General features: G+C 41.6%; 45 protein-coding genes and 1 pseudogene. 10 read left to right on the forward strand and 36 right to left on the reverse strand.

What is annotated here, in order from left to right; translation table 11 throughout:
- Window positions 1-73: 73 nt before the first annotated feature.
- The 5 genes and pseudogenes from BCU94_RS03965 to BCU94_RS03985 form a co-directional block, all read right to left on the reverse strand.
- Window positions 74-637 (reverse strand): annotated as a pseudogene (locus BCU94_RS03965) (DUF502 domain-containing protein); the annotation flags it as partial.
- 208 nt (window positions 638-845) lie between these two features.
- Complete coding sequence (gene phoU, locus BCU94_RS03970; RefSeq protein ID WP_102437679.1) at window positions 846-1556, reverse strand: phosphate signaling complex protein PhoU; 711 nt, start codon at window positions 1554-1556, stop codon at window positions 846-848.
- Window positions 1557-1633: 77 nt separating this feature from the next.
- The gene (pstB, locus tag BCU94_RS03975) at window positions 1634-2452 is read right to left on the reverse strand and encodes a phosphate ABC transporter ATP-binding protein PstB (RefSeq protein WP_102437681.1); all 819 of its coding nucleotides are present in this window, start codon (window positions 2450-2452) and stop codon (window positions 1634-1636) included.
- Between the two features lie 28 nt (window positions 2453-2480).
- Entirely contained in the window at window positions 2481-4139 is a 1659-nt protein-coding gene (pstA, locus tag BCU94_RS03980) for a phosphate ABC transporter permease PstA (RefSeq protein ID WP_102437683.1), read from the reverse strand.
- A gap of 58 nt (window positions 4140-4197) precedes the next feature.
- Entirely contained in the window at window positions 4198-6453 is a 2256-nt protein-coding gene (locus tag BCU94_RS03985; protein ID WP_102475668.1) for an ABC transporter permease subunit, read from the reverse strand.
- A 253-nt stretch (window positions 6454-6706) separates the two neighbouring features.
- Here BCU94_RS03985 and BCU94_RS03990 point away from each other — a divergent pair, with 253 nt between their 5' ends.
- The gene (locus BCU94_RS03990; RefSeq protein WP_102437687.1) at window positions 6707-7213 is read left to right on the forward strand and encodes an ACT domain-containing protein; all 507 of its coding nucleotides are present in this window, start codon (window positions 6707-6709) and stop codon (window positions 7211-7213) included.
- Window positions 7214-7442: 229 nt separating this feature from the next.
- Window positions 7443-8261 (forward strand): DUF2797 domain-containing protein, encoded by an 819-nt coding sequence (locus BCU94_RS03995; protein WP_102437689.1) that lies wholly within the window; start codon window positions 7443-7445, stop codon window positions 8259-8261.
- Window positions 8262-8415: 154 nt separating this feature from the next.
- On the opposite strand, the gene BCU94_RS04000 is transcribed toward BCU94_RS03995, so the two are convergent.
- A complete protein-coding gene (locus tag BCU94_RS04000) occupies window positions 8416-8997 on the reverse strand; it encodes a DUF4136 domain-containing protein (protein WP_102475669.1) in 582 nt (193 codons plus the stop codon).
- Window positions 8998-9342: 345 nt separating this feature from the next.
- Here BCU94_RS04000 and BCU94_RS04005 point away from each other — a divergent pair, with 345 nt between their 5' ends.
- Together BCU94_RS04005 and BCU94_RS04010 are read left to right on the forward strand one after the other, a co-directional pair.
- Window positions 9343-9942 carry a LysE family translocator gene (locus BCU94_RS04005; protein ID WP_102437693.1) on the forward strand — a complete coding sequence of 200 codons (600 nt, stop codon included), beginning with the start codon at window positions 9343-9345 and terminating at the stop codon, window positions 9940-9942.
- Between the two features lie 24 nt (window positions 9943-9966).
- Entirely contained in the window at window positions 9967-10515 is a 549-nt protein-coding gene (locus tag BCU94_RS04010; RefSeq protein ID WP_102437695.1) for a DUF1415 domain-containing protein, read from the forward strand.
- Window positions 10516-10530: 15 nt separating this feature from the next.
- Here the strand turns inward: BCU94_RS04010 and BCU94_RS04015 are convergent, their stop codons facing one another.
- The 19 genes from BCU94_RS04015 to BCU94_RS04105 form a co-directional block, all read right to left on the reverse strand.
- Window positions 10531-11838 carry a BamA/TamA family outer membrane protein gene (locus BCU94_RS04015; RefSeq protein WP_102437697.1) on the reverse strand — a complete coding sequence of 436 codons (1308 nt, stop codon included), beginning with the start codon at window positions 11836-11838 and terminating at the stop codon, window positions 10531-10533.
- The gene (locus BCU94_RS04020; protein WP_198589253.1) at window positions 11825-13240 is read right to left on the reverse strand and encodes a DUF4056 domain-containing protein; all 1416 of its coding nucleotides are present in this window, start codon (window positions 13238-13240) and stop codon (window positions 11825-11827) included. Before BCU94_RS04020 ends, BCU94_RS04015 begins: the two co-directional genes overlap by 14 nt.
- Window positions 13237-14151, reverse strand: coding sequence for an alpha/beta hydrolase (locus BCU94_RS04025; protein WP_102437699.1), 915 nt, complete (start codon window positions 14149-14151; stop codon window positions 13237-13239). The genes BCU94_RS04020 and BCU94_RS04025 overlap by 4 nt, the downstream gene beginning before the upstream one ends.
- Before the next feature lie 5 nt (window positions 14152-14156).
- Entirely contained in the window at window positions 14157-15053 is an 897-nt protein-coding gene (locus BCU94_RS04030) for a virulence protein (RefSeq protein ID WP_241900939.1), read from the reverse strand.
- A 311-nt stretch (window positions 15054-15364) separates the two neighbouring features.
- Complete coding sequence (locus tag BCU94_RS04035; RefSeq protein WP_102475670.1) at window positions 15365-15766, reverse strand: hypothetical protein; 402 nt, start codon at window positions 15764-15766, stop codon at window positions 15365-15367.
- Window positions 15767-16597: a class I SAM-dependent methyltransferase gene (locus BCU94_RS04040; protein WP_102475671.1), complete on the reverse strand. Its 831-nt coding sequence runs from the start codon at window positions 16595-16597 to the stop codon at window positions 15767-15769.
- Between the two features lie 199 nt (window positions 16598-16796).
- Window positions 16797-18785, reverse strand: a complete 1989-nt coding sequence (locus BCU94_RS04045) for a methyl-accepting chemotaxis protein (protein ID WP_102475672.1) — start codon at window positions 18783-18785, stop codon at window positions 16797-16799.
- 199 nt (window positions 18786-18984) lie between these two features.
- The gene (locus tag BCU94_RS04050) at window positions 18985-20577 is read right to left on the reverse strand and encodes an ABC-F family ATPase (protein ID WP_102437707.1); all 1593 of its coding nucleotides are present in this window, start codon (window positions 20575-20577) and stop codon (window positions 18985-18987) included.
- Between the two features lie 166 nt (window positions 20578-20743).
- On the reverse strand, window positions 20744-21088 hold the full coding sequence (locus BCU94_RS04055; RefSeq protein ID WP_102437760.1) for a hypothetical protein: 345 nt from the start codon (window positions 21086-21088) through the stop codon (window positions 20744-20746).
- Between the two features lie 121 nt (window positions 21089-21209).
- Window positions 21210-22160 (reverse strand): M14 family metallocarboxypeptidase, encoded by a 951-nt coding sequence (locus BCU94_RS04060; RefSeq protein ID WP_241904128.1) that lies wholly within the window; start codon window positions 22158-22160, stop codon window positions 21210-21212.
- Window positions 22161-22350: 190 nt separating this feature from the next.
- The gene (locus BCU94_RS04065) at window positions 22351-22551 is read right to left on the reverse strand and encodes a hypothetical protein (RefSeq protein WP_102437762.1); all 201 of its coding nucleotides are present in this window, start codon (window positions 22549-22551) and stop codon (window positions 22351-22353) included.
- Window positions 22552-22927: 376 nt separating this feature from the next.
- The gene (locus tag BCU94_RS04070; RefSeq protein ID WP_076539852.1) at window positions 22928-23686 is read right to left on the reverse strand and encodes an SDR family oxidoreductase; all 759 of its coding nucleotides are present in this window, start codon (window positions 23684-23686) and stop codon (window positions 22928-22930) included.
- An 87-nt stretch (window positions 23687-23773) separates the two neighbouring features.
- Window positions 23774-24682: a 3-hydroxyisobutyrate dehydrogenase gene (mmsB, locus tag BCU94_RS04075; protein ID WP_102475674.1), complete on the reverse strand. Its 909-nt coding sequence runs from the start codon at window positions 24680-24682 to the stop codon at window positions 23774-23776.
- A 42-nt stretch (window positions 24683-24724) separates the two neighbouring features.
- Window positions 24725-25840 (reverse strand): enoyl-CoA hydratase/isomerase family protein, encoded by a 1116-nt coding sequence (locus BCU94_RS04080; protein WP_102475675.1) that lies wholly within the window; start codon window positions 25838-25840, stop codon window positions 24725-24727.
- Window positions 25841-25981: 141 nt separating this feature from the next.
- Complete coding sequence (locus BCU94_RS04085; protein WP_102475676.1) at window positions 25982-27139, reverse strand: acyl-CoA dehydrogenase family protein; 1158 nt, start codon at window positions 27137-27139, stop codon at window positions 25982-25984.
- Between the two features lie 242 nt (window positions 27140-27381).
- A complete protein-coding gene (locus BCU94_RS04090) occupies window positions 27382-28875 on the reverse strand; it encodes a CoA-acylating methylmalonate-semialdehyde dehydrogenase (RefSeq protein ID WP_102437717.1) in 1494 nt (497 codons plus the stop codon).
- 210 nt (window positions 28876-29085) lie between these two features.
- Window positions 29086-30288, reverse strand: a complete 1203-nt coding sequence (locus tag BCU94_RS04095; protein ID WP_102475677.1) for a thiolase family protein — start codon at window positions 30286-30288, stop codon at window positions 29086-29088.
- A 385-nt stretch (window positions 30289-30673) separates the two neighbouring features.
- On the reverse strand, window positions 30674-31618 hold the full coding sequence (gene metA / locus BCU94_RS04100) for a homoserine O-succinyltransferase (protein WP_102475678.1): 945 nt from the start codon (window positions 31616-31618) through the stop codon (window positions 30674-30676).
- 49 nt (window positions 31619-31667) lie between these two features.
- A complete protein-coding gene (locus tag BCU94_RS04105) occupies window positions 31668-32078 on the reverse strand; it encodes a YbaY family lipoprotein (RefSeq protein ID WP_102475679.1) in 411 nt (136 codons plus the stop codon).
- 126 nt (window positions 32079-32204) lie between these two features.
- Between BCU94_RS04105 and BCU94_RS04110 the strand changes: the two genes are divergently transcribed.
- On the forward strand, window positions 32205-32945 hold the full coding sequence (locus BCU94_RS04110) for an SDR family NAD(P)-dependent oxidoreductase (protein WP_102475680.1): 741 nt from the start codon (window positions 32205-32207) through the stop codon (window positions 32943-32945).
- A 76-nt stretch (window positions 32946-33021) separates the two neighbouring features.
- Here BCU94_RS04110 and ompW read toward each other — a convergent pair whose 3' ends face one another.
- On the reverse strand, window positions 33022-33666 hold the full coding sequence (ompW, locus tag BCU94_RS04115; RefSeq protein ID WP_102437727.1) for an outer membrane protein OmpW: 645 nt from the start codon (window positions 33664-33666) through the stop codon (window positions 33022-33024).
- A 441-nt stretch (window positions 33667-34107) separates the two neighbouring features.
- On the opposite strand from ompW, the gene BCU94_RS04120 reads away from it, so the two are divergent.
- Window positions 34108-35208, forward strand: coding sequence for a hypothetical protein (locus BCU94_RS04120; RefSeq protein ID WP_241904954.1), 1101 nt, complete (start codon window positions 34108-34110; stop codon window positions 35206-35208).
- A gap of 42 nt (window positions 35209-35250) precedes the next feature.
- Entirely contained in the window at window positions 35251-35493 is a 243-nt protein-coding gene (locus BCU94_RS04125) for a hypothetical protein (protein ID WP_102437729.1), read from the forward strand.
- A 100-nt stretch (window positions 35494-35593) separates the two neighbouring features.
- On the opposite strand, the gene BCU94_RS04130 is transcribed toward BCU94_RS04125, so the two are convergent.
- The 6 genes from BCU94_RS04130 to phhA form a co-directional block, all read right to left on the reverse strand.
- Window positions 35594-36145, reverse strand: coding sequence for a nucleotidyltransferase family protein (locus tag BCU94_RS04130; RefSeq protein ID WP_102437731.1), 552 nt, complete (start codon window positions 36143-36145; stop codon window positions 35594-35596).
- Between the two features lie 32 nt (window positions 36146-36177).
- Window positions 36178-36828: a maleylacetoacetate isomerase gene (gene maiA / locus BCU94_RS04135; RefSeq protein WP_102437733.1), complete on the reverse strand. Its 651-nt coding sequence runs from the start codon at window positions 36826-36828 to the stop codon at window positions 36178-36180.
- 95 nt (window positions 36829-36923) lie between these two features.
- Entirely contained in the window at window positions 36924-37910 is a 987-nt protein-coding gene (locus BCU94_RS04140) for a fumarylacetoacetate hydrolase family protein (protein ID WP_076539825.1), read from the reverse strand.
- Between the two features lie 362 nt (window positions 37911-38272).
- Window positions 38273-39811, reverse strand: a complete 1539-nt coding sequence (tyrR, locus tag BCU94_RS04145; protein WP_102475681.1) for a transcriptional regulator TyrR — start codon at window positions 39809-39811, stop codon at window positions 38273-38275.
- Between the two features lie 203 nt (window positions 39812-40014).
- Entirely contained in the window at window positions 40015-40353 is a 339-nt protein-coding gene (locus BCU94_RS04150) for a 4a-hydroxytetrahydrobiopterin dehydratase (protein ID WP_102475682.1), read from the reverse strand.
- Between the two features lie 82 nt (window positions 40354-40435).
- On the reverse strand, window positions 40436-41239 hold the full coding sequence (gene phhA / locus BCU94_RS04155) for a phenylalanine 4-monooxygenase (protein WP_102437741.1): 804 nt from the start codon (window positions 41237-41239) through the stop codon (window positions 40436-40438).
- Window positions 41240-41646: 407 nt separating this feature from the next.
- On the opposite strand from phhA, the gene galE reads away from it, so the two are divergent.
- From galE to BCU94_RS04170, 3 genes are all read left to right on the forward strand, one after another.
- A complete protein-coding gene (gene galE / locus BCU94_RS04160) occupies window positions 41647-42660 on the forward strand; it encodes a UDP-glucose 4-epimerase GalE (RefSeq protein WP_102475683.1) in 1014 nt (337 codons plus the stop codon).
- Window positions 42661-42779: 119 nt separating this feature from the next.
- Window positions 42780-43274, forward strand: coding sequence for a ferredoxin-type protein NapF (gene napF / locus BCU94_RS04165; RefSeq protein ID WP_102437745.1), 495 nt, complete (start codon window positions 42780-42782; stop codon window positions 43272-43274).
- A 196-nt stretch (window positions 43275-43470) separates the two neighbouring features.
- Window positions 43471-43899 carry a polymer-forming cytoskeletal protein gene (locus BCU94_RS04170; protein ID WP_102437747.1) on the forward strand — a complete coding sequence of 143 codons (429 nt, stop codon included), beginning with the start codon at window positions 43471-43473 and terminating at the stop codon, window positions 43897-43899.
- 170 nt (window positions 43900-44069) lie between these two features.
- Here BCU94_RS04170 and BCU94_RS04175 read toward each other — a convergent pair whose 3' ends face one another.
- From BCU94_RS04175 to BCU94_RS04190, 4 genes are all read right to left on the reverse strand, one after another.
- Entirely contained in the window at window positions 44070-44762 is a 693-nt protein-coding gene (locus BCU94_RS04175) for a DUF2982 domain-containing protein (protein WP_102475684.1), read from the reverse strand.
- Window positions 44755-45555, reverse strand: coding sequence for an ElyC/SanA/YdcF family protein (locus BCU94_RS04180; protein WP_102475685.1), 801 nt, complete (start codon window positions 45553-45555; stop codon window positions 44755-44757). The genes BCU94_RS04175 and BCU94_RS04180 overlap by 8 nt, the downstream gene beginning before the upstream one ends.
- Window positions 45556-45976: 421 nt before the next feature.
- Window positions 45977-46774, reverse strand: coding sequence for a hypothetical protein (locus BCU94_RS04185; RefSeq protein WP_102475686.1), 798 nt, complete (start codon window positions 46772-46774; stop codon window positions 45977-45979).
- Between the two features lie 95 nt (window positions 46775-46869).
- Window positions 46870-47514, reverse strand: a complete 645-nt coding sequence (locus tag BCU94_RS04190) for a HEAT repeat domain-containing protein (protein ID WP_133149778.1) — start codon at window positions 47512-47514, stop codon at window positions 46870-46872.
- Window positions 47515-47608: the final 94 nt, after the last annotated feature.

Below are 47608 nucleotides of genomic sequence, written 5' to 3' on the forward strand. Positions count from 1 at the left end.
CACTATTGGCATTAGCGTTTGTATTAGTATTAGTATTGGCATTAGCGTTTGTATTAGTATTGGCATTAGCAATCGAGATCCCCGCAGTTAAGTTAAAGCGCATGGCATCTTCAAATGACCAATCGACTTCAATTAAATCTTCACGCTTGACTAAACTCGTCACCCCAGCCATTTGGTAGCTAAGCTGAAACAATACTGGCACCCAATCACCTTCAGGTAGGGCTTCAGTAAGCGGTTTAGGCGCCTGTTGATTCATGATAAAGCCAACCACATAACCGCCATTGGCTTGCTTGATCAATACGGTTTTTTGATTCTTTGGCTTACCGTCTCGTTTCATTAAGTTCGCAATATCACGAATACTGCCATAGACAGATTTAAACAGCGGGAACTTCATTAATTGACGCTCAAGCCAAGCGTATAACCAAGCAAATGGGCTAAATGAAAATAACAGCCCTGAAATAAACACTAACACTGCCACCAAAATAAACCCGGCGCCGACAAAGCTGTTTTCTAAATTAACAATATCCAGCAGTAAATGGCCTAAACCATCTAAAGAAATAAATAATGACCAGAATAACCACAGACTCAGTGCCATTGGCAGTAAGTTAGTTAAACCACGAGAAAGGGTGTTTTTCATTGAGCCTACAAAACGAACGAGGAATTACAGAAATTTTAACACAGTTTGCTAATGCTCCAGCCTATTTAGCCCCCTTGTTGAGCAAAGGCTAATTAACTTTTGTGAGTTGGCTCACAGCATTAGCACTACCAGCATAAAAGTGACAGCAATAAAAAAGTCCCATTAACCATAATGAGACTGTTATTTTTTGCTTGCAGGCAAACATAGCTTACATATTTAGATCTTTTTCCATCTCTTCATAGGAAGTATGGCGAACATCTTTACCTTTAACGAAATAGATAATGTACTCACAAATGTTTTTACAGCGGTCCCCCACACGCTCAACCGCCCGCGCAGCCCAAAGTACATCTAACACACCAGGAATTGAGCGAGGATCTTCCATCATATAGGTCATTAACTGACGAATAATCCCTTCATATTCTTTGTCTAGTTTGGCATCTTCTTTGTGTAACTCTAAGGCATTATCAGCATCCATACGTGCAAGCGCGTCCAGTGTCGAATGCAAGGTACGGGTTGCATGGCGACCCATGTTTTCAATACTCACCAATAATGGCTGTTGATTGTTTAAACGTTTATCTAATGCTGCTTTTGCGATACGTACACAAGCATCACCAATACGCTCTAAATCTGTAATAGTTTTAGTTATGGTGATAATTAAACGTAAGTCACTTGCCGCTGGTTGGCGCTTAGCAATAATGCGGGTGCATTCTTCATCAATTGACACTTCCATGCCATTTACGCGGTGATCGCCATTAATCACTTTTTGGGCAAGCTCGGCATCTAAGCTACCAAGAGCATCAAGGGCTTGTTCAAGTTGGCGCTCAACTAAACCGCCCATGGCCAAAACACGGTTACGAATATCTTCTAATTCAGCATTAAACTGTCCAGAAATATGCTTATTTAAACTTTTGTTTTCCATTACTTTATTACCTTAATTATCTCTGACTTTCTCACCAATGACTTGCCATAAGCGCCAGCTTACTCACTTCGTTATTATTAACCGTAACGACCTGTGATGTAATCTTCGGTTTTACGCTTTTGCGGCGTGGTGAAAATGGTATTGGTATCCGCATATTCAATCAACTCGCCCATGTACATAAAGGCGGTTTGATCAGAAACCCGCGCCGCTTGTTGCATGTTATGGGTCACTATCACTACTGTGTATTTCGATTTAAGCTCAGTGATCAGCTCTTCGATGGTTAAGGTTGAAATAGGATCCAGTGCTGATGTGGGCTCATCAAGCAATAACACTTCAGGCTCAATAGCAATAGCGCGAGCAATAACCAAACGTTGTTGCTGACCACCCGATAGGCCAAAAGCATTATCGTGTAAGCGATCTTTCACTTCATCCCAAATCGCAGCGCCACGTAATGACATTTCAGCAGCTTCGTCTAGTTCGCGGCGATTACTCACCCCTTGTAGGCGTAAGCCATAAACCACATTCTCATAAATTGATTTAGGAAATGGGTTTGGGCGCTGGAAAACCATACCGACATTTCGACGCAACTGAGCGACATCAACATTTTTGTCATAAATATTTTGCCCGTTCAGTAAGATTTCACCACTGATTTTACAGGTTTCAACCAAGTCATTCATGCGGTTAATACAACGCAGTAAGGTTGATTTACCACAACCACTTGGGCCAATAAAGGCGGTGACTTGTTTTTTAGGAATTTTCATTCCAACGTTATATAACGCCTGCTTATCACCATAACGTAAATCAAGGTTACGAATTTCTAGGGCAGTATCCTGTGCGGGTAAGTTTGCTAAATCAATAATGTTAGATTTAGTTGCGCGTTGATCAATTGAAATCATTTTTGTATTTTCCTCAGGATATCGCTAATTAATGTTCTAGCGAACGGAATTTTTCACGTAAGTGATTACGTACACTAATTGCTGTTAAGTTAAGTGTCACAATCACAGATACTAATAAGAATGAAGTCGCGTAAACCAATGGTCTCGCCGCTTCAACGTTAGGGCTTTGAAAGCCAACGTCATAAATATGGAACCCAAGATGCATAAACTTACGTTCTAAATGCACAAACGGGAAGTTCATATCAATCGGTAATGTCGGCGCCAGTTTTACCACGCCCACTAACATCAGTGGTGCTACCTCACCTGCTGCTCGGGCGACCGCAAGAATAAGTCCGGTCATAATCGCAGGGCTTGCCATTGGAATAACAATGCGCCATAAGGTTTCAAATTTGGTTGCCCCTAAGGCTAAGCTGCCTTGACGCACGGCACTTGGAATACGGCTTAAGCCCTCTTCCGTAGATACAATCACCACAGGTAAAGTTAAGATAGCCAAGGTTAAGGCTGACCAAATCACCCCTGGAGAACCAAACGTTGGCGCAGGCAATGCTTCAGGGTAAAACAGCTGATCTAACGAACCACCAAGCATATACACAAAGAAGCCCAAACCAAATACACCATAAACGATTGATGGCACACCGGCTAAGTTAATCACCGCAATACGGATCATCTTAGTAATTGGCCCTTTTTTGGCGTACTCATGTAAATAAATTGCCGCGATTACGCCAAATGGGGTCACGATAACCGCCATGAGCATCACCATAAATACCGTACCAAAAATAGCAGGGAACACGCCGCCTTCGGTGTTAGCTTCACGTGGGTCTTGGCTAATAAAACGCCCCATGCCCACAAACCAATGACCGAGTTTATCGACGATGTTCATGTGATTGACATAGCTAACATCAAGCACGCTATCAAGTTTTAAGGTGACCTCTTCACCGCGCATATCACGCACAACCACTGAATCTCGCGCCGCTTTGTCGCGCAGGGCAAATAAGTCTTTTTCCATGACTAAGTAGTCTTGGTTTAACTGCTCTGCTTGGGCGTCCATCTCAGCTTTAATCGCTGGAGTGAGTTTGCCATCCAGTTCATATTTACGCTCTTTTAGGCGCAAACGCTCTAAGGCATAGTTCACTGAACCAATTTCAGACTTTTGCAGTGCCAGCGCCTCATCAGCAATATCAACTGCACGCTTGATATGTGCTACTAACGAAGTTTCAATGGCCTCGCCGGTAATATTTAAGCGCTTACCGTCTTCAATGACCGCAATTGGATAACCGTAAAAGTTACCATTTTTAGCCCTTTCGAGCATGGCCACATCAGCTGGCTTTTCACGGCTGACGATATCGGTGCCGAGGATCCAGCGAAAATCTAAGCCAACGAATTCACGGTTACCGGTTTTAACTAAGTAACGAGTCACAAACTCGCCAGGATGTTCATCAAACTGATGACCCGCTGCAATTAAACGTTCAGTGGGCACTTCTTCACGGTCGTAGATTTCACCAATTAGGGTTGTTTTAACGCCATTATTGTCTTCTAGCTGCCACTGATAAATATCGGCAGGCCAGAAGTAACTTAAGCCGCGCCACGCAATCAATAACAACAAACCCAGTACTGCAATCAAACAAATGCTCACCGCACCGCCAGTCATCCAAATCCATGGAGAACCTGATTTAAACCACTTACCCATTGCACAAACCTCTCAAGGCGATTGGCGAAATATTAAAAACTCTGTTCATCTTCATTCCTTAAAGTGAGCTATAACGTTCACGTAGACGTTGGCGTACCACTTCAGCAATGGTGTTAAAGACAAAGGTGAATACAAACAACACAAATGCCGCAAGGAATAGCACACGGTAATGGGAACTACCAATGGCAGACTCTGGCATCTCGACGGCGATATTTGCCGCTAGAGTACGCATCCCTTCAAACACACTCCACTCAAGGATTGCGGTGTTACCTGTTGCCATTAATACAATCATGGTCTCCCCCACTGCGCGGCCTAAACCCATCATGATGGCAGAGAAAATACCTGGGCTTGCCGTAAGCAGCACCACGCGGGTTAAGGTCTGCCAGTTAGTCGCGCCCAGTGCCAGTGAACCATTTGATAAATGACGTGGCACTGAGAAAATCGCATCTTCAGCAATGGAGAAAATTGTTGGAATAACCGCAAAACCCATCGCAATACCCACAACAAAGGCGTTGCGTTGATCGAATGTAATGCCTAAATCATTGGTAATGAACTGACGGGTATTACCATCAAAGAAGGCGATTTCGATTACAGGGCTAATCTCAAATGAGAACCAACCCACAAACAAAATCACTGGAATTAACATGATCTCTTGATAGGTTTCAGGTAGGCGTTGCTTCCATTTCGCTGGCAATTTACTCCAGGTAAATGCACTGACTAAAATACTGGTGGGCAGTAATGTGAGTAACACTAAAATGCCCGGTAAGTGATCTTCAATCAATGGCGCTAACCAAAGGCCAGCTAAGAAGCCTAAAATTACTGTCGGCAGTGCTTCCATGATTTCAATGGTCGGCTTAACCACGCCGCGCACTTTTGGCGACATAAAGTAGGCGGTATAAATCGCCCCTGCAATGGCCAGTGGCACGGCAAATAACATTGCATAAAATGCCGCTTTCATGGTGCCAAAAGCTAACGGCATTAAGCTTAATTTTGCTTCAAAATCATCTGAGCCCGAGGTTGACTGCCATACATATTGTGGCTCTGGGTAACCTTCGTACCAGACCTTTTCCCACAAAGCACTCCAAGACACTTCAGGGTGAGCATTATCAACCGCGAAAATGTTGAGCTTATTATTAGCTTCAACCACTAAGGCGTTTGAACGAGGGCTAAATGCCATCGCGCCCGGGTTGGCGATATCAAATGTTTCAGTGAATAAGTTGCGCTGACTGGTGGTATAAAGCAGTGATAGCTCACCTTCAGGGCTGACTACCGCAAAACTTTTACGGTAAAACTCTGTCGTCATGGCTCCGACTTTAGCGTCATTGTCAAAGTGTCTTATTTTTTGATACAAACGACCACTGCGACCACTGACTTGGAAATACTGGTCAATTAAGCCATTATCATAACTGACTAAAATTGAACTAGCACCTGCTAGCAGCATCACTTTCGACACCACTGACTTACCATTTTTCACATCGATAACTTGCAACAAGCTAGGTTCGTCACTATTGCGAATATCATAAATAAACAGTTTATTCGATGTTGGCAGGATCAATTGACGATGATCCGGTGTCATTAAGGCCGTAAAGGCATTATTGGGTGCATCTTTGATATAGGTTAAATCTGAATACCATTCGATTTCTTCAGTCATCATGTTTTCTTCGCCTTCAAGGCGACTTAGCTTCCACGAGCCATTGTCATCTTGATAAGCAAAACCAACACGATTATCGATATAATCAAAAACCAGATTGTTAAGGGCTTGGCCTTCATCCACCATAATCGGTGTTTCACCCAGTGGATAACGTAATCTTGGGGTAATGGTGCGCTTGTTATCTGGGTAAGTTACTCCAAAATCCACCCCGACGATTAATGCTTCACCAGTGCTTAAGCCTAAGGCAAAACGTTGCTCGTTAGGTTTAGCTTTAGCGCTACTAACAACCGTTGCGCCCTTAGGAAGCTTAGGTTTGAAGCTGGTGATTAACTGACGCCCTGCAACTGAATAAAAATCAACTTGGCCATCGACTAATACCCGATAAGCAATTTCATTTTGCTCATCACTGCCGACCATTAAGGTCGCGACCTCAGTTTGTTGATAGCTGATGGTTGAAATAGGCTCAACATCGGCGCCATCAAATATAGGTTTAATCACATACAATAAATAAAAGAAAATCAGCAACAAAGCGACAAATACCATGGTGCCACCCACAGTGACACCCACTTCAGCTGCCTTATCCATAAACGCTCTACGGCTGGTTTGTCTGTTTACTAACAAACTCTTCGCCGCAGAACCAGGCTGACTTACCTGACTTTCCATTAAGAACCTCTATAATTAATCGTTAACGATATTTCGCTATGATTGTTTGATTCGCTGTGTTACTAACTAAACGGTGCTTTTTACTTAAGCGAACTGTTTTTTCTTTAAGCAAATTGCCAGTTTTAAAACAGCTATTTAGCTTGTGTTTATGGCAGACTATAAATGCCATATTTTATTGAGCTGAATTATATGACGTCTTTATGACAGTAGTGTTACAGCAGATTTATTTGTTAAAATTTTGGGAGTTTATTTTATGCTTCATTACCTGATAACCCTTCAAGCACCTGATAGAAAAGGATTAGTTGAACAAATCGCCAATGTAATAAGTCGTCATAACGGTAACTGGCTGGACTCAGAAATGCGTCATATTGATGGCATTTTTGCGGCAATATTACAGTTAGAAGTATCAGCCCTTAAATGGGACGCATTATTAGATGCTTTAGAGTGCATTGACGGCCTAACCTGCAGCTTTAATAAAACCAGCCAAACCCCTGTACCAATAAAACGTCTCAGCTTCAATTTAGTCGCTTATGACCGTGAAGGCTTAGTGCTGGAAATCTCAAATAAGATCAATGCCCTTGGGATCAACATCGAGCAATTTAGTAGCAAACAAGAAACTGCTGGCCACACAGGCATCGCCTTGTTCAGGGCTACAATGGGCTTGGGGTTATCAGATCCATGCCAAGAAGAGCAACTTACTGACTCTTTGTATGAGTTAGGTGATGATGTGGTATTAGATAAGCTCAGTAAAAGTGCTTAATAGTCAATATTTTTCAAGGCACTTGAACAGCATATTCAGAAGTATTGAAAGCTTGAGATGCAAAATAATCAGTCATGGCCAAGTCCATGACTTTTTATCCCCTACTTGAGCGTATTTAAGGAGTATTTCTCCCTAAAGCCAATCTAAAAAAGCGGTTAATCTAACGGGCATTCATCTGGTAGACTGCATGACATAATCAACAATAACACCACAATATAAGAGAATACCGATGTTAGGCACCTTATCAAAAATGCGCACTCACCTTAATGAACAAGATGAAGTGCAGTACGAACTGCCGGTTGGCGATAATAGCGTTGCGCTAAACCCATTAATTGGTAAAACCCTAACCCTTAGCCATACAGGCAATATTTTCTGTTGTAATTGCGGTAAAAAAACCAAGAAGAGCTACTCTCAGGGCCACTGCTATGTGTGCATGCAAAAGCTGGCAAGCTGTGATTTATGCATCATGAAACCTGAAACCTGCCATTTTGATCAAGGTACTTGCCGTGAGCCAGAATGGGCGCAAACTCATTGTTTTGTGCCTCACTTTGTTTACCTATCAAATACTTCAGGCATCAAAGTCGGCATTACCCGTTACACCCAAATCCCCACGCGTTGGATTGACCAAGGTGCCACCCAAGGGCTACCTATTTTCAAGGTCTCAACTCGCCAATTGTCAGGTTTAGTGGAAGTTGAGTTTGCTAAACTCATCAATGATAAAACTAATTGGCAAGCCATGTTAAAGGGCAATGCTGATGATGTTGATTTAGTAGAAATGGCTCAGCAATTAATGCCTGAAGTAGAGCAGAGACTCGTTGAACTGCAGCAAGAAAACCCTGATTTTGTTATCGAAAGGCTCGATAATTCGATACAAAGCATTCATTTCCCTATCACTGAATTTCCTAAAAAAGTTAAGTCGCATAACTTTGATAAAACACCTGAGGTCACCGGGGTTTTACAAGGTATCAAAGGCCAGTACTTAATCTTTGACACTGGGGTGATTAACATCAGAAAGTTTTCATCTTACGAAGTAGAAATCGCACAATAGCCAGTCACCTTGCGTTAATTCTTCATATAAATGTGATTGTTTAGATTAATACTAACAGCTTGCTTTAACAAAAAAAGCCGCCGACATCACTGTCAGCGGTTTTTAGTTTTTGGACGCAATTGCTTAATTAAAGCCTTGTTAATTATTAAATAATTCAGTAGCTGTCATTATGTGGGATAGCTCTTAGCATCATGGTGGTTAATTTATCAAAGCGTTGTTCTCGATTTTGAACCGGTTTATCTGTTTCAGTGAAACCTTGAGCAAGTACACGCCAAATAGGTTGTTGACTATTAGGAATAAATATCGCTACAAGTACAGAACCCTTTTCAAACTCGTCATCTATCCCTGCTGTTGATAGTCCAGCGACTAAGCCAGCCTTGTCCATAATTTCTTTATCGCTCATTTCAGACTCTAACGCCATGCCAAAACCTATGACCATACTTGGCGACTGCGCTTCACTCACCAATGAATAGCCTTTTTGCTGCATAATTTTAGTAATAGATTGGCGCATATGTTTAATAAGCTCTTCATCATCAAGCTTATTAGCAGTATGAACACTAAACATCGTTGGATGCCAAGCAAAGGTTTTGCCATAAGGCGATATTGCGCCTAAATCACCAGTGGTAACCATAGTAACACTTGTTGGCACATGGACTTCTGTGGCCTCTTTACTGGTGCAGCCAGTTAAGAAAATCAATAATAAACTCACCCATAAAAAATGTTGTTTCTTTATCATTTACGCCTCAACTATCTATTTCAACCAGATTGGTAGTTTAGAAGGTTACAAAACCTCTTATTAATATAAATCTACCATATAAACCATAACCTAACCTGACTGAAATTCAACGAGATCACAAACTTAATAGCCAGTATTCACCATCCAAGCACTTATAAAACAAAACACAGGCGTAACACCAGCGCCACTCAAACCCATCATTTAGCAAACCAATGTAACTCACAAAAAATGCTGGCATTGTCATTCGCATCATTCAGGGATTAATTTTCACTAGGTTACTGTTTAAATTAAGGCTAATATGCAGTTCAAAAATCTTTTATCCTAACCCCCAAAACAAAACCTTATATGGAATTAATTTTTACTATTGCATTATTCGCCTTTTCAGCCGGTATAACCCCTGGGCCAAACAATATTATGTTGATGACCTCAGGAGTGAACTTTGGTGTTAAACGTAGTATTCCCCACTTGATGGGTATTTCTTTGGGCTTTCCGACCATGATACTGGCCATTGGTCTGGGGTTAAGTAGCTTATTTCAAACCTACCCCATCATGCACCAAATTATAAAAGTCGTTGGGATCACTTACTTACTTTACCTTTCTTGGCTAATTGCTAACAACAACAGTAATTTAGAAGGTAAACAAACCAGTAAACCCTTTAGCTTTATACAAGCTGCAGCCTTTCAATGGGTCAATCCTAAAGGCTGGATAATTGCAATTGGTACCATTGCGACTTTCACGAACATTGAGCAACCGTTAACACCTCAAGTGCTCACTATTGCCATGGTCTTTTTATGTATCGCACTGCCCTGTGGCTCTGTGTGGCTAAGTTTTGGGGTTGGGCTGAAAAAGTTATTAAAAAATCAACGACAGCAACGCATTTTCAATGTTTCGATGGCAGTGTTATTAGTGCTGTCGATCATTCCGATGATCCTACCCAATAGTTAACCCAAGTAGTAACAATAGGTTTATATGTCTGAAATTAGCCAAGTCGAATTAGAAACTGCCAACTGGGTTTCTAAAGTGATTATGAAATACAATATTTGTCCTTTTGCCCGCCGTGAAATCGAACGCAATAGCATTCGCTATTTCACTTGTGAACAAACCAAAGTAAAGCAGGTAATGAAGGATTTTTTAACTGAATGTCAGTATTTGGATGAAAATCCACAAGCAGAAACCACACTGTTTATCTTGCCTCGTGGCTTTGAAGGGTTTTACAGCTATCTTGATATTGTTGACTTGGCCAATGACAAGTTACTTGAGCATGACTATGAAGGGGTATATCAGTTAGCAAGTTTTCACCCTGACTATTGTTTTGAGGGAGAGCCCCAAGACAGCGCAGCAAACTATACCAATCGTGCGCCTTATCCAACCATCCATATTATTCGCGAAGCCAGTATGGAAGCCGCCTTAGCCGAATATAACGAACCTGAAACCATACCAGAGCGTAATATTGCTTTTGCAGAAAGAAAAGGCAGCGACTTTTTTGAAGCGTTATTAAAGCAGTGCAAACAGAGTTAGCACTGCTAAGGGCCGCTAGAAGGCTTCATTGACGTTAAAGTAAAAGCCGCTGTCACCATCACCAAACGCTAAATCTAGGCGTAAATTGACTTTAGGCTTAACCTCTAAACGATAACCGATACCAATATTAGGCAGTAACTCATCAAAGGACAATTCGCCCACTTTGTCTGCAATACTGCCTGCACCAACCCAATAAACCATGCCGTGCCTGCCAGTTAAATGTTGTCGATACTCCACCTGAGCCAGCAGCATTTGTTTGTCACGATAGCGACCAGTGGTGTAGCCCCGTAATGAATTACCTCCACCGATTTTAGATAGCTGATCCCAAGGTACATCGCCGTGGGTGAAGCGTCCGCGCACTTGCCATGCTATGGTGTCATCATCAAGGATTGGATAATAGGCACTGTATAAAGCGTTATAGACTTCAAAGTCGTGCTTGCCGCCAAAATCTTCGCGATACACGCCAATCTCAAACTGGCTAATGCTCCCCTGCTGCGGGTTAAGCACATGATCGCGGGTATCATAGTTAATTAATAAATTGACCCCAACATTACGAGAAACTTCTTGTAAAGGGTCAACATCCACATCAATTGAGACCACATCAACATCCGTGGCCTTTGCATAGGTAAAATCAAAACCTGCTCCCACAAAACTATGGGCGGATATGCGCTGCAGGAACATAGGGTTAACTTGAAATGTTTGACTATTAAATTCAACCCGATTTAAGTCTTGCTGGTTAAATTCATAACCTACGCCGTAGTACACATCCGGTATGTCATACACATTGGCATTTAAATAAAGACGTTGGTTATCGCCATTAAAAAAGGTTTTATTTTCAATCCCGACCCCTAGCGCGCCATTGATTGAGGCTAAACCATTAATAACCAAAGAAGATAAATCACTTACAGTATCCTCTGGGTCGACTTGATATAGCCCAACCACAGATATCCCAACACCTAAACTCATTTCAGGGTTATAAAATGGCCCAGGTAAATAGCTAAAATCAATGCCCTTATCTGGATCAAACTCACCATCGGCACCGAGGTTAGTCAGTAGGTTTTCAAACCAGCCTTGATCTTCAGCTTCATCGGTTATGGTTTCAAGCTGATCAGCGCCAACCAATACCGCCTCTCCTTCGCTTGTTGTTATTGGCGCTGACGTTTCTGGCTTTATTGTTGAATTTACTTGTGAATTTATTTCTGCGTTGGCAGAAATAGCCGCATTCGCCTCCGTTAATGGGGCAGCAATAGCGGCATTGATGGCAAAAAAGCTGGCACAATTTACAATCAGTAGGCGAGTAACAAACGGACTAATTATTTTCATTTAACAGCGCACCTATTGCTGGTTCAATTGTGGCAGCGTCATTAATAGCTGCACCAGTGTCTGCAGCATTTTGAGGCTCTGTTTGTTCGCGAGTGTCTGGCAAGTCATCTAGCGGCGTTTGTTGATGGGTCAAATGAGGGTTTTCAGCTAAATGCTGCTTTAACAACTTATAATCCTCACGTTCATCATATTTAGCAATCTCTACAAACTGCAAATGGGTAAAGCCATCAAGCCATAATTCTTCTGGTACGTGGCTAAATGAACCTGCAAACTTTTTATCTACACTAATGTGCTGCACAGCCACTTCATCAAAGTTAATCCCAAAAAGCTCAACGGCTAATGATAAGTGTTGTGGTGATGCAGGCGCGTCGTAAACTGCTGCTACCTTGTCCCATTGATCACTCGCCTGAGCTTGCTCTTTACTGACCAAATAAGGTGATTGTTTGTCGCCGAGTAGGTAATGACGTTTAAGTAATACGAATTTATTTGGTAGTGGCTCGTTTGAGTCCCACCAGTCACCATCGATTGCCCTAAAGAGCGCATTGGTTTGCTCTTTAGATAAAGGCTCCAACCAAGCCAATGTGGCCGCTAACCAACCCGTCATATGATAATCATATTGCTGCTTGGTCATGGCTAAATTGTTGGTCAGGATTGCTAACGCAATTTTGGCTCCCAGCATGTTTGAATATAAATCTTCTAACGAATAAGCCGATACCGCTTCTGTCCATAAGGCAAAACTGCGATAACCATGCCACTGGGATATTTCATGGGCTTCAGCCATAGTAAAGGCTAAGCGTACCGCCATGGCCGCCGCTAACTCCCAACGGTCATCTGCCGATAAATAACTCACATCAAAAGCGGCAAGTTCAAAGGTTCTATGGCCAATTTCTAATGGTAATTCAATTGACTGTGCCTGACCCAGTTTAGGCTGAATAAGATAAAACAGGGCAATAGCATTATCAGCGGTATCACGCACATGGGCTAAATCAATAAAGCCGCCTTTACGGGTATAAAGCATGCCATTGTTTTCCATGCTCTTACCGCTATCAGGTGAGCCTTTTTCATAACTAAATGTACCGGCATCAAATGCATGTGCGCCAATATCCTCAAGCGCTACTGTGTTAGCGTGACGATAAAAAGGGATCGGTAATAACCCCATAGCGACTTTTTGGTCAAAACCAAAAGCACAACAAGGTCTGACACTGGCGGGCATTGAAAGTGCTGCATTTTCAGGAAGGGTAATATCTCTGACTAAGGCATTATCAGGTATATCATCTAAAGCGGCACTGACCGCAATATCTGTGGGTAATGCGCGCACTTGCCACTCATTACTAGAGCAAGCGCCTAAGGTCATAACTAAGCCTAAAAATGATATCGCTACGGGAATTTTTATGATTTTCATTGAATAAAAGCCCTGATTTCTTTATTAATTTGTTTAGGAAAGTCATTACTCAATCCGTGAACACCGTCAGGTATAACTATGATAGGTGCATTTAAAAACTCAGCAAAACGACGACCGTTATCTAATGGGAACACCACATCCTTTTCCCCCCAGATTAAGATGGTTGACGGTAAAGAGTCGGCAAATTCGTCGGGGTTTAATTGATCCCGATAAGCCGGCAAGGTGGTAATAAGAGATTCTTTTTGTGGCAGAGAGTCGGCAAAGTAATATTCATAAACCTGCTGGTCGATGAACGCTGGCATCCATGGATAATCAACGAAAGTTTTTTCAAGTAAACGTCTTACTTCAGGGCCATTTTTAGGCACAAACACCGCTTCAGGCACATCGGCACCAAAACGCTTAGTCATTGCTAGCATATCCTCATCTGAAAATATCAGTCCAGGACTTGCTAGCATCACCACCTTATCCACTTTGGGCTCGTGGATCATTAAATCAAAAGTGACAAAACCACCAAAAGAAATACCCACCAGGTTAACGCTGCTTAACGCTAATTGGCTTATCAACTGTTGCATAGCTTGGGTTTCACTACTGATAGTGGCAGGTGCAGCGCTATAGGACTCACCAAACCACAGTAAATCCGGCACTATCACTTGATAATCCTCACTCAAGTCGAGCATCATTTCATACCAGCTGGTCATGCCATTACCACCAAAACCGTGTAGTAATAATAAAGTGGGTTTAGCGCTATCGCCCCCTTGCCAGTAATGTAACTCGCCTCCCTCAGTCAATGACATTTGATGACGCTCAAAACCGTTTTTGAGCAAATTGTTTTGTTGGTGATCATCAACCATGGCAACAATGCTGCAGCCACTAAGCAATAGCGCAAAAAAACTAAGGATTATGAGTCTCATCAATATTAAAACCTATATCCAATACCTGCCATAAAACTAGTACGAGTACCAATACCGCCCTCAAGCAGTAAATCAAACCCTTTACCCAACTCAATTTGGCCACCAATTAAACCATTCCATTTATCGGCTAAATGTTGGTTAACTTCGAATTTAGCACCAGGAATAGGCACGCCAATATCCTGTAAAAAACCACTGAAGGTTTGCTCAACATTTTGGTACATTCCGCCAATCCAAATTTGGGTATCGTGACCACGGATATCAAAACGGTAGCCAACTCTTGGTGAAACAACAATTGAACTGATTTCACCTTCTAAAATATCTAAATCTGTATTGGTATAATTAACATCGAGCAAGGCAAACCAGTTACCAATACCGCCAACAATGGTGCCACCGGCGCCATAGGTTAAGCCTTCAAAATTTAAGGCAAAGTCAAAAGGAGCGGTTTCTACCGGCTTAAATGGAGGAGGAAGATCTAAGTTGACCGTGACATTTGCAATACTACTACCTGAGGTTTTACCAATAATGCCGTATAAATTTAAAAAAGGCAGCACCCACATATCAGCACGAAAGGTAATTGTTTCTGACTCTTGAATCGCTTCACTGCCTTTAATTGAGACAATTTCATCAAGCAGACCTAATCCCGAGAAACTGACATTTTCTACCACCAATGGCTGATCCATATTCATATAGGTCACCCCTATGCCATACGGCTTAGGTAACTCATAGCCTAAATCAATGGCATCTTGTGCCCAAATAGGAAAAACTCGGTCATATTTAGGCTGAACTTCGATAGCTTCATCCGCAGCTTCTGTAACCGACTCGTTAACGGACGCATTCACGTTTGCTTGAGTGGCAAAAGCAGTAAAACCTAAAAAAATACCTGATAAAACTCTTAACATCATGTAGGGATATCCTTGAATAACCATGATTCTTTAATAGGCTATAAACTGAATAAATTCAACTTTAGCTATTATAGTGTACTGACAATAAAGCGTTGATATTTTGTACGAAAAATACCAAGCTGCGCATAGTAGAGACGGAAGCTGAATTTATATTAAAAGCCCTCAATATAAAAATAAATTCATTTAAACATAAGCACTTAATACGCAATTTCTCCATCAGGTTTACAGTCATAATGTTTTTGAATATAAAAACAAACAAATCTATAACAAACCTAATAACCTTGTTGAGACGCGATTGTTAGAAATGGTTATTAATTAACGCTGCAACTCATTGTCGCAGCCTCTGAAATCGTAATTACCACTCTTTTATGAATTTCAAAATTAGTAATATAACCGCACTCACCTGCGATGATCTCGCCACTATCAAGCTCTATGTGATAACGATATGCGCCATCTAACTGCGCTAAATCATAATACAGGGTGTTAGTATGCATGGCGGCGATGTCACCAAAGTCTAAGCGGCTATGGGGAAGTTTTACCACCGCTGATTCAACACCTTGAGCTGATTGATTACTGATGGTCAAACTGGGACTGAGATATAAGTACGACCAATATATTAATAAAATAAGCCCGCATAATAATATCGACACTTTGGCAAATAGTGCCCTCCAGCCAGTCACGACCTTAAGTTTATTACCCTTTGTAAAAACCATTTAGACTTTGGTTCCTTTCACTGTAAACACTAAAGGCACTGAGTTACCTTTAACAATAGAATGAAACTGATTAGGCGCTTGCTCTATCAAATTTTCAAAGCAGTTATAGGGGCTAAATGGATACTCGTTAAGACTATCAATTCTGATCCCTGCTTTGATTAGCGCATTAATAACATTACTTAATGAATGCGGCCAAGTCAGCATAGTTTGTGGTGTCGAAGCTGTTGATTGCGGTGAAGATGCAGACTCGAAATTACCGTGTGATTCGGTATAACTACCCTCAACCACCACATCAGCCTCAGTTTTATGAAAATAACTATAACCTTCTAAAACATCCTGTAGTGGATGAAACTCAGCCATATAAAAACAGCCACCCTGCTTTAAACTCTTGGCAATGATGTTTGCCCAACGATCAAGACAAGGCAGCCAACAAATGGTGCCGTATGAGGTAAATACAATGTCAAAATCAGTGACTTGCTTATCGGTAAATTGGGGCAAACTTTGATCGCCAAATTGATACACATCGGCGCAAATAAACTCGGCTTTTAGCTCACATTGCAATGCCAGCTCATTAGCTTTAGCAATGGCAACATCCGATAAATCAACTGCAGTGACAATTGCACCTTTACGAACCCAAGATAAGCTATCAAGACCAAAATGGCATTGCAGGTGTAATAAAGATTTTCCATTAACATCAGTAAGTTCAGCTGTTTCAATTTCGGTTAATGAAGATTTTCCCTTCAAAAAACCAGCCACATCATAAAATGATGAATCAAAATGCACTTTTGCTCTTTCATTCCAAGCATGCTTATTAACTGAAACATAATCCATCATCAAAGCCTTGTAAGTCATTATTAATATTGTGTATTTTATAAATATACAATTTTATAATTAGCGCCTGCTTAACCTGCGACCAAATAGGACACAGTTAGCAAACAAATGATAAACATTATGCCGAAAAATGTATCTTACGGATATAAAAAAAAGCCGACAATAAAAATTGTCGGCTCGAGGGAATATCTGCGTATTTCTAGCTTAAGGTAAACTTTTGTACTTGCTCAGACATTGCCGCTGCGTCTTCTAATAAGGTTTCATTGAGCTGACTTAAAGCAGTCGCAACGTTTTGAGTTTGACTGTATATTTCACTAATTTGCATGGCATTGCGATTTACCTCTTCTGCCACTGCCGCTTGTTCATGTGTTGCTGATGCAATTTGCTGATTCATACTGTCAATGGTATCTATCTCTGCCACTATTTGCTGTAATTCATTACCCGCTTGTTCAACTTCAATAACACTCTCATCAGCACTAACCATACCACGTTCCATGGTTTGCACCGCTAATTGCGCGCCCGTTTTTAAACGTTCAGTCATGCGTTTAATATCGTCTGTTGAAGACTGTGTTCTTTGGGCGAGGGTTCTCACTTCATCGGCTACCACCGCAAAACCTCGGCCTTGCTCACCCGCCCTTGCCGCTTCAATAGCGGCATTTAACGCTAGCAAATTAGTTTGCTCTGAAATCGCACTAATCACTTCTAAAATGCTAGCAATAGACTGAACATCTTGATCTAAAGTCTTTATCGCCGTTGAAGCGTCATTAATTTCACCAGCAAGATGCTTAATAGACACCGCCGTTTTTGATACGCCAATATTACCGATATTGGCTTCTTTATTGGCGGAGCTTGATGCATCGGATGCTTGTACAGCATTAGCGGCAATTTGGGTAACGGTTGCGCTCATTTCAGTCATCGCTGACGCCACCTGTTCAGCTTCTAAGTGGCCTTGTTCAATATCTTGTCTCATGCTGCTTGCATAGCTATTAACTTGCTCAACCACATTAACCAGCTGGCTGGCATTGTGTCTCACTTGAGTAATCACAGTTTCAAAATCTGCCATCATCCCATTGAAGGCTTTCGCTAGCTCACCAAACTCATCGGTTGAGTCGTGATCAATTCTCGTGCTCAAATCAAAGTTATTACCAGCATGGCTAACCTTATTAAATAATTGATTTAAACTGCGACTTAAATATCTAGAGACCGATAGACTTAGCCAAACTAGTAATAATACCGATACCGTTAATGCAATGAGCGAGCTCCACATTTGTTGACTAGCCGTGCTCAATTTGTGCTGGGTAAGTGTTACGAGTTCGGTGGCGAGGTATTGTTCAAATTTAGCCAATAGATTAATTCGGTTAGTGGATGTTTTAAACCAAACTTCAGGATGTTGATTTTTAATCTCTTCAGCATTTTGTGAAAATGCAATTTGTCGTATGGCATTAACAGCATTAACTTCTTTTGAACGGTTATCTTGTTCAAACCGCGTTAATGCCAAATCTGTCGCCATAGTGCTAAAGCGTTCAGCATAGGTATTTTGCTCAGCCACTAAGGTCACAAACTTTGCATAACCACCCGCTTTAAAACCTTGCTGTCCAAAGGTCGAACTTAATACCGCTCGCTCAATACCCGCACGTTCTTTTAGTTGTAAAAACGCCCCGAATGAAGCGAGTTTCAAAGACAACTCACTGATGGTACTTTGCATAGCGGTTTCATCAACCACGGATAATAGGGTTTTATTTAAATCTGAATAATATTTCACTTCTTCAGCCACTGAGATGCTTAGATTATCTACTGAGCGGCGGATACTTTGAAGTTGTTGTAATTGCGAGTCTATTTCTCTTAATGTTGAACTGATTTTTGCAGGAAAGTGATCTGCAGCTGGAATACTCGAAAAGTTAGACACTTGTTGATCTGTCATTGAGCGTTGCTGAGGTAAATCCTGAGCAAATGATTGACCTTTAGAGCCCAGAAAACCTGCACTCATGCCACGCTCCTTTTGTAATTCATGTACTAGGGCGCTGTTGATAACGGCCAGTTCACTTAACGAAAGTACCGTATTAAGCTCTGTTTGTATTTCATATTTATTGTGCACAAACATGCCACCATAAATTAAACAGATTAACAGTGGAGGAATAATTAATAGTGAAAGTTTGAGTCGAGTATTGAGATCGATAATCCATTTCATGACAGCTGTGACCCTTAAGAAGTGTGTTATGTTTCTAATTGAAATTACATTCATTAATGTAACTACAGCGACAGGATTTTCTAAAATATGTATTCTAAAATTCTAAAATTCTAAAATTTATAATTATCTTTTTTAGGCAAAAAAAAACCTGTAAATCGCTTTACAGGTTTTCGGCTTAATGTAAAAAAACTTTAATTAATTATCCTTCAACGCCTTTACTGGCAAGGAACTCATCATAAGTACCTTTAAAGTCATTGATGCCATCAGCAGTAATTTCAATGATGCGTGTTGCTAGTGACGATACAAATGCACGGTCATGAGACACAAACATTAATGTACCTTCATACAATTCTAATGCATTGTTTAATGACTCGATTGATTCCATGTCCATGTGGTTAGTTGGTTCATCAAGTAATAAGATATTTGGCTTTTGCATGATGAGCTTACCAAAGTACATACGACCCTTTTCACCACCAGATAACACTTTAACTGATTTTTTAATGTCGTCTGAGCCAAATAACATGCGGCCTAAGATGCCACGTACTGATTGGTCGTCATCTTCAGGTTTACGCCATTGGCTCATCCAGTCAAATAAGGTCATATCATTAGCAAAATCAGCTTCATGATCCTGCGCGTAATAACCAATGTTACTGTTTTCAGACCATTGAACCGTACCTGCATCTTGCGGGATGTCATGCACTAAAGTACGTAATAAGGTGGTTTTACCCACACCGTTATCACCTAAGATAGCAACACGCTCGCCAACTTCAACCATCAGGTCAAGTTTGCTGAATAATGGCTTATCAAAGCCTTTCGCTAATTGCTCAACCACTAAAGCATTACGGAATAATTTCTTTTCTTGCTCAAAACGAATGAACGGATTCACACGGCTTGAAGCCTTGATATCCTCAAGCTTAATCTTGTCAATTTGCTTAGCACGTGATGTTGCTTGCTTAGCTTTTGAAGCGTTAGCAGAGAATCGTGCTACGAAACCTTGTAGCTCAGCAATTTGGGCTTTTTTCTTAGCATTGTCAGATTGTAAACGCTCACGAGCTTGCTGGGCTGCCATCATGTATTCATCGTAGTTACCTGGGTAAACACGTAGTTCACCGTAATCGATGTCAGCCATATGGGTACAAACTGAGTTCAAGAAGTAACGGTCATGGGAAATAATCACCATGGTACTGTTACGTTGGTTAAGCATTTCTTGTAACCAGCGAATGGTGTCGATGTCCAAGTTGTTGGTTGGTTCGTCAAGTAGCAAAATATCTGGATCAGAGAACAAGGCTTGAGCCAAAAGTACACGCAGTTTAAAACCTGGTGCGATTTCACTCATTAGGCCAAAGTGCTGGTCTACACCAATACCTACGCCCATTAATAAATCACCAGCACGAGATTCAGCGGTATAACCGTCCATCTCAGCAAATTCCATTTCAAGCTCAGCGACTTTAATGCCGTCTTCTTCACTCATTTCTGCGAGTGAATAAATGCGGTCACGCTCTTGCTTCACTTCCCACAACTCTTTGTGGCCCATGATAACGGTATCAACCACTGAGAACTCTTCATAAGCAAATTGATCTTGATTCAATTTACCAAAACGTTCACCAGGATCGATTGATACATTACCGCTTGTTGGCTCAAGATCGCCAGTAAGGATCTTCATGAAGGTTGACTTACCACAACCGTTTGCACCAATTAGACCGTAGCGATTACCGCCACCGAATTTGACAGAGATATTTTCAAATAACGGCTTGCTGCCGAACTGCATGGTGATGTTGTTGCTGTATATCACGTAGGAGATTCCATTAGTTTTTGGACGAAAAATTGTCGCGATTATACATTATTCGACTCAAGCTTTACAGCCAGAATATTGATTGATTTATTTTTGCCTATTTGTCAGATTGTTGCAGTAGCTATACTCATGATTAACTCAAGATGTAATCTAAACTGAGCTAACGTTAGCCTTTCACAATTTCGATTAATCTTGTAATAAACAACTTAACTGATTCAGCCGTTTCAAACTTAAAAGCTAAACCATAGTGGCTTTCTTTTAAGCTTTTATGGCGACGAGTCGGGAAACGGGTCATCTGCGCATTATGGTGATAGTCATATTGTGCATGTACCCCGTCTAATGTGGCTAACTCACCAGAGAACACTTCAAAAGCCGGGCGAATAATGAGTACCGGAGTGTTGCTGTCAATATGTAAATACACCGGCTCTTTAAGCTTAGGCAGCATGTATTCGGTAACATTACTAATGGTGAAATTGGTACGGCAATCTAATTCATTTAATGCTGTGCGCATATCTTCTTGGCTAATAATCATTTCTTTTCGCTTGAGTAGTAAGGGCAATGACGCTAACTGTAATGCCAAATCAACAAAAAGCCTCGAAGTTTCGTTCGAGGCTTAGATATAAATCACTGACTTAGATTAAGTTTAACTGGGTTAAAATATAATCCAAACCACCAGTAATTGCTGCCACTTGGGCATCATTACATTCTTGGTCATTGACCAATGGGCTATCAGGATACACTTCAGTGGTGGTATTATAGTGATTGTTTGTCATCCCCGCACATAAGCCAAGCTTTTTAGTTGGGTAGTTAATGACCCCAAACTGCTCAATATCAACACCAATTAACTGACCATTATCATCTGGGGCAATATGGGTTACTTTGGCTACCGACTCAATAATCGCCTGTTGAAAGTCAGGAGTTGGATTTTCTGAGTCACCAACCAAATAAAAACCATCTGGAATAACGCCTTTTTCATAGTCTTTGCCATCACGAGCTGATAATGCGGGGCGAAATTCTAGCTCGTCAGTATCTGTGGTTTCATGCAAATCAATATGGGCATAAACGTCACCAAGGCTAGCTACAAATGCCATTAAATCTGCCGATTCATTGGCTGGGCTGTCAGCATAAAAAGAACGGTTTGGGTCCACTGCGTATGGGTTCCAGCGATTAATTGTTTCATAACCCCATGGGCTCACACACGGCGCTACCGCAATATTAAAGTATTGGCTGTAATGCTCAGCCTGAGTCGCTAAAAACTGAATCGCGCCATGTACGCCACTGGTTTCATAACCATGAACACCGCCAGTTACTAAGATAGTTTTTTTGCTGCTATCCCAATGTTTAGATTTAAATGCAAATAGCGGATATTTGTCGGCATCATAAGCTAGAGCACCATATTGCACTTGTTCAAAGCGTGAGGCTAAAGGCGCTAATTTTGTTAGCACTTCTTGTTGATAGCTACGTTTAATGGTTACTTGGGCAAGCCACTGGGCCTTTTCTTGTGCATTCCAAGGTTTGCCTGGGGTGCCAATGGGGAAACTTGACATAAAAAATACCTTATTTGCTGTCTTTCTCTTATTCATTGCTTTGAATCCTATCGCAATGTCAGCACAATTTCTATTTAAGTGGTGGTTCATTTGCGGATAACAGGGTGTTCGCAGCTAGGTAAATGATAACCACAAACGTCAGTAACGAAAAACTGCCATTAGGGCTAAATACCCATTGCCGCCAATAAAATAAGCTATCTGCCTGTTGCGGTTATAACGCGAGGAGTTATTTATTGGTAAAGGTAAATTTGTTTTTAAGCCAACTAAGACTGGCAATTTGCTGTGTTTTCGTTAGGCCAAAGTAAATACAAACCCATGGGCAAATTAATAAAAACCAAGGTAATGCTGCTGTTGGTACGCCACTAAAAAAGAAATACAAAAAGCCGCCATACATGACGATAACCCCAATAATGCCCACCACTAACATGACTTTTTTCATCAAACTTTCTAAGCGTACAATATTCACAACTATCCTTACTGTCATTGAGCACTGCCGAGATGCAGCTTTATTTCGATTGAAATAAACTAAGGCAAAAAATATAACCACAGGGTAACATTTTTAGAAACCCAGAAAAACTTATCTCTTTGCTTTTGTGCTCGCCTAAGCTGTAACCCGCCACCTAAATTAACCAATATAAATAAACGCTTATAATCTTGTGTACGCATACTTGCGGTTCAAAAACAAAAAATCCCTACCAGAAAACCGGCAGGGATTAATACTATTAATGAGCCAATATTATTATCGCTAATGAGACTAATATTGTTATCGCTAATGCGACTAATATTGTTATCGCTAATGCGACTTAAAGGCGAATACCGCCATCAATTTCAAACACACGGCCATTAACGTAATCATTCTCAACGATAAATTTAACCGTTGATGCGATTTCTTCAGCTTGACCTAAACGCCCAACTGGCACCATTTTCTCCATTCGCTCTAGGGCTTCTGGTTTCATTGCTGCGGTCATTTCAGTGGCAATCACACCAGGTGCTACCGCTGCGCTACGGATATTATAACGGGCTAGTTCTTTCGCCCAACCTACGCTCATGGCAGCCACACCCGCTTTAGAAGCTGAGTAGTTAGACTGACCCATGTTGCCTGCTTTAGCGACACTTGAGATATTAATAATCACCCCAGGCTGCGCGGTTTCAATCATCACAGCCGCAGCTTCACGGCCACACAGGAAAGTACCGGTTAAGTTGACATTGATAACTGACTGGAATTGCTCATATGACATACGGTCAGTAACCTTGCCATCTTTTGCCTTAACCATTAAGCCATCACGCAAGATCCCAGCGTTGTTGATAAGAATATTAACCTGACCAAAATCTTCACGGATGAAATTAAACCCCGCCACCACATCTTCTTCATCGGTGATATCTAACGCATAGCCTTGCACTTCAGTACTTGCACCTAAATCAGCACAAGCACGTTCTAGCTTTTCTTGATCAACATCGATAAGTGCTAATCTTGCGCCTTGGGCGGCAAACTCTTGCGCCATAGCCAGACCTAACCCACCTGCACCGCCAGTAATGACAACAACTTTATCTTTAATTTCCATTAACTGGATCCTTTCTCTATTTATTTAGTGTTTTGCATACTCACATTCCGGCGCGGTTGAATGGCTCAACCAGCCTTCAAGCAGCTGTTATTTATCTTCATCTGCTTTAGCAAACTGTTCAAAAATACTTGAAAAATCACGGCGACCATTGCCTTGACGGGCATGGTTAACATATAAACTGCGCGCCAATGCCCCCATAGGAGTGCTGGAATTCGATGCCAGCGATGCTTGCTGTGACAAGCCTAAATCTTTCACCATCAAATCAACCATAAAGCCGCCCTGATAATCATTTGAAGAAGGCACATTCTCCATTACATCAGGGCACGGGTTGTATTTTTCGAGGGTCCAGTTGCCGCCGCTACTGACTTTCATGATATCAGATAACACTTTAGGGTCTAAACCATTATCAATACCTAGCTGCAAAGATTCACTGGTGCCGACCATTAATACTGATAACAGCATATTATTACAAATTTTGGCAATTTGGCCTGCGCCTGCCGCACCTGCATGAAAAATATTAGCCCCCATAACCGTTAATACTGTTTGCGCTTTATCATAGGCGTTATCACTGCCACCACAAATGAATGTTAGTGTGCCAGCGGCTGCGCCCGCTGTGCCGCCTGACACTGGCGCATCCATAAACTCAATGCCTTTGGCTGCAGCTTGTGCCCCAACCGTTTGCGCCGTGCCTGCATCTATGGTGGAGCAATCAATTAATATGGCATCTTTAGCGACCACATCCAGTAAGCCTTTGTTGTCATCATCGCCAATATATAAACTGTGTACATGCTTACCTGCAGGCAACATGGTAATGATATAATCTGCTGCTGCCGCTGCGCCGCAAGCGGTTTTTGCGCTTAACGCGCCCTGTTTAGTTAATGCCTCAACCGCCGCTGGTACTAAATCAAATACCGTGACTGTCATGCCTGCTTTAATTAAATTGGCTGCCATTGGGCCGCCCATATTACCTAAACCAATAAATGCTACTGTTGCCATGATAAATTCCTTTTAGATGTCTTTTAGCTAGATGCCTTTTACTTAGATGCCTTTTAACGGATGGTCATCGGCTTGCCAAGGTGATGTCAGCAATTGGGTCACTGCTTCTGCGGTCACTTCACTTGCATGACTAAATCGCCATTGTGGATTGCGATCTTTATCAATGAGTAATGCCCTTACCCCTTCACAAAAATCGCCATAGGAGCAGCAATTGACGCTAATACCTAGCTCCCACTTAAAGCACTCTGCTAATGTTTTATTCGTACCTAAGTTGGCTTGAGCAAAAATTAAAAACCAACTTAATGGGCTACCTTTTAAAGCCGTTTTTTGAGCCCGTTTAAGCCAATCTAATTCAGTGTCTAAACTGGTGAGTTGATGATGCACCTCTTCAATTTCACCCGACATTAATTGATCAATCTCAGTTTGAAATTGCTCAAGTGGGCTTTGGCCTATTTCAGCTGTGGTATTTTGTTGCTGGGTATTTAACACCATACTTAGCTGCTGATGATTTAACTCAGCATCATCGCTCCAACTGACGTCAGCAAGGGCATCAAATAACGGCTGTTTATCATCGCTTGCTAAAAAGTGATTGCCCAGTCCAACATGCAAAGCATCGGCGGCGTTCATGTTATAAGCGGTTAAGCCTAAAAATAAGCCTAATTTACCCGGCATACGATTTAAGAAATAACTGCCGCCTACATCAGGGTACAAACCTATGGATATTTCAGGCATGGCAATGCGGCTTCGCTCTGTCACCACTCGGTGACTGCCACCCGCCATTAGCCCTAAACCGCCGCCCATAACAATGCCATCGCCCCACACCAGCACTGGTTTACCATACTGATGTAGTAAATAATCTAATTGATACTCTTGGGTGAAAAAATCGCATGCTTCTGCAGTCATGGTATTAGGATTAGCAATCGATGCATGGTAAATCGCCCTGACATCACCGCCAGCGCAAAAGGCTTTATCCCCTGCGCCATCAAGCACAACAAAAGCAATATCATCATTTTGCTGCCAAGCAAGCAGCTGCTTGGTCATGGCCTTGACCATGTCTAAATTCAAGGCATTTAAGGCCTTTTCAATATTAAGGGTTACCACCCCAATTGATTTACCAGACAGGGTCCCTAGAGTTTGAAATATTACATCTTGAGTCATTAGCTATTATTCCAATTCAGTATATTGTTTTACAGCTTATTAAGGCTTATTTTCCGGTAATCCAAGCTATCATTGCGACTAGGGTAAATACCCATTTTGGCTAATTTCATTAGCCAACATAAAGCGCTTGGCTAGTAACTGTTACAAAATAGCGTGCGCATTTTCATCTAGCAAACGACGAGCAATAATTAAGCGCATGATTTCATTAGTGCCTTCAAGAATTTGATGTACCCGCACATCTCTAAAATGACGCTCTAATGGGTACTCACGAATATAGCCATAACCGCCGTGAAGTTGCAGGGCGTTATCACACACTTGAAAACCAATGTCGGTAGCAAATCGTTTTGCCATTGCGCAGTAAGCTGTGGCTTCTGGATCTTTTGAATCTAATTTGAAAGCAGCTAAGCGCACCAACTGCCTTGCAGCGACTAACTCTGTCGCCATATCAGCTAACTTAAACTGTAATCCTTGAAATGCCGCAATGGGCTTACCAAACTGCTTACGTTCATTCATGTATTCTGTGGCACGGCTCAGCGCAGCTTGCGCTGTACCGATAGAACAAGTGGCGATATTAATACGACCGCCATCGAGGCCCTTCATGGCAAAAGTGAAACCTTGGCCTTCTTCACCGAGTAAATTAGCCACTGGCACGCGGACATTTTCAAAGGTTATTGAACGTGTTGGCTGGGCATTCCAGCCCATTTTGTCTTCGGCTTTACCATAGCTTACACCAGCAGTATCTGCTGGAATAGCTATAGCTGAAATACCTTTTGCGCCCGCTTCGCCTGTACGGCACATCACTACTAATAGCTCAGTTTCACCCGCACCAGAAATAAACACTTTTGAGCCATTAATGATGTAATCATCACCATCACGAACCGCTTTAGTCGCAAGTGATGCAGCGTCACTGCCTGCACCCGGCTCTGTTAGGCAATATGATGCGAGTAATCGACCTGTGGTTAGACCTTCAGACCACTGCTGGCGCAATGTTTCACTACCCCAAGTGGTGACCATCCATGTGGCCATATTATGAATAGTCAACATGGCGGTAGTTGCTGTGCAGCCTTGTGATAACTCTTCAAAAATAATCGACGAATCTAATCGGCTTAGCCCCATTCCACCTTCTGACTCAGGCGAATACAAAGAGCAAAAACCTAGCTCGCCAGCCTTGTGAATTACATCCTTTGGAAAGTGATGCTCTTCATCCCATTTTGCGGCAAAGGGTGCCAGCTCATCTGCGGCAAATTGACGGGCTAATTCTGCGAATTGGCGTTGGTCTTCGGTTAAATTAAAGTCCATGGTGTTAATCCTTTTACTATGACTCTTTAGGTCATTTTATGGCTAAACAATCCTGTGCTTTTATGTGAGCGTGTTTGCAAAAACTGAGTGACTTTTGCAAACTGATTTTTACTAAATGCTTATAGCTAACCGCATTTTAGTTACACGCTATTTGGTTACACGCACAGTGATCATTAAGTGAGTCTTGTGGTTTGCTTGTCTGAATAATTAACTGGTCTTCTCCCATCAGAAGACCAGTACATTTACTTAAGATTGATGCTCATATTCGGGCCACTCACCACTTCGTCATCAAACCATCGTGAAGTGATGGTTTTAGTTTCAGTGTAAAAACGCACCGCTTGTTTACCGTAAGCGTGCTGATCGCCATAGAAACTGCCTTTCCAACCGGTAAATGAGAAGAATGGTAATGGCACAGGAATTGGCACGTTAATGCCCACTTGGCCCACTTCGATGTGGTGTTGATACTTACGCGCTGCACCGCCGGATGCGGTAAAAATTGAAGTGCCGTTACCATATGGACTGTTATTGACTAACTCAATGGCGTCATCAAGGTTGTCAGCTTCCATGCAGCACAATACAGGACCGAAGATCTCTTCTTTATAAATGCTCATATCGGTAGTGACTTTGTCGAACATGGTTGGACCAATCCAGTTACCTGACTCATAGCCCTCAACCGTAAAGTCGCTACCATCGAGTAAACAGTCCGCGCCTTCAGCTTTACCTTGGGCAATAAGCTTAAGTACACGCTCTTTGGCAGCGGGGCTAATAACTGGGCCATAGGCGGCATTGTCATCATTCCATAAACCTGGGCGTACTTTTGCTAGTGCTTCTTTAAGCTCTGGGATCCACTCTTTAGCAGCGCCAACAAATACTGCCACTGAAATCGCCATACAACGTTGACCAGCAGCGCCAACTGATGCGCCAACCATGTTATTGATCACTTGCTGCTTATTAGCATCAGGCATGATCACGCAGTGGTTTTTCGCGCCAGCAAAGGCTTGAACACGCTTTAAGTTATCAGTACCCGTTTTGTAAATGTATTGCCCTACAGCCACAGAACCAACAAATGAAATCGCTTTAATGTCAGGATCTGCCAACAAAATATCCACCGCGGTTTTATCACCATGAATAAGCTGCAGCACGCCTTTGGGCGCGCCCGCTTCAACAAACAATTCAACTAAACGCTGCGGCGTCATTGGATCTTGTTCTGAAGGCTTTAAAATAAAGGTATTACCGCAAGCAATCGCTAACGGGAACATCCATAACGGGATCATCGCCGGGAAGTTAAACGGGGTAATACCCGCACACACCCCTAATGGCTGGGTGTAGCTATAAGTATCAATATTACGCGCCACATTCTCAACGGTTTCGCCCATTAACATTGAGGCGATATTACAAGCATGCTCTGCCACTTCAATACCACGCCAAACATCACCTTTTGCATCTTCAAAGGTTTTACCGGTTTCTTGGGCCAGAATAGTGGCGATTTCATCGTGATGCTCTTTTAAAAGGTGTTGATAACGGAGCATTACGCGAGCACGCTCTGACACAGGTACTTCTTTCCACGTAGTGAATGCTTGTTTTGCACTGTCTATGGCTTGATTAACTTCTGCAACCGTAGCAGCGTTAATATTGGCAATAACGCTGTTGTTAGCTGGGTTAGTAACATCAATGTTTTGACTACCTGTACCTTCGGTGAATTCACCGGCAATATAATGTTTAACTTGTATGGTCATCTTGCTTCCTAAATCCTGTTACAGATTATTGTTGAGCCCCAAAGCTCTTGAGTAATAATAAGCACCAACCAAGCTGTTATTGTTAGCATCACTCTATGATGATTCTTTGCCATAGCCTTTACTGGTGCTTATTTGTTGTTAATAACGCCAACATCAAAAGTGACGCAATTAACAACGAGTCTTGTTAAATCTTAATCAATTACAACGAGGTTAAACTTCAATCGCCATAGCAGTTGCTTCGCCGCCGCCAATACATAATGACGCCACACCTTTAGCGGTGCCTTTAGCTAAACCTTTAGCTTGTAGCGCATGGATGAGGGTCACTAATACACGGGCGCCAGAACAACCAATTGGATGACCTAATGCACACGCTCCGCCATAGATGTTCACTTTATTGGCATCAAGTTGTAGCTCTTGGATTGCTAACATGGTCACCATGGCAAAGGCTTCGTTGATTTCAAATAAATCAACATCTGTTTTTGCCCAGTTAACCTTGTCGAATAATTTTTTCATCGCGCCCACTGGCGCTGTGGTAAACATTGATGGCTCTTGTGAGTGAGTGCTATGGCCTTTAATCGTGGCCATCACTTCCAAACCTAATGACGCTGCCTTTTCTCGGGTCATTAGCATTACTGCTGCGGCGCCATCAGAAATCGAGCTTGAGTTGGCGGCGGTAATGGTGCCGTCTTTAGTAAATGCGGGGCGCAATGTCGGGATTTTTTCAGGGCGGGCATTGCCAGGTTGCTCATCGGTATCAACGGTCACATCTCCACGGCGATTTGCAATGGTAATTGGCACAATTTCAGCTTTAAACGCACCTGAATCAATCGCTTTATTGGCTTTTTCAAGTGAGCTTAAGGCAAAGTTATCCATTTGCTCTCGGGTGAGGCCGAAATCATCTGCAGTTTTTTGCGCGAATGTGCCCATAGCGCCGCCAGTGTAGGCATCTTCTAATCCATCAAGAAACATATGGTCTAACACTTTGCCATGCCCCATACGCATACCGCCGCGCGCTTTATCAAGTAAATATGGCGCTTGACTCATACTTTCCATACCACCAGCAATAACCACTTCGCTGCTGCCAGACTTAATTGCATCATGAGCTAACATCACGGTTTTCATGCCTGAACCACAAACCTTATTCACGGTTGTTGCGCCAACACTCAAAGGTAGGTCAGCGCCCAATGTCGCTTGTCTTGCTGGCGCTTGACCTAAGCCTGCCGGTAATACACAACCCATAAACACTTCATCAATTAAATCAGTATTGATTTGAGTTTGATTGACTAAGCCTTTAATTGCATTGGCCGCTAAGGTTGGCGCTGGTACTGCTGATAGTGCGCCTTGAAAGCCCCCCATTGGGGTGCGTTTAGCTGCAACAATGACAATATCTTGGGGTGATTGGTCTGTACTCATAACTTCTCCGGTCTAAACTGCTGGTAAGTAAGCGGACAAAATCAGCAAAAATGTGATCTAGTTCAACTATAAAATAATAGTTACACTCTGACGTTTACGCTAACGTAAAGCAAGTGGTTTGAATGTGATTATCAATAGTGAATATTTTATGAGTGTCACTGAAGATTTACATCAAGCGTAAAGCCCTGATTTAAAATAGCTAAAATGTAATAAATCCCACTAAAAAAGTCATAGCCAGCGTTAAATTATCAAGGTGTTTTTGAGGAGATTTGCCATAAAAAAGGGCGATATCGAAAACGATATCGCCCTTTTTATTAATACTTGTAGCATGATGTTTGGCCGAATTTACGCCATATTTTGTTTAAACACCTTAATCAATCTGTGATTAGCTTTTCAATTCCCACGGCGTTCTTGCGCTCATATCTGATAAATCATAAGGCGTAAGCTGGTAAACATAGTAGTTAAGCCAGTTGCTCACTAACAAACTGCCATGACTGTGCCAGCGAGCAATGGGCTCTTGGCTTGGATCATCATTTCGATAATAGTTTAGCGGCACATCTGGATTTAAATCTTGCGCTAAATCCCGTTGATACTCGTCATTAAGGGTCGATTTTTGATATTCAGGATGACCCATCACAAATAAGTTTCTGTTATTACGGCTAAGGACAATATAGGCCCCTGCCTCTGCAGATTCAGCTAACACTTCTAAGTCAGGATGCTGCTTAATAAGTTCTACATCCATTTCAGCAAAACGCGAATGAGGCGCATAAAATTCATCATCAAAGCCCCTAAGTAGCGGGTGCGGCTTTAATGAGCGGCTATGTTTAAATACCCCTGAGCGTTTTTTAGCTAATAGTTTTCGGTGTAAATTATAAAGATGGAATAACCCCGCGTGACCTGCCCAGCACAAAAATAATACTGAGGTGACATGGAGCTGAGACCAATCAATAATTTCTTTAATGTGATCCCAATACACCACATCTTCAAAATCCAGCTGCCCAAGTGGCGCACCGGTAATAATTAACCCATCATAATTGTTCGTTTTAACCGCTTCAAAATCCCGATAAAAAGCATTCATATGATCGACAGAAGTATGCTTAGATGCTTTGTCATGAATACGCAATAGGTCAACATCCACTTGCAGCGGGGTATTACCTAATAAGCGCAATAGCTGGGTTTCGGTTTCAATTTTATTGGGCATTAAATTTAGAATTAATACCCGCATAGGTCGAATATCTTGATTTGCAGCGCGAGTTTCCGACATTACAAAGATATTTTCAGACTCTAAGATTTCAGCTGCAGGTAAATCATCTGGAATTCTAACCGGCATAGGAGCACCTTTTTAATACAAAATAACCCAGTGCATAGCCATGAAACGACTAGCCACCGACTTTATTAACAATCACATTTATGGGCTGTGTCTCATTGACATCAATGCTATACGCTTGCGTATTGATAAACCACAGCTTGCCATTTACTTCTATTCGCGCCCCAATTGAGTAACTATGACCAGCAATAAATTGGTCTGCAGCTATTTGAAACTCAAATGCTTGCGGCGCGTTCACTTGTTGGTACACTTTTTCAGCGATAACAATCGCTTTGGTATCTTGCAAAGACACATCCTTCACTTGCACGGTGAGTATTGCGTTGTCTGGCAATGCCATGCGCTCGCGATAACTCACATCACCACTTATAGACACTAAATGATCTACAGAGCTGCAGCCGAATAATCCGCCTAGCAGCATTAAAGAAATACATGCTTTGCTGATAAATGCTTTGATGATGTTCATATATCCTGTCCTTATAATACATTAAGACTTCTAGAAGTCTATACGTCTCATATTGAATAATATTCTTGCTTGTTATCCCTCGCAGTTGTTTTTATCATAGGCCATCATTTCGTCGTCTAAAAGCACATGACTACAGCAAACGCAATAATAGTGGGCGCTAGCTCACACCTTAGTAAAGAAATCGCCCGTCAATTAGCCGAGCAGAAAGTTTCTCTAGTGCTATTTGTACAAGATCCCGATGCCATGGCCGAGTTTGCCGCAAGCTTACCGACAAAAGTTGATGTGCTACCGTTAGATATTGAAAATCCAACAGCCATTATCAGCCAGCTTGAAAAAGTATGGTTAAGCCTTGAAGGCGCGCATTTAGTGTTAGTGAATACTGGACTTAATGCCTACAGTGAAGCACTGCCTTGGGAAATCGAACAAGATATCATTGACGTCAATGTGCGTGGTTTTGCCGCAATTTGTAATACCACCTTTCGATTAATGCGCGAGCAAGGCTATGGTCAAATTGCTGCAATCAACTCTATTGCCGGTTTACGTGGCGGCCCAAGTGTGGCCTATCATGCATCAAAAGCCTTTGCAGAAAATTACCTTGAAGGCTTAAGCATGCATGCGCAGCGATTAAAGTTACCAATCACTATTACCGATATTCAGCTAGGCCTATTGGATAAAGCTGCAATGCAGAAAAGTAAACTGTGGTTGCCGCCATTGCCAAAAGTGGCTAAACAAATTGTCAGCGCGATGCAAAAAGGCAAGCGCAAAGTCTATGTCACTAAACGCTGGCGCTTAGTGGCTTGGTTAACCTTACTTTTACCTGAGTTTATTTATAATACTCGCCATTGGAAGGTTAAAAAGAAAAAGTAGCTTATTCCGTTATTAGCTCACATAAAAAAACAGGAGCCTAGCTCCTGTTTTTTTTGCTCTAAATATTTTTCAAATATTAGAAGGTGTAACCAATGCTGACCATGTATACCCATGGGTCAATATCAGTTTCAACTGAAATAGCATCTTCACCTAAATTGAATTTAACATCCGTTGAGATATCAGCGTACCAAACCGATGCATTTACTAACCAGTTATCATTAAATTGATAATCAAGCCCAACTTGTGCCGCTAAGCCCCAAGAGTTACTCATGCTTAAATCAGTTAATGCGCCGTCTAAGTCATTGGTAAACTCGTTATCAAAAAAGTTAGTAAAGTTAACACCAACACCAATGTAAGGACGTAATTTAGATTGGCCATTACCAAAGTAATACTGCGCCACTAAGGTTGGTGGTAAATGCTTAGTTTCAGCAATTTTACCTAACTCACCAAGAGAAACATCATGACTAAAAGGAGTTGCTGCCAATAATTCTAAACCCCAATTATCAGTTAGCATGTAACCAAAGTTTAAGCCGACTTGGGTATTATCATCGACTGTAAACTCTGCAACATTAGCAACAACTGGACTAGACTCATTTGGCACAACCGCTACCGCACCAACACGAAAGATAAAATCACCAGCTTGATGAGCAACCGCAGCTGAAGAAACACCTGCAGATAATAAACTGGCAGCAACTAGACTAAGGGCTATTTTTTTATTCATTATGACAACTCCATGTGTACAACATAATTAGCGCTTTCGATAAACACCTTTAACAATTGCCGCTACACTGCCAGATAAAACCTTTAACAATCTTGATCCAGATCAACAAAGCTATTTACATCAAACTAGGTATAACGCTTTATTGACTTAGATCACATTTAGCTTGAACTTTGTCTACTAATAAGCTTTTAAAATGCCAGTTTAACTGATGAAAACGTTGGTTTTTTAACCAGACACTTTCATGAGCAAAGCATGAGCCTGATATTAACTAAGCAATAACCATTTACCTTTTTGTAACATTTAATAGCGGTATTGCTTGTTAAGCAATCCTATAAAAATTCTGCCTATTAAAGCCTGTCTATAAAAAGACTCATAAAATAAACGCCGCTGCCAATGTTTAAAAGATAAACCCCCTCAATTGTTGTTACAAAGGTGCTACCCTTGAACAAAATACCTTTACCTTTGTTTATAGGCTGTAATTATCTTTCAATGACACAAATATGGATAACATCACTGTTTAGCCTCACGCTGTTTATTGCAGCTGATTTAGCTGCATCACAGCCCAAGGACATCGCTAAAGCTATCTTTGATAATGAGCCCATCTCTGATGATAAGCCTACCTCTGAAAAGACCATCACCGACAAAAAATCACCTTTGAATGAAACCCAGTCAGATGATGAAGTCGAGCCATCAGCTTGTTATAGCCGTTCACAAACTGATGAGAAAATTGATAAGGCTTTTGATTATCTCAACACCAAATTCTGCCAACCGGCCATTTGGTTTGACAGCTTCTTTGTCGATGTTCGCATTGAAGATGATGCCAGAGCTGGCACGATTGTCCGTTGGTATAATGATTTTTCCTATTATGAAAAAGAAGGTTTTAAATATCATGCTAACGTCAATGCGCGGGTAAATTTACCTGGAGTCACTAAAAAGCTAAAACTCATTTTTGATTCAACTGGAGAAGATGATCCATTTTCATTTATACGCAGCCCTGACGATAACAACGACAGGGAATTTAGCTTACGCTATGACTGGCTAGCTCGAAATAGAAGTAGTTTTAATATAAAGCTCAGTTTTAAGCCTAAAATCGAAGCTCGTTATCGCTATACCTATCCTATTTCAGAAAATACCATCAGCCGCATCACCCAAAAGCTGTATCAAGAGAAAAATCTCACTGGTGAGTCTACTGAATTCGATATTGAACACTCTTTTAACGATGATTTTTTATTGCGCTGGAGTGCTGCGTTCCAATATGAAACTAACGATAATGGTTGGGAGCTAGGCTCAGGTCTGCAGTTATATCAATATATCAGTGATAAACAAGCCATTAGTTATCAAGCCCACATACACGGCGTCGACCAGCCTTATAAATATATTGATAGTGCAAAAATTGGCTTAACTTACCGACAAAACTTTGTCCGAGATTGGTTGTTTTTTGCCATCACGCCTGAATATACTTGGACTAAAGAAGATGATGAAGTGCGCATCAATCAAGTGGTGCTAACCTTTACCATAGAGTTTTTATTTCAAAATATTTAACTCTATGCCGATTAGCTAAACCACCGCCAAGAGGACAAGATGATGAATGAAAAATTTATAAAATTTGATGTGTTTGGTAAGTCCTTGTCAATTAAGCGCCAAGATAGACAAAGTGATCAGCCCCAATGGCTACTGTTTCGTGATTCAGGCACCGGGCTTAGATCGCGTATCCATGAGGTCATCATTCCACCTGAGCTTAAAGAAACAGAGCTTGCAGGTTATCTTGATGATATTTTCCATGAAAATGCCACTGCAAAACATTCACAAGTGTTAAAGCTGACATAAAAAAATGACATAAAAATGACATAAAAGGTGCAGCTAAAGGCTATAACTTAAACTCAAGAGCTAATTGACTAATGATAAATGACAAGGGGTTACGGGGGGGTTAGAGCTCAAGTGAAAGCTTAGGATATTGCTTAAACCAAGGTTTACTGGCAACACGCTCCATAAACACATGTTTATCGGCATTGGGGTTATAGCTCACCGATAGGCTAAATAGGTTTTCATAACCAAATAATGCCTTTAGCACTAACTTGCCATCATTATCCAGTTTTACCGCTACCGCTGTTTGTTGCTCAGGCCAATAACACATCGCATCAAGGGTTGATGTATAGGCTGGGTGATGATTCCTTTTATGCATTCTGGCTTGGTTTTTCACCGACCAAGGCAGTTTTATCCGCTCAGATAATGCTTTTTCGATTAACTTATCACGATAGGCACAGGTTTGTTTGCTGCAATAATAAATCACATCAATATCAGTTAACGCACTGGGCGCTATTTGATGCTGTTTATCCCACACTAAATTACGCACAAACCCTGCAGCAATGTACCAATCTGTAATATTAAGCTCAGTAAAAAGCGCTGCAACTTGCTGCAAGGCACTAATGCGCATCTTGTCTGCTACAATCCAATTTTTTAACTGAGCTTCATAGTCCATATTTTACTCGAGGTTATCTAAAAAATGCTGGGTTAACTGGCATCATCTTGCTGCTCAGGCGCAGCTGCAGCAAAGGCTGGGTGAGCCTGACATGTGTGCCAAATCCGCACAATATTAGGGTATGCAGATAAATCTACGTTGAAGCGATAGGCATTGTAAACCTGAGGGATAAGACAAATATCTGCCAAGCTTGGACTGTCGCCAAAACTAAATTTACCAGAGTGAACAGCTAATTGCTTTTCTAGCGCCGCAAAACCTAAATGGATCCAATGATGATACCAGTTCATTTTGTCTTCTTCAGATACGCCCATGTCTTTAACGAGATACTGTAATACCCGTAAGTTGTCCAGTGGGTGAACTTCACAAGCGATCAATTGCGCCATGGCACGCACTACGGCTCTATTTTTAGCGCCTTGTGGCAATAAACTATATTGCGGATATTGCTCTTCTAAATACTCAATAATTGCCAATGACTGGGTTAAATTAAACTCTCCATGGTCATCTTCATCAACCAATGCCGGAACCAAATGCTGTGGGTTCAATTGGGCAAACATATCACTATGCTGCTCACCGCCATTTTTGACTAAATGCACTGAAATTTGCTCTGCATCCAGCTGCTTAAGATTAAGCGCGATACGCACCCGATATGCCGCACTGGAGCGCCAATAACCATATAATTTCATTGTATATCCTTATCAAATTAACTGAGTTAGCATTGATGATATAAAAAAAGCAATAACGTTAGACGCTATTGCTTTTTATCACAGCAAACACTTATTTAAGCTTTGTATTCAACCACTTTTTGATCGATAGAACCAAAGATTGAGTTATCTTGATCATCAAACATTTCAATTCTTACTGTATCGCCAAAACGCATAAATGGCGTTGAAGCTTTACCGTCTGCAATGATTTCTAGCATGCGTTTTTCAGCTAAACAGCTAGAACCGGCACTGCGATCATAATTTGAAATAGTACCAGAACCAATCACAGCTCCCGCTGCCAATGGACGGGTCTTAGCAACATGAGCGACCAATTGACTAAAGTTAAACGTCATATCTACGCCCGCATTAGGACGACCAAATAAATCACCATTTAAATGAGTTACCAATGGTAAGTGCACTTTGCTATCTTGCCATCTGTCACCTAATTCATCAGGGGTAATCGCCACTGGCGAAAACGCACTTGAAGGCTTTGATTGGAAAAAGCCAAACCCTTTCGCTAACTCCCCAGGTATAAGATTACGTAACGATACGTCATTCACTAGCATCAATAATTTGATGTGCTGGGCAGCGTTATCTGCATCTACGCCCATTTTAACGTCGTCAGTGACCACTGCGATTTCTGACTCGAAATCAATACCGTACTCTTCACTGGCCATTTCAATATCGGCTTTTGGCGCGATAAAGCAATCTGAGCCACCTTGATATACTAATGGATCAGTCCAAAACGTTGCTGGCATTTCTGCGCCGCGCGCTTTACGAACCAATTCAACGTGGTTGACGTATGCACTGCCATCAGCCCATTGATATGCACGAGGCAATGGCGATAAACATTTAGCTTCATCAAAATCAACGGCGTTGTCCATCATACCGGCATTTAATGCTTCATATAATTCTTGTAATTGCGGGTTTAATAAATCCCAAGCATCTAATAATTGCTGCATAGTATGCGCAATAGCAGGTACGGCAACGGCTTTGGTTAAATCTTTACTGACCAACATCAGTTGGCCATCACGGCGACCGTTGTTATAACTTGCAAGTTTCATTTTGACTCCTAGATGGGTACAAATAATGTTGCTACTACTCAAGACAATGTGATTACAAGACGTGCTAACTGGCTTGGCAATTCGATTAAATCAAATATGCTACCTGTAAAGCGCCTATGCTGAGTAATAACAACTAAAATAGCGTTGTTAACGATACAAATACCCTAAGCTTAACCGAATTAATATAGCGTGAGATAAATCACACTTTGTTTGCTTGAGAGTTAAATTGTAAAGGTTTCAATACAGAATGAGATCCCAGTATCAGAATGCGGATCTCAGGCTGGTAAACCTCAAAATGCCAGTGGCTTACTGACATTTTGATGGCATGAAATCGTTACACTAAAAATAACCGCTACGATTAATTAACGTTTTTTAGATATTTTGTAGTCGCGCAGCTTGTTAGCAATAGCGGTATGAGAAACCCCCAGCTTTTTAGCTAATTGACGGGTACTTGGATAAGCTGGATATAAGCGCCTTAATAAGCTTGCCTCATATTCTTTCATGGCTTGATCTAAGCTGCCTTCAAACTCTTCATCAAAGTAGCCAAAGCCTTCAGCATAAGAAGGTAACTTAAGTTGCTCAACGGTTAGTTCTGCCGAGCCATCCCACATCGATACCGCTCTAAAAATAGCGTTTTTAAGCTGACGCACATTACCTGGCCAGGCATAGGTGAACAAGTAGTCCCGACATGATGCTGAAATACGTCGTAATGGACTCGATAACTGCTGGCTATAATGCTCTAAAAACATTTCAGTGAGCGGAATAACATCCACTTTACGTTCACGGAGCGACGGCATGTGATAACTAAGTACATGAATGCGATAGTAAAGATCTTCTCTGAATTCACCTGATTGGCACAGTTCTGCCAAGTTCTTTTGGGTAGAACAAATTATACGTACATCAGCGCGCACTTCTTCATCGCCGCCAATGCGTCTAAAAGTGCCATCTTGTAGTAAACGCAATAGTTTTACTTGAGCAGCTTTTGACATTTCGGCAATTTCATCTAAGAAAACAGTGCCACCTTTCGCCTCTTCAAACAAGCCACGTTTTACCACTTGGCCATTTGACACAAAGCCAAACAATTCTTCTTCTGCCACGCTATCTGGTAATGCAGCGCAGTTAATAGCAATAAAGGCGTGCTCTCGGCGCATACTGGCATCATGGCTCGCTTTGGCCATCAACTCTTTACCAGTACCCGTTTCACCAGTTACTAATAACGGTGCATCCAGTTGGGCCATACGTTTGGCTTGTTTAAGCACATCTTTCATTTTATCGCTAACGGCCAACACATTATCAAAGCCTGTGGTTTGATTTTGCAGCGCATTAAATTGCTTACCGACACGGGCTGGTGATTTTAGCGACACCACCGCGCCCGCTAAAATACTGGCATTGTTTTCATCAGGTAAATAGATAGGCAGCATTTCGGCTAAATATTCATTATTACCAATTTGCACCCGAGTGGCTTGCGCTAATACAGGGGCTTCAGTTAACCAGCGAGAAAAGTTAAATCCTTGCACCCAATGATTAAGCGATTCATCAATCACTTCATGCTCTTGCATATTAAGGGTTAATAATGCGGATTCATTAACAATACGAATACGGCCTTTAGCATTAATTGAAAAAACGGAGTCTGGCAGGGTTTGTAATAAGGTTTTGAGCGCGTAATGTTCTTGCTCGGAGGGCATAAACGATACGGTACGAACATCATGGACGCTTTCTACTTTGCGAATTAAAGGCATTAATTCACTTAAGGTTTCAAAGCCAATTTCGGCAAACTGTAGGTACAAAAAGCCTCTATTGCTGGCATCAATTGCAATTAAGTTAATGCCATAGTTTTCTAGCACTTCTAGAATATCTTTCGCAAGGCCGATACGATCTAAACAACTGACTTCCAAACGCATAAACAACTATTCCCTATTATATTGTTTTCTGGAATATCCGAGGACTCGATTCTGACCATGTCAGGGTGCCCTTCTTAATTTGTGAGCGATACGTTAAAAGGTTATCGGGCGCGTGGCAAGTGTTGTTTACAGCATAATTGTAACAGAGGACGTGCTAAAACAGGTTACGTTAACGTAACCTGCTGATATAATTAACTAAGATTTTAGTTAATTAACTGGTCGGTTTTCGCCGCCATAATGAAATCATTCTTATGAAGACCTTTAATGGAATGTGACCACCAAGTCACTGTCACTTTGCCCCATTCAGTTAAGATCCCCGGATGGTGAAAATCAGCTTCAGCAACATCAGCGAGTTTATTGGTGAATTCCATCGCCAGTTTGAAGTTTTTAAACTTAAAAACTCGCTCTAATTGATTAATACCATCACGGTTTTTAACGGTCCACTGGGGTACCATTTGACTAAATTCAACCAGCTCTTGCTCGGTTACTTTTGGGGCATCTATTTGGCAAGCCTCACATTTTAGTTCGGATAAATCTGACATAACAGCTCCTGTATTATCACACTAGTTTAATCTGGTGTTTATATTATTAATGTATAAATGAATGACTAGTTTTAACGAGTCCCTAAACGGCTATTGGGTTGGGTTTTGGGGCAAATTTAGCCGCAAACAAACCTAGCTGCCGTGCTTTAGCGACTTCAGCCATAATATCCATTCGAGTGATTTCATCTAAAAAGTCGATATTGTCGATAACGTAATAAATCGGCTGCATAATATCTATTCGATATGGGGTTCTCAGCACATCCAGTAGCTCAAAAGGCTTACGCTCCGGTTTATCACTTAATGCGTATAAGGTTTCACCTGGCGAGCTTAATATACCGCCACCATAGATATTAAGTTGATCATCTTTGGCTTTCATTAAACCAAACTCGACCGTAAACCAATATAATCTCGCTAAAAACACCCGTTCTTCTTTAGATGCCGCCAAACCTAATTGGCCATAAATATGCGAAAAATGTGCAAATGACGGATTGGTTAATAACGGGCAATGACCAAATATTTCATGAAAAATATCAGGTTCTTGTAGGTAGTCGAACTCTTCTTTTGAGCGAATAAAGGTCGCCACAGGAAACTGCTTATTGGCCAACAATTCAAAAAATTTACCGAATGAAATAAGTGCCGGCACTCCTGAAGTTTGCCAGCCTGTAGATGCAAGTAACACCTTATCGATTTCTTTTAATTGCGGTACCCGATTCGTGGGCATAGCTAAAGCATCAAGGCCATGCATATATGCCTCGCAAGCTCTGCCTGGCATATTGTTCACTTGGCGCTGATATAACTGATGCCAAATGTCATGTTCTTCATCGGTATATTGGATGTAACCCTGACTATCAGGGATCTTCGCGGTGTAATTTGTTACTTTGCTCATAAGTGCCACTTTACGTAAACTTCACTCCCTTCATAGTGTGCTAAGGATCACATTTTGTTAACTGCTTGGGGTTTTATTCTTCAGTGATTTGACAGTACAATTCGTAAACAAAACGCTACATTAGCAGTTTCTACTAAACTTAACTTAATAAAATTAGTCATATAAACTGCCACCTTTAAATTACAAAGTGGCCAACAACTCATCTCCCGATTCTGTCTTAAGTCAATGGATAAAACTTTTAAGCTTTAAACAGGTTAAAGCTTGATACCTTTTTTAGTGAGCTTGATAACTTAAGTAGAATAAAATCCAAGCAATTAACTCGCTTTACTTTGGCGCTATAGTTAAACTTTTAAGTAGACTGTCATTTTTGCATTCAATTTTATGTCATCCACAGTTAAGGACATTTCATGGCAATTTTAGTCACTGGCGGAGCCGGATATATAGGAAGCCACACTGTAGTTGAACTGTTAAATGCTAATCAACAGGTTATCATTGTCGATAATTTATCCAACGCCAATGTCATCGCCTTATCTCGCATTGAACAAATTACCGGTAAAAGCTGCATTTTTTATCAAGGCAGTGTGCTAAATAAAGCGCTATTACATAAAATATTTACTGATCATGTCATTGAATCAGTAATTCATTTTGCTGGTTTAAAAGCGGAGGCTGATTCAGTGTGTAAGCCATTGCAGTATTATGAAACTAATGTCACCGGCACAATAATTTTGTGCCAAGTCATGGCGGAACATCAGGTGAAAAAGTTAGTTTTTAGCTCTTCAGCTACGGTATACGGCATCCCTGATGGCTTGCCTATTAAAGAAACCGATTCAACCGGAGCCACGAACCCTTATGGTCAGTCAAAGCTGATGGTGGAACAACTACTGGCTGACTTACATACTGCTGATAATCAATGGGATATCACTATTTTACGCTACTTCAACCCAGTTGGTGCTCACCCAAGCGGACTGATCGGTGAAGATCCTAGCGATATTCCGAATAATCTTATGCCTTATATATGCCAAGTGGCTGTGGGCAAGCTAAAAGAATTACAGGTGTTTGGTAATGATTATCTTACCCCTGACGGCACAGGTGTACGAGATTACATCCATGTGGTTGATTTAGCCCAAGGCCACCTAAAAGCATTAGCTAAGCTCAACAGTAATTCAGGCATTGCCACCTACAATTTAGGCACAGGCCGTGGGTACAGCGTTATCGAAATTATTAATACCTTTGAGCAAATAACCGGTAAAGCGATACCCTATTGCTTTAGTGCTCGTAGAGAGGGCGAACTTGCGGCATACTTTGCTGACGTGTCTCAGGCGAAAACGGCATTAGATTGGCACGCTGAGCTGTCCCTTGAAACCATGGTTGAATCTAGCTGGCATTGGCAATCTAAAAATCCTGACGGCTACCGAAGTTAAGGGGTTAGTTGACATAGCTTTTTGAGCCTATTTATTTAAGCCCTGTAGATATTTACTGGCTAACTTTAGTCTCATTAATGTTAGCCTTGTTATTGTTAGCCAAAAATAGTGGAAGAAGTATGAGTCAGTCAGTCAATCACAGCCGCAGAAACCTATTTCGCAGACGTAAAATTGATGCCCAAAGACCGCCTTGGGTTAAGTCTGATATTGAGTTCACTGACGAATGTACTCGCTGTAATGCTTGCATCGATGCCTGCGAAACTAAGGTAATCATTAAAGGTGATGGTGGTTTTCCTGAAATATCATTCACAAACGACGAGTGCACATTCTGTCAGCAATGCGCCACAGTATGCAAAGAGCCCATTTTTGATCTTTCTCAACTCACGCCTTGGAACATAAAAGCCGGCGTCAATGACAGCTGTTTAACCTATCAAGGCGTATGGTGTCAAAGCTGTAAAGATGCCTGCGATCCCGCAGCAATAAGCTTTAAGATGGCCATTGGCCAAGTACCCAAACCTATGATTGATCTTGAGGCTTGTACAGGCTGCGGCGCTTGTGTTGCCCCCTGCCCATCAGCTTCTATCAGTGTCATTGAGCTTAACGTTACGAGTTAATGCTGTTTTAGCTAAGCTGTATCAATAAACTGTGTCAATAAGTCTTGGTAGTCAAAAAAGTCTTAATAGTCAAAATTTAATTGTTTTTTTTGCGATTAATTGTCGCTATATTAAATGTTAAATACTAACAACAAAATAAATTTAACCGCATAATTATCCTGGTCATTGCGGTCAAAAATGCATAAAGAGAGCGAATATGTTTAGTAAAAAAAGTCCCACAAGTAACCTGAGTTTTATTGCCAATGATTGTGAATTAAGCGGTAATATCAAAGTTAACGGCGACGTACTTATTGCAGGGAAAGTTGATGGCGAAATTCGCGCTTCTGGTAACATAACGGTTGAAGCTACTGGGGTTGTCACCGGTGGTGTTGTTTGTGTGGAAGCGACGGTTTCTGGCTTAATGACAGGTAATATTAATTGCGAAAAACTCACCATTACCAATACCGGAACTTTTGATGGTGAAGTGTACAGTAAGCGTATGGAAATTTTAGATAACGGTCAGTTCCTTGGTTATCGAAAAGCTTACGATAAACAAAGCAAAGCATTAGAAAATAATGAAAAATTGGTTTCCACTGTTGAAACTGAAAAAGAAAAGCCTCAACTCACTGCAGCTGTATCGGCATAGTCAATTTCAGCGTTTGGCTTATCCTTCATGAATATTTAAAACGAATGCCAAACATCGACGTTTGGCATTCGTTCAATAAGTTATTATTTAATAATTAAACACATCTCTTTTTGTAAGCACTTTTAACTAGCGCTTTGGCTATAAGTTAGCAATATCTACAAATAATCGCTTTAGGGCTTAATAGATTGCTGCTGCCATTGCCGCAGTAAGCTGACAAACTCCGCTGGCGCTCTATCTAGGCTATCAATAGATAAATAAAGGTGAAACCCGAGTTGAGCATCTAAGGTTTGGCAGCGATGGCCAAACATGGCTAATACGCCACGATAACGCTCACCATTAACCACTAATGGGGTAAATTCAGCGCCGACATAGGTTTCAAGGCTTTGTAAGTCTTCATCTTGAGTCGCTGCTGTCATGAGTAACGGCCGCTGCTCAGTCAATAACCCGGTGGCTAACCTTGGGGAGATACAATCTAAAATCGGATTGATGTGTTTGAGTTTAATGCCAATATACGGCAGTTCAATTAACTCAAGATTTTGGGTCACCCGTGACACGTCAATACGCTGCACATTATCCCAAGCTACGTGCACTGTGCCGCGGCCATGATAATAATCAAATCCTGCTGCAGATAATTTAAAACTGGCTTTAGGCTGATTTATTTTGGCAACACCTAGTACCAGCCCTACACTGCCAACGGCAAAAAACACCATACCGACACCAAATAGGCTTTTGCTGTTGATAAATAATATCAAGCTGATAAATACCGCAATGCCACCAGCAATGGTTAAACTAATGCCGTTGCGCTTATTATGCGGCGCGATAAACAATGGCTCTGAGCGCTCATGTTGGCTGGGATCAGACATCAGTTAATAATCCTTTTATGGTTAGCCATAACATGCCCACATACTCGTGAATTGCACGCTGGGATATATACAGATTTTCAGCACTAAAGCGCCACCAATAACCCGGTGAGCTGATAAAATTAGTCGGCGCGGCGATGGGGTTTAAATCAAGTGTGGTAAAAATCTTCATTGAGCGCGGCATATGGGTGGCAGAGGTAACCAATATAAAAGGCTTATTGGCAATTAACTCAGCCATAGATTTAGCTTCTTCAATGGTATCTAGCGCATCAGCAAACGTCACTATTTGGCTTGCTTGCACGCCCAGCTCAATCGCCGCTTGCTGCATAATTTCAGCATGGGGGGTTGGCGTTAAGCCGCCACTCCAACCACTGACCACCAACTGGCAACGATTATCTGCAAGTTTTAGCTGCCTTACGCCTTCTGATAATCTTGCTAATGCTGTCGATGATAACTGCTGCACCGCAGCTCGATTAGCATTTTCAGTGTGACCTGAACCCAGCACCATCACATAACAGGCTTGCTGCGCATTGGGGACAGTACCCGATTGATAAACAAGGGTTAAAGGGGAGTTATTCACTGGGTATTGAGACTCTAAACTGGCTGCTAACCCTGCACTAAATTGCGAATTACTCAGTAGCAATAAAATAGCGAAAGCCGCGATTAAAGCGCTTTGCCCTAAGGTTTTCAATCGCTGGGATTGGCTGCGGAACACAAATATCGCCAATAACAGCAGTAATAATGTCAGCGGAATAGGCATAACCAATTGAGATAAGATTTTTTTAAGCCAAAACATCGAGATACCCAGTTTTTAATGAAACGATATTTTAACTTGTCACAGCCAAGATTACTATTTGAAGCGCAAGCAATCTGCAATTAAGCCTGCGTATTGGCTTAAGGGAATGTCGCCTTACATTAAAGTTTGAAACTTTTATCGACTTAAAACTGCATTAACTTGTAATCAGTAAGGCCGCAAAACACAATAAAGATTGAAATTTTTGCTTTACCGCATGACGCCACAGCGAACAATAAAGACAATAAAGACCGAAACTCACTTTTGGACAAAAATGCGTTAGAGCTTAAGCTCTGAAAATGATTATTGGATTAGCGAAGTATGCAAATCTACGATGCGGTAACGCCGTAATAACCGTGCGGAGCACAGCGTGGTATTGTGAGTGAAACGAACCACGCTTTGCGGAGTCCGGTTGATTACTTTGTTAGCTGACATACTCTCCAAACCAAAATTCTACAGCATCTTGATTCACTCCATACTCAGGGCGCCACAGATCTGAAGGAAATGGCCAATCTGATTTCGAGTAGGATGAATATTCCCGGTTTTTTACAGGCACATACTGTTGATATAGTGGTTTAATACCTGGAGGTGTTAGTATGCCGCAATAACCAAAAGTACTAATAATACCAGTGCGCTCATTGTTGTTACTTTTCAGTTTCGATGCCAAAGCCTTTGGAGCGTCGGATAACCTATTACTCGGAATATTTCTTAATTCATATACTAAAGAACGAAGAATTTCAGTCGCTTCTTCGTTAGGTGCTTCAATAACAGTAACATTAAACAACTCCAAGTCTAGAGCGATATATAGTGGATCAAGGTGTCGGACTCCCCCAAATTTATGGCGTTCGAAATTTAAGACGTTGAGGTCCTCTTCCTTTCCACACGCATAAGAACCGCAAACTTCACAGGCTATTGAATTAGTACTTTCGTGCTTAGGTAAATTCAATCCGCTAGCAAAGCTACCAAGCGCTGACCTTAAATCCAGCCTACGAGATACAAGACTAGATACAAACGCATCAACAACTCTCTCTTTCGATGTGTTATCTATAGCCGTTCTAGCCCGCTTTATGATCGAATCATGCGTTACCGTCTCAGGGGGGAACATAACCCCAGCGTCTAGAGCATACTTAAAATCCGCTTCGGAAGGTGTACTCTTTGACCATCCATCCTTTGGATGCCAATATGTCTCCATCAATATTTTTATTGCTTTTCGATCAACCATTAATTCTCCTTGTTAGCTAACGCCCGCAGCTGCGGACGACTTGTAGCGACGAAGGAGCGGAAAGGCGTTCCGTCAGCCTGCGATTGTTATGCATTTTACAGTGGACTCCATTTCTTGTACTTATTCTTTCGCGCCAGAGCAACAGCACTGGTGATTTCCTCTCGCGGAGACTTTGCGCAATAATCTAAGTATTCTTCTACTTTCGCTCCAGACCACCCCGGTGCTGCCGCTACAACCCAGAAATGAATACCTTGGTTCAACTCTCTTGCAGCAACGTAATTGATGATTTTTTCTATGTGACTATCACTCGGCACCATTTTGAGCATAGCCATTGCTCGAAGAGCGCCGTCTATGAGCATCTCGTTACCAGTATCAAGGAGCTTGAATATTGGAGCAGCATCTCTTTCTTTTTCTATAGAAAGCCTGACTATTGCGTCTCCAATAGCAACGTAAACCATAGTTGCTTCGAAATCCTGTTTCGCAAGTTTATTTATAAATGGCAATGCGGGCTTATAACCACATTCACCAATAGCCATAATCATCTGGTACTGAGTTTCCCAAGTCCGAACATCTTTGAGTTCGGCCTCAAGCGCAGCCAATAGATGTGGGCCTGCATCAACATCTTTTAGCTTTCGTAATTTCTTCGCAGCAGAACGACGCTTTGGAGATTTCTTGTCTCCGAGTTGAGCCACTATTTCATTCAATGCTCGGTTCTCCGTGGTGCATAACAGCTTATTCATTAGCAGCACAATAATGTTCCAGGCTGCTCAATTCAAACTTCAAAGGTACCACCGCTAAGTCCTTGTTGTAAATCGAATATTTTCGCGAATACGT

It is taken from the genome of Shewanella sp. 10N.286.52.C2 (assembly GCF_002874545.1).
Taxonomy (GTDB): domain Bacteria; phylum Pseudomonadota; class Gammaproteobacteria; order Enterobacterales; family Shewanellaceae; genus Shewanella.

Excerpts from the sequence above, each read along its gene's own strand:
- phoU (WP_102437679.1), bottom strand. The coding sequence starts at position 1,556 with ATGGAAAACAAAAGTTTAAATAAGCATATTTCTGGACAGTTTAATGCT.
- pstB (WP_102437681.1), bottom strand. The coding sequence starts at position 2,452 with ATGATTTCAATTGATCAACGCGCAACTAAATCTAACATTATTGATTTA.
- pstA (WP_102437683.1), bottom strand. The coding sequence starts at position 4,139 with ATGGGTAAGTGGTTTAAATCAGGTTCTCCATGGATTTGGATGACTGGC.
- BCU94_RS03985 (WP_102475668.1), bottom strand. The coding sequence starts at position 6,453 with ATGGAAAGTCAGGTAAGTCAGCCTGGTTCTGCGGCGAAGAGTTTGTTA.
- BCU94_RS03990 (WP_102437687.1), top strand. The coding sequence starts at position 6,707 with ATGCTTCATTACCTGATAACCCTTCAAGCACCTGATAGAAAAGGATTA.
- BCU94_RS03995 (WP_102437689.1), top strand. The coding sequence starts at position 7,443 with ATGTTAGGCACCTTATCAAAAATGCGCACTCACCTTAATGAACAAGAT.
- BCU94_RS04000 (WP_102475669.1), bottom strand. The coding sequence starts at position 8,997 with ATGATAAAGAAACAACATTTTTTATGGGTGAGTTTATTATTGATTTTC.
- BCU94_RS04005 (WP_102437693.1), top strand. The coding sequence starts at position 9,343 with ATGGAATTAATTTTTACTATTGCATTATTCGCCTTTTCAGCCGGTATA.
- BCU94_RS04010 (WP_102437695.1), top strand. The coding sequence starts at position 9,967 with ATGTCTGAAATTAGCCAAGTCGAATTAGAAACTGCCAACTGGGTTTCT.
- BCU94_RS04015 (WP_102437697.1), bottom strand. The coding sequence starts at position 11,838 with ATGAAAATAATTAGTCCGTTTGTTACTCGCCTACTGATTGTAAATTGT.
- BCU94_RS04020 (WP_198589253.1), bottom strand. The coding sequence starts at position 13,240 with ATGAAAATCATAAAAATTCCCGTAGCGATATCATTTTTAGGCTTAGTT.
- BCU94_RS04025 (WP_102437699.1), bottom strand. The coding sequence starts at position 14,151 with ATGAGACTCATAATCCTTAGTTTTTTTGCGCTATTGCTTAGTGGCTGC.
- BCU94_RS04030 (WP_241900939.1), bottom strand. The coding sequence starts at position 15,053 with ATGATGTTAAGAGTTTTATCAGGTATTTTTTTAGGTTTTACTGCTTTT.
- BCU94_RS04035 (WP_102475670.1), bottom strand. The coding sequence starts at position 15,766 with ATGGTTTTTACAAAGGGTAATAAACTTAAGGTCGTGACTGGCTGGAGG.
- BCU94_RS04040 (WP_102475671.1), bottom strand. The coding sequence starts at position 16,597 with ATGGATTATGTTTCAGTTAATAAGCATGCTTGGAATGAAAGAGCAAAA.
- BCU94_RS04045 (WP_102475672.1), bottom strand. The coding sequence starts at position 18,785 with ATGAAATGGATTATCGATCTCAATACTCGACTCAAACTTTCACTATTA.
- BCU94_RS04055 (WP_102437760.1), bottom strand. The coding sequence starts at position 21,088 with ATGCGCACAGCATTAAATGAATTAGATTGCCGTACCAATTTCACCATT.
- BCU94_RS04060 (WP_241904128.1), bottom strand. The coding sequence starts at position 22,160 with ATGAATAAGAGAAAGACAGCAAATAAGGTATTTTTTATGTCAAGTTTC.
- BCU94_RS04065 (WP_102437762.1), bottom strand. The coding sequence starts at position 22,551 with ATGTTAGTGGTGGGCATTATTGGGGTTATCGTCATGTATGGCGGCTTT.
- BCU94_RS04070 (WP_076539852.1), bottom strand. The coding sequence starts at position 23,686 with ATGGAAATTAAAGATAAAGTTGTTGTCATTACTGGCGGTGCAGGTGGG.
- mmsB (WP_102475674.1), bottom strand. The coding sequence starts at position 24,682 with ATGGCAACAGTAGCATTTATTGGTTTAGGTAATATGGGCGGCCCAATG.
- BCU94_RS04080 (WP_102475675.1), bottom strand. The coding sequence starts at position 25,840 with ATGACTCAAGATGTAATATTTCAAACTCTAGGGACCCTGTCTGGTAAA.
- BCU94_RS04085 (WP_102475676.1), bottom strand. The coding sequence starts at position 27,139 with ATGGACTTTAATTTAACCGAAGACCAACGCCAATTCGCAGAATTAGCC.
- BCU94_RS04090 (WP_102437717.1), bottom strand. The coding sequence starts at position 28,875 with ATGACCATACAAGTTAAACATTATATTGCCGGTGAATTCACCGAAGGT.
- BCU94_RS04095 (WP_102475677.1), bottom strand. The coding sequence starts at position 30,288 with ATGAGTACAGACCAATCACCCCAAGATATTGTCATTGTTGCAGCTAAA.
- metA (WP_102475678.1), bottom strand. The coding sequence starts at position 31,618 with ATGCCGGTTAGAATTCCAGATGATTTACCTGCAGCTGAAATCTTAGAG.
- BCU94_RS04105 (WP_102475679.1), bottom strand. The coding sequence starts at position 32,078 with ATGAACATCATCAAAGCATTTATCAGCAAAGCATGTATTTCTTTAATG.
- BCU94_RS04110 (WP_102475680.1), top strand. The coding sequence starts at position 32,205 with ATGACTACAGCAAACGCAATAATAGTGGGCGCTAGCTCACACCTTAGT.
- ompW (WP_102437727.1), bottom strand. The coding sequence starts at position 33,666 with ATGAATAAAAAAATAGCCCTTAGTCTAGTTGCTGCCAGTTTATTATCT.
- BCU94_RS04125 (WP_102437729.1), top strand. The coding sequence starts at position 35,251 with ATGAATGAAAAATTTATAAAATTTGATGTGTTTGGTAAGTCCTTGTCA.
- BCU94_RS04130 (WP_102437731.1), bottom strand. The coding sequence starts at position 36,145 with ATGGACTATGAAGCTCAGTTAAAAAATTGGATTGTAGCAGACAAGATG.
- maiA (WP_102437733.1), bottom strand. The coding sequence starts at position 36,828 with ATGAAATTATATGGTTATTGGCGCTCCAGTGCGGCATATCGGGTGCGT.
- BCU94_RS04140 (WP_076539825.1), bottom strand. The coding sequence starts at position 37,910 with ATGAAACTTGCAAGTTATAACAACGGTCGCCGTGATGGCCAACTGATG.
- tyrR (WP_102475681.1), bottom strand. The coding sequence starts at position 39,811 with ATGCGTTTGGAAGTCAGTTGTTTAGATCGTATCGGCCTTGCGAAAGAT.
- BCU94_RS04150 (WP_102475682.1), bottom strand. The coding sequence starts at position 40,353 with ATGTCAGATTTATCCGAACTAAAATGTGAGGCTTGCCAAATAGATGCC.
- phhA (WP_102437741.1), bottom strand. The coding sequence starts at position 41,239 with ATGAGCAAAGTAACAAATTACACCGCGAAGATCCCTGATAGTCAGGGT.
- galE (WP_102475683.1), top strand. The coding sequence starts at position 41,647 with ATGGCAATTTTAGTCACTGGCGGAGCCGGATATATAGGAAGCCACACT.
- napF (WP_102437745.1), top strand. The coding sequence starts at position 42,780 with ATGAGTCAGTCAGTCAATCACAGCCGCAGAAACCTATTTCGCAGACGT.
- BCU94_RS04170 (WP_102437747.1), top strand. The coding sequence starts at position 43,471 with ATGTTTAGTAAAAAAAGTCCCACAAGTAACCTGAGTTTTATTGCCAAT.
- BCU94_RS04175 (WP_102475684.1), bottom strand. The coding sequence starts at position 44,762 with ATGTCTGATCCCAGCCAACATGAGCGCTCAGAGCCATTGTTTATCGCG.
- BCU94_RS04180 (WP_102475685.1), bottom strand. The coding sequence starts at position 45,555 with ATGTTTTGGCTTAAAAAAATCTTATCTCAATTGGTTATGCCTATTCCG.
- BCU94_RS04185 (WP_102475686.1), bottom strand. The coding sequence starts at position 46,774 with ATGGTTGATCGAAAAGCAATAAAAATATTGATGGAGACATATTGGCAT.
- BCU94_RS04190 (WP_133149778.1), bottom strand. The coding sequence starts at position 47,514 with ATGAATAAGCTGTTATGCACCACGGAGAACCGAGCATTGAATGAAATA.